At 68.2% G+C, this 56,298-nt stretch carries 56 protein-coding genes and 3 pseudogenes (2 of these 59 only partly in view); 32 read left to right on the plus strand and 27 right to left on the minus strand.

Features of this window, described 5'->3' with window-relative positions:
* The 3 genes from KHP12_RS06180 to KHP12_RS06190 all read right to left on the minus strand — a co-directional run.
* On the minus strand, positions 1-137 hold the start of the coding sequence (locus KHP12_RS06180; RefSeq protein ID WP_211831782.1) for a DUF7224 domain-containing protein. It extends 1,132 nt beyond the left edge of the window; only the first 137 of its 1,269 coding nucleotides appear in the window; it begins with the start codon at positions 135-137; its stop codon lies off the left edge, out of view.
* Between the two features lie 3 nt (positions 138-140).
* Complete coding sequence (locus KHP12_RS06185; RefSeq protein WP_211831784.1) at positions 141-893, minus strand: ATP-binding cassette domain-containing protein; 753 nt, start codon at positions 891-893, stop codon at positions 141-143.
* Between the two features lie 132 nt (positions 894-1,025).
* Positions 1,026-1,427 carry a hypothetical protein gene (locus KHP12_RS06190; protein ID WP_211831785.1) on the minus strand — a complete coding sequence of 134 codons (402 nt, stop codon included), beginning with the start codon at positions 1,425-1,427 and terminating at the stop codon, positions 1,026-1,028.
* A 1,413-nt stretch (positions 1,428-2,840) separates the two neighbouring features.
* Here KHP12_RS06190 and KHP12_RS06195 point away from each other — a divergent pair.
* Together KHP12_RS06195 and KHP12_RS06200 are read left to right on the plus strand one after the other, a co-directional pair.
* Positions 2,841-3,143, plus strand: a complete 303-nt coding sequence (locus KHP12_RS06195; protein ID WP_211831787.1) for a hypothetical protein — start codon at positions 2,841-2,843, stop codon at positions 3,141-3,143.
* Positions 3,136-3,408, plus strand: a complete 273-nt coding sequence (locus tag KHP12_RS06200; protein WP_211831789.1) for a hypothetical protein — start codon at positions 3,136-3,138, stop codon at positions 3,406-3,408. Before KHP12_RS06195 ends, KHP12_RS06200 begins: the two co-directional genes overlap by 8 nt.
* Positions 3,409-3,522: 114 nt before the next feature.
* Here the strand turns inward: KHP12_RS06200 and KHP12_RS06205 are convergent.
* A pseudogene (locus KHP12_RS06205) lies at positions 3,523-4,233 on the minus strand (PP2C family protein-serine/threonine phosphatase); the annotation flags it as partial.
* A gap of 1,278 nt (positions 4,234-5,511) precedes the next feature.
* Between KHP12_RS06205 and KHP12_RS06210 the strand changes: the two are divergent.
* Positions 5,512-5,709 carry a hypothetical protein gene (locus KHP12_RS06210; protein ID WP_211831791.1) on the plus strand — a complete coding sequence of 66 codons (198 nt, stop codon included), beginning with the start codon at positions 5,512-5,514 and terminating at the stop codon, positions 5,707-5,709.
* Between the two features lie 32 nt (positions 5,710-5,741).
* On the opposite strand, the gene KHP12_RS06215 is transcribed toward KHP12_RS06210, so the two are convergent.
* The 4 genes from KHP12_RS06215 to KHP12_RS06230 all read right to left on the minus strand — a co-directional run bounded on the left by KHP12_RS06215 (position 5,742) and on the right by KHP12_RS06230 (position 9,473).
* Positions 5,742-6,572 (minus strand): hypothetical protein, encoded by an 831-nt coding sequence (locus tag KHP12_RS06215; protein WP_211831792.1) that lies wholly within the window; start codon positions 6,570-6,572, stop codon positions 5,742-5,744.
* Positions 6,569-7,504, minus strand: a complete 936-nt coding sequence (locus KHP12_RS06220) for a sigma-70 family RNA polymerase sigma factor (RefSeq protein ID WP_211831793.1) — start codon at positions 7,502-7,504, stop codon at positions 6,569-6,571. Before KHP12_RS06220 ends, KHP12_RS06215 begins: the two co-directional genes overlap by 4 nt.
* The gene (locus KHP12_RS06225; RefSeq protein WP_211831794.1) at positions 7,501-7,719 is read right to left on the minus strand and encodes a hypothetical protein; all 219 of its coding nucleotides are present in this window, start codon (positions 7,717-7,719) and stop codon (positions 7,501-7,503) included. Before KHP12_RS06225 ends, KHP12_RS06220 begins: the two co-directional genes overlap by 4 nt.
* Before the next feature lie 665 nt (positions 7,720-8,384).
* The gene (locus KHP12_RS06230; RefSeq protein WP_211831796.1) at positions 8,385-9,473 is read right to left on the minus strand and encodes a hypothetical protein; all 1,089 of its coding nucleotides are present in this window, start codon (positions 9,471-9,473) and stop codon (positions 8,385-8,387) included.
* A gap of 264 nt (positions 9,474-9,737) precedes the next feature.
* Here KHP12_RS06230 and KHP12_RS53900 point away from each other — a divergent pair, with 264 nt between their 5' ends.
* The gene (locus KHP12_RS53900) at positions 9,738-9,938 is read left to right on the plus strand and encodes a DUF8825 domain-containing protein (protein WP_498073216.1); all 201 of its coding nucleotides are present in this window, start codon (positions 9,738-9,740) and stop codon (positions 9,936-9,938) included.
* A 318-nt stretch (positions 9,939-10,256) separates the two neighbouring features.
* Here KHP12_RS53900 and KHP12_RS06235 read toward each other — a convergent pair whose 3' ends face one another.
* The 5 genes from KHP12_RS06235 to KHP12_RS06255 all read right to left on the minus strand — a co-directional run bounded on the left by KHP12_RS06235 (position 10,257) and on the right by KHP12_RS06255 (position 14,446).
* The gene (locus KHP12_RS06235) at positions 10,257-10,982 is read right to left on the minus strand and encodes a DUF4232 domain-containing protein (protein ID WP_211831798.1); all 726 of its coding nucleotides are present in this window, start codon (positions 10,980-10,982) and stop codon (positions 10,257-10,259) included.
* A gap of 418 nt (positions 10,983-11,400) precedes the next feature.
* Positions 11,401-12,042: an HNH endonuclease family protein gene (locus tag KHP12_RS06240; RefSeq protein ID WP_211831800.1), complete on the minus strand. Its 642-nt coding sequence runs from the start codon at positions 12,040-12,042 to the stop codon at positions 11,401-11,403.
* Between the two features lie 239 nt (positions 12,043-12,281).
* Complete coding sequence (locus KHP12_RS06245; RefSeq protein WP_211831802.1) at positions 12,282-12,578, minus strand: hypothetical protein; 297 nt, start codon at positions 12,576-12,578, stop codon at positions 12,282-12,284.
* The gene (locus KHP12_RS06250; RefSeq protein ID WP_211831804.1) at positions 12,571-12,864 is read right to left on the minus strand and encodes a hypothetical protein; all 294 of its coding nucleotides are present in this window, start codon (positions 12,862-12,864) and stop codon (positions 12,571-12,573) included. The genes KHP12_RS06245 and KHP12_RS06250 overlap by 8 nt, the downstream gene beginning before the upstream one ends.
* A gap of 958 nt (positions 12,865-13,822) precedes the next feature.
* Entirely contained in the window at positions 13,823-14,446 is a 624-nt protein-coding gene (locus KHP12_RS06255; protein ID WP_211831806.1) for a hypothetical protein, read from the minus strand.
* A gap of 277 nt (positions 14,447-14,723) precedes the next feature.
* Here KHP12_RS06255 and KHP12_RS50680 point away from each other — a divergent pair.
* A pseudogene (locus KHP12_RS50680) lies at positions 14,724-14,861 on the plus strand (peptidoglycan bridge formation protein FemAB); the annotation flags it as partial.
* A gap of 417 nt (positions 14,862-15,278) precedes the next feature.
* On the plus strand, positions 15,279-18,884 hold the full coding sequence (locus KHP12_RS06260; protein ID WP_211831807.1) for a tetratricopeptide repeat protein: 3,606 nt from the start codon (positions 15,279-15,281) through the stop codon (positions 18,882-18,884).
* Between the two features lie 98 nt (positions 18,885-18,982).
* Here KHP12_RS06260 and KHP12_RS06265 read toward each other — a convergent pair whose 3' ends face one another.
* Positions 18,983-19,897, minus strand: coding sequence for a GIY-YIG nuclease family protein (locus tag KHP12_RS06265; protein WP_211831808.1), 915 nt, complete (start codon positions 19,895-19,897; stop codon positions 18,983-18,985).
* A gap of 283 nt (positions 19,898-20,180) precedes the next feature.
* Here KHP12_RS06265 and tcmP point away from each other — a divergent pair, with 283 nt between their 5' ends.
* Positions 20,181-21,326 carry a three-Cys-motif partner protein TcmP gene (gene tcmP, locus KHP12_RS06270; protein WP_211831809.1) on the plus strand — a complete coding sequence of 382 codons (1,146 nt, stop codon included), beginning with the start codon at positions 20,181-20,183 and terminating at the stop codon, positions 21,324-21,326.
* Positions 21,327-21,379: 53 nt separating this feature from the next.
* Here tcmP and KHP12_RS06275 read toward each other — a convergent pair whose 3' ends face one another.
* The 4 genes from KHP12_RS06275 to KHP12_RS06290 all read right to left on the minus strand — a co-directional run bounded on the left by KHP12_RS06275 (position 21,380) and on the right by KHP12_RS06290 (position 25,232).
* Complete coding sequence (locus KHP12_RS06275; RefSeq protein ID WP_211831810.1) at positions 21,380-22,126, minus strand: DUF5131 family protein; 747 nt, start codon at positions 22,124-22,126, stop codon at positions 21,380-21,382.
* A 144-nt stretch (positions 22,127-22,270) separates the two neighbouring features.
* The gene (locus tag KHP12_RS06280; protein ID WP_211831811.1) at positions 22,271-23,089 is read right to left on the minus strand and encodes a DciA family protein; all 819 of its coding nucleotides are present in this window, start codon (positions 23,087-23,089) and stop codon (positions 22,271-22,273) included.
* Positions 23,086-23,790 (minus strand): DciA family protein, encoded by a 705-nt coding sequence (locus KHP12_RS06285; protein ID WP_211831812.1) that lies wholly within the window; start codon positions 23,788-23,790, stop codon positions 23,086-23,088. The genes KHP12_RS06280 and KHP12_RS06285 overlap by 4 nt, the downstream gene beginning before the upstream one ends.
* Positions 23,775-25,232 (minus strand): helix-turn-helix domain-containing protein, encoded by a 1,458-nt coding sequence (locus KHP12_RS06290; RefSeq protein ID WP_211831813.1) that lies wholly within the window; start codon positions 25,230-25,232, stop codon positions 23,775-23,777. The genes KHP12_RS06285 and KHP12_RS06290 overlap by 16 nt, the downstream gene beginning before the upstream one ends.
* A 979-nt stretch (positions 25,233-26,211) precedes the next feature.
* Here KHP12_RS06290 and KHP12_RS06295 point away from each other — a divergent pair.
* Positions 26,212-26,856, plus strand: a complete 645-nt coding sequence (locus KHP12_RS06295) for a hypothetical protein (protein ID WP_246642989.1) — start codon at positions 26,212-26,214, stop codon at positions 26,854-26,856.
* Positions 26,857-27,078: 222 nt separating this feature from the next.
* Here KHP12_RS06295 and KHP12_RS53270 read toward each other — a convergent pair whose 3' ends face one another.
* The 3 genes from KHP12_RS53270 to KHP12_RS06310 all read right to left on the minus strand — a co-directional run bounded on the left by KHP12_RS53270 (position 27,079) and on the right by KHP12_RS06310 (position 29,585).
* The gene (locus tag KHP12_RS53270; protein ID WP_372455171.1) at positions 27,079-27,675 is read right to left on the minus strand and encodes a GIY-YIG nuclease family protein; all 597 of its coding nucleotides are present in this window, start codon (positions 27,673-27,675) and stop codon (positions 27,079-27,081) included.
* Positions 27,676-27,748: 73 nt separating this feature from the next.
* Positions 27,749-28,288, minus strand: coding sequence for a GNAT family N-acetyltransferase (locus KHP12_RS06305; RefSeq protein ID WP_211831818.1), 540 nt, complete (start codon positions 28,286-28,288; stop codon positions 27,749-27,751).
* A 10-nt stretch (positions 28,289-28,298) separates the two neighbouring features.
* Entirely contained in the window at positions 28,299-29,585 is a 1,287-nt protein-coding gene (locus KHP12_RS06310) for an NsdA family TPR-like regulatory protein (protein ID WP_211831820.1), read from the minus strand.
* Positions 29,586-29,841: 256 nt separating this feature from the next.
* Here KHP12_RS06310 and KHP12_RS06315 point away from each other — a divergent pair, with 256 nt between their 5' ends.
* Positions 29,842-30,114 (plus strand): hypothetical protein, encoded by a 273-nt coding sequence (locus tag KHP12_RS06315; RefSeq protein ID WP_211831822.1) that lies wholly within the window; start codon positions 29,842-29,844, stop codon positions 30,112-30,114.
* A 91-nt stretch (positions 30,115-30,205) separates the two neighbouring features.
* Here KHP12_RS06315 and KHP12_RS06320 read toward each other — a convergent pair whose 3' ends face one another.
* Together KHP12_RS06320 and KHP12_RS06325 are read right to left on the minus strand one after the other, a co-directional pair.
* Positions 30,206-30,889 carry an AAA family ATPase gene (locus KHP12_RS06320; RefSeq protein ID WP_211831824.1) on the minus strand — a complete coding sequence of 228 codons (684 nt, stop codon included), beginning with the start codon at positions 30,887-30,889 and terminating at the stop codon, positions 30,206-30,208.
* Positions 30,886-31,641, minus strand: a complete 756-nt coding sequence (locus KHP12_RS06325) for a GntR family transcriptional regulator (protein WP_211831955.1) — start codon at positions 31,639-31,641, stop codon at positions 30,886-30,888. The genes KHP12_RS06320 and KHP12_RS06325 overlap by 4 nt, the downstream gene beginning before the upstream one ends.
* 335 nt (positions 31,642-31,976) lie before the next feature.
* Between KHP12_RS06325 and KHP12_RS06330 the strand changes: the two genes are divergently transcribed.
* Complete coding sequence (locus KHP12_RS06330; protein ID WP_211831826.1) at positions 31,977-32,597, plus strand: hypothetical protein; 621 nt, start codon at positions 31,977-31,979, stop codon at positions 32,595-32,597.
* A gap of 370 nt (positions 32,598-32,967) precedes the next feature.
* Here KHP12_RS06330 and KHP12_RS06335 read toward each other — a convergent pair whose 3' ends face one another.
* Positions 32,968-33,435: a hypothetical protein gene (locus KHP12_RS06335; protein ID WP_211831827.1), complete on the minus strand. Its 468-nt coding sequence runs from the start codon at positions 33,433-33,435 to the stop codon at positions 32,968-32,970.
* Between the two features lie 918 nt (positions 33,436-34,353).
* On the opposite strand from KHP12_RS06335, the gene KHP12_RS06340 reads away from it, so the two are divergent.
* The 15 genes from KHP12_RS06340 to KHP12_RS06410 all read left to right on the plus strand — a co-directional run bounded on the left by KHP12_RS06340 (position 34,354) and on the right by KHP12_RS06410 (position 47,233).
* On the plus strand, positions 34,354-34,512 hold the full coding sequence (locus tag KHP12_RS06340; protein WP_211831829.1) for a hypothetical protein: 159 nt from the start codon (positions 34,354-34,356) through the stop codon (positions 34,510-34,512).
* A gap of 192 nt (positions 34,513-34,704) precedes the next feature.
* Positions 34,705-34,923, plus strand: coding sequence for a hypothetical protein (locus KHP12_RS06345; protein ID WP_211831831.1), 219 nt, complete (start codon positions 34,705-34,707; stop codon positions 34,921-34,923).
* A gap of 43 nt (positions 34,924-34,966) precedes the next feature.
* A complete protein-coding gene (locus KHP12_RS06350; protein WP_246642991.1) occupies positions 34,967-35,248 on the plus strand; it encodes a hypothetical protein in 282 nt (93 codons plus the stop codon).
* Between the two features lie 121 nt (positions 35,249-35,369).
* The gene (locus KHP12_RS06355) at positions 35,370-35,684 is read left to right on the plus strand and encodes a WhiB family transcriptional regulator (RefSeq protein WP_372455172.1); all 315 of its coding nucleotides are present in this window, start codon (positions 35,370-35,372) and stop codon (positions 35,682-35,684) included.
* A gap of 154 nt (positions 35,685-35,838) precedes the next feature.
* The gene (locus tag KHP12_RS06360) at positions 35,839-36,057 is read left to right on the plus strand and encodes a DUF5999 family protein (protein WP_211831835.1); all 219 of its coding nucleotides are present in this window, start codon (positions 35,839-35,841) and stop codon (positions 36,055-36,057) included.
* A 177-nt stretch (positions 36,058-36,234) separates the two neighbouring features.
* Positions 36,235-36,432, plus strand: coding sequence for a hypothetical protein (locus KHP12_RS06365; protein WP_211831838.1), 198 nt, complete (start codon positions 36,235-36,237; stop codon positions 36,430-36,432).
* 223 nt (positions 36,433-36,655) lie between these two features.
* Positions 36,656-36,916, plus strand: a complete 261-nt coding sequence (locus tag KHP12_RS06370) for a hypothetical protein (protein WP_308016690.1) — start codon at positions 36,656-36,658, stop codon at positions 36,914-36,916.
* Positions 36,913-38,679 carry a DUF2637 domain-containing protein gene (locus tag KHP12_RS06375; RefSeq protein ID WP_211831840.1) on the plus strand — a complete coding sequence of 589 codons (1,767 nt, stop codon included), beginning with the start codon at positions 36,913-36,915 and terminating at the stop codon, positions 38,677-38,679. Before KHP12_RS06370 ends, KHP12_RS06375 begins: the two co-directional genes overlap by 4 nt.
* A gap of 362 nt (positions 38,680-39,041) precedes the next feature.
* Entirely contained in the window at positions 39,042-41,075 is a 2,034-nt protein-coding gene (locus KHP12_RS06380; protein WP_211831849.1) for a hypothetical protein, read from the plus strand.
* Positions 41,076-41,221: 146 nt separating this feature from the next.
* Positions 41,222-43,657 (plus strand): DNA translocase FtsK, encoded by a 2,436-nt coding sequence (locus KHP12_RS06385; RefSeq protein WP_372455173.1) that lies wholly within the window; start codon positions 41,222-41,224, stop codon positions 43,655-43,657.
* 2 nt (positions 43,658-43,659) lie between these two features.
* Complete coding sequence (locus tag KHP12_RS06390) at positions 43,660-43,968, plus strand: hypothetical protein (protein ID WP_211831851.1); 309 nt, start codon at positions 43,660-43,662, stop codon at positions 43,966-43,968.
* A gap of 107 nt (positions 43,969-44,075) precedes the next feature.
* Positions 44,076-44,735, plus strand: coding sequence for a hypothetical protein (locus KHP12_RS06395; protein WP_211831852.1), 660 nt, complete (start codon positions 44,076-44,078; stop codon positions 44,733-44,735).
* Positions 44,736-45,052: 317 nt separating this feature from the next.
* The gene (locus KHP12_RS06400) at positions 45,053-46,105 is read left to right on the plus strand and encodes a hypothetical protein (RefSeq protein ID WP_211831853.1); all 1,053 of its coding nucleotides are present in this window, start codon (positions 45,053-45,055) and stop codon (positions 46,103-46,105) included.
* Positions 46,106-46,217: 112 nt separating this feature from the next.
* Positions 46,218-46,760, plus strand: coding sequence for a hypothetical protein (locus tag KHP12_RS06405; protein WP_211831855.1), 543 nt, complete (start codon positions 46,218-46,220; stop codon positions 46,758-46,760).
* Positions 46,757-47,233, plus strand: a complete 477-nt coding sequence (locus tag KHP12_RS06410) for a hypothetical protein (protein WP_211831857.1) — start codon at positions 46,757-46,759, stop codon at positions 47,231-47,233. The genes KHP12_RS06405 and KHP12_RS06410 overlap by 4 nt, the downstream gene beginning before the upstream one ends.
* 121 nt (positions 47,234-47,354) lie before the next feature.
* Here KHP12_RS06410 and KHP12_RS06415 read toward each other — a convergent pair whose 3' ends face one another.
* The 3 genes from KHP12_RS06415 to KHP12_RS06425 all read right to left on the minus strand — a co-directional run bounded on the left by KHP12_RS06415 (position 47,355) and on the right by KHP12_RS06425 (position 52,655).
* Complete coding sequence (locus KHP12_RS06415; RefSeq protein ID WP_211831859.1) at positions 47,355-48,887, minus strand: MFS transporter; 1,533 nt, start codon at positions 48,885-48,887, stop codon at positions 47,355-47,357.
* Between the two features lie 137 nt (positions 48,888-49,024).
* The gene (locus KHP12_RS06420; protein WP_246642992.1) at positions 49,025-51,427 is read right to left on the minus strand and encodes a tyrosine-type recombinase/integrase; all 2,403 of its coding nucleotides are present in this window, start codon (positions 51,425-51,427) and stop codon (positions 49,025-49,027) included.
* Between the two features lie 13 nt (positions 51,428-51,440).
* A complete protein-coding gene (locus tag KHP12_RS06425; protein ID WP_308016688.1) occupies positions 51,441-52,655 on the minus strand; it encodes a tyrosine-type recombinase/integrase in 1,215 nt (404 codons plus the stop codon).
* 143 nt (positions 52,656-52,798) lie between these two features.
* On the opposite strand from KHP12_RS06425, the pseudogene KHP12_RS50690 reads away from it, so the two are divergent.
* The 7 genes and pseudogenes from KHP12_RS50690 to KHP12_RS06460 all read left to right on the plus strand — a co-directional run.
* A pseudogene (locus tag KHP12_RS50690) lies at positions 52,799-53,139 on the plus strand (hypothetical protein).
* A complete protein-coding gene (locus KHP12_RS06435; protein WP_211831863.1) occupies positions 53,136-54,131 on the plus strand; it encodes an ATP-binding protein in 996 nt (331 codons plus the stop codon). Before KHP12_RS50690 ends, KHP12_RS06435 begins: the two are co-directional and overlap by 4 nt.
* A complete protein-coding gene (locus KHP12_RS06440; protein ID WP_246642994.1) occupies positions 54,128-54,484 on the plus strand; it encodes a hypothetical protein in 357 nt (118 codons plus the stop codon). Before KHP12_RS06435 ends, KHP12_RS06440 begins: the two co-directional genes overlap by 4 nt.
* A gap of 10 nt (positions 54,485-54,494) precedes the next feature.
* Positions 54,495-54,812, plus strand: a complete 318-nt coding sequence (locus KHP12_RS06445; protein ID WP_211831864.1) for a hypothetical protein — start codon at positions 54,495-54,497, stop codon at positions 54,810-54,812.
* A gap of 91 nt (positions 54,813-54,903) precedes the next feature.
* Positions 54,904-55,191, plus strand: a complete 288-nt coding sequence (locus KHP12_RS06450) for a hypothetical protein (RefSeq protein ID WP_211831866.1) — start codon at positions 54,904-54,906, stop codon at positions 55,189-55,191.
* Positions 55,192-55,301: 110 nt separating this feature from the next.
* Positions 55,302-55,595, plus strand: coding sequence for a hypothetical protein (locus KHP12_RS06455; RefSeq protein WP_211831868.1), 294 nt, complete (start codon positions 55,302-55,304; stop codon positions 55,593-55,595).
* Positions 55,596-55,688: 93 nt separating this feature from the next.
* A protein-coding gene (locus tag KHP12_RS06460; RefSeq protein ID WP_211831869.1) for a GGDEF domain-containing protein crosses the window boundary here: on the plus strand, positions 55,689-56,298 show its 5' portion. Its footprint extends 68 nt past the window's final position; the window shows 610 of its 678 coding nt (coding positions 1-610); the start codon lies at positions 55,689-55,691; its stop codon lies off the right edge, out of view.

Consider the following 56,298-nt stretch of genomic DNA (forward strand, 5'->3'; position numbering starts at 1 on the left):
GTGCCGGTGGCGGAGAGCCAGTAGTGGGGCGTGACCCACTCGGACAAGTTGTCCCCGAGGGCTATGACGATGAAGCCGGCCAGAAACGGCAGAAGGCGGGTGCCGGACGAGACGCGGACGAGGGTACGGAGCAGCACGGGTCAGATCTCCTCGCCCACGAGCTGGGTGTAGGCGGCTTCCGCGCGCTCGCGAGGGCCTTGGGCGTTGCCGGCGTTGTCGGCCATGGCATGGAACTCGGCGGTGGTGCCGTGGAAGCGCACCGTGCCCCGGTCCAGGACGACCACGTGCTGGTAAAGGTCGGCGAGGTCTTCGGTCTGGTGGGTGGAGACGACGATGTGCACGTCGTCGGCGAGCTGTTCGAGTAAGGACCGGAAGACCTTGCGCTGGGTGGGGTCCAGGCCGGCGGTCGGCTCGTCCATGAGGATGAGCTCGCTGTGATGGGTGAGGGCGCCTGCGATGCCCATCCGGCGCAGCTGGCCACCGGAGACCTGGTGGCTGCGGCGGTCGGCGAGCTTGTCCAGGCCGACACGGCCCAGCGTGGTGGCCGATGCCTTCCAGGCGTCGGTGCGGTTCATGCCTTTGAGCCAGCCGGCGTAGGCGACTTGCTCCCGTACGGTCAGGCCCGGTACGGGCGTGATGTGCTGCGGCAGCCAGGCCACCGCCTTCCGGTACGCCCGCACATCCTTGCGGGCCGCGGGGCCGCGGCCCTTCCAGGTGACCGTGCCGTCCAGGGGCTTGAGCTGGGAAGCGGCCAGCGCCATCAGCGTGGACTTCCCCGCCCCGTTCGGGCCGAGCAGCACCGTTGCCGCGCTGCTGACGCGAAGGTCGAAGCTGTCGAGAACGGTCGTCTTCCGGTTATACCGGAAGGAGACACCGCGGAATTCCAAGGCCATGAGCCGCACAATCCGCCGCCAGGGTGGTCCCGAGGCGGCTGTAGTGAGGAGCGGAGCGGGAGGTGCCCGGGCGCAGGCAGAGCCCGCCTGCGCCCGGGCACCTGTGAAGACGTGCCGTACTGTCTTCGGGTTCTAGTAGGCGATGACCACCTTGTTGGCGCTCATGGTGCCGCCCGTGGTGAAGCTGAAGAGCTCGAAGTAGTACTTACCAGACGACTGGTCACCCCAGGCGGACTTGCCGCAGCTGTTGCTGCGGGTGCCCTTGTCGTCGTCGGGCAGCAGGTCGCGGTTCTTCCACAGCTTCAGGTTGGCCTTCTGAAACCCGTTGGCCCCGTCGGTGTGGCAGCCGCTGAGGGTCACCGAGGTGCTGACACCGTCGGTGTTGTTGTCAGTCCAGCGGGAGGACTCGTTGCCGGGGTGCCAGCCGGTGAAGTACGTGGTGCGGCTGCCCTCGGCATGGGCCGGGACCGCGCCGGCGAATCCCAGCAACACGGCCCCAGCGACGAGACCAACGGCTTTCCGGTGCATGTGCATTCTTTGCTCCTGTGTCCTGCGCATGACATGAGTCATGCAGGCATGACGGAGGAAGCACCTTTCGCATTCCCCCCGGATGCAGCGCTGTCGTGCTCGCGATCGCTGCACGAACATATATCCACATCTCCGATTCACAGCGATGATCGCGCTGAATAACGACCAAAAGCGTGCGAGTGTCGCACTGCTTTTCGCATCGTTCGAATCCACTCGTAAGCGACCGCATCGCTCGACCGAAGAGGTGGATGCCGCATCCATCCAGGTCGCACGCGTGAGCGAGTCGCAATCCGGGACCGCCCCGAGGTTCAGCCGCTCTCCGCAATGCTCACGCGGACCCCTGCAGCCACAATGGCCGAAAACGCACAGTCATCACATAGTTACAGTCCAGAACCAGACGGTGCCGCACACATAGCCATCAGCCCACCGGCCGCCGACTAGATCTGGGCCGGACCCGGCAGGGCGCAGGCAGCATCTCCGAGCCGGGCCCCGCACCAGTTCACCTACCGCTCACCCCGCGAGCCTCACCTCTGCGGTACAGCCCGACGCGCCCCCGGCGTCCACCTCGAACATGACGCACCTAAAAGGTGGCCAATAATCGGCGAAAATGACCGGATCTCATGGTGTGAAATTTAATGATGAATTAAACAACTGCTTTCCCGGCAACTCGGCGTCAGCGCAATGCCTGGCGGGGGCCCGGAACACTATGTGGATGGATTCCCGGTCGACACCGTCCGCCATGCCCCATACGTCCAGGGCGGGCGACCGGGCGTCGGGTTCAGCGGGCGAGTGCGTAGGTAATGCGGGCATCACGGCAACCGTCAGCGGGGCCGGTGAGAGCCGCCACTTCGCCGGGGTCCTCCGACAGGCCCCAGCGGGACTTCACCACGGTCCATTCCTCGAGGCATCGGCAGCGCGCCCCCGGATCGGTGGGCAGCCACTCGCGGGGCCCTGGTCGCCCTTGCTGCGGTTCTCCCGGGCACTCACCACCGGCCAAGGACTGCGCATTGAAGAACTCGCCGACGCGCAATGGCCAAGTGGCCGGCCTGCGCACCGCAAGCACGCACGTCACCGAGCCGGCCTCGAGCCTAGCGACGTCATCATGCTCATGAGCTGCCTGTGGCGCTCCCGATAACCCCGTCGGTGCCGCCCAGGCCAACCGCCTGCTGGAACTGGCTATCGACGGCTTCCGTCCGTAGGGGCAACCCGGACCGGAGCACGGTCATTCTCAGCGCAGCGCTCACCTGCCTGGCTGGGCCGCCTCGTCGAGTACTGCCGCTGGACACCCCAATGCAGCGGTCCCGCCATTCCAGGCCACGGCCTCCTGGGATGATGAGGGCGTCGGCGGTGAGGTGACTCTGTTGTGGAATGCCCCAGGCCGGACCCGTCAGACTCATGAGGATGAAGGGAAGTGAGAGGGTGACCGCACAGCCAGTCCACCCGCACCAGCCGGAGCCGAGGGTCCCGCGCACCATCGGCGGTATTTCTGAGGCCCTGCGGGGCGCCCGGCGGGCGCAGTTCTTCGCCGAGGTGCTCGCGGCCGAGCAGGGCGCCGAGCTCGATGCGACGCTGACCGAGTGGTGGGGCCGGGCCATGCTGGACAGTGACCCGCAGCGCGACCGTATCCACGCGACCGCCGAGGCGGGCACGCTGCCGACCACGAGCTGGGACGAGATCGCGCGCCGTCGCCGTGCGAACGGCGGAGCGATGCCCGGTGAGTGACGAACCCCGCGACTTATGGCCGGTCGCCCCGTCCGAAGCGGTGGGGGAAGCTCTGGCCGACCCGAGGCTGTCCGCGGACCTGTTCTCCGCGGTGGTCGCCCTGACGGTGTCCATCGCCGAGGACCCGTGGCTGAAGGGCAGCACACCGCTGGAGGGCGATGACGACTGGCGAGAGATCCTGATCCCCGGCGGGCGCGGCATCGCCGAGTACCGCATCAACCAGGACACCCACGACGTCGTCCTCACCCGGATTGTACCGTTCTGACCGAAGCTCCAGTCCCCCCTCGAAGGTTCCGCACCCAGCCTGCTGACCAGCTGCGTGCGTTCGGCACGGGCCCGGCATAGTGCTGGAACGCGCGCTGTCTCTCGGCGACGTGGTTCACTCCCTGTCGCGGCTGATCAGGAGGTGGGCTCTGTCGTCGTTGACGTCCTCCGCCACCGCCTCGATGAGGTGCCAGGATGCGCCGTGAATCCCGCTGTCGGCTATGTAGCGGTCAGCCTCACCGGTGAGACGGTCGATGCCCTCGACGATGTCGCGCCCCGGAGTCTCGACCAGGCCGTTTGTGTAGAGCATCAGAACATCACCGGGGCGGAGAGAGCCCTGGGCCGGGTTGAACTGGGCACCGTCGTACACCCCGAGGAGAGGGCCGTCTGCGGCCTTCTCCTCCCAGCGGTCCCTGCCCGCGCTGTACTGGAGGCCAGGCAGATGGCCGGCGGAGAAGAGTTCGTAGTCGCCCGATACCAGGTCCAGGGCCAGATGGATCGAGGTCGCGAAGCCCTCGTCCCAGTCCTGTCTCAGGAGATAACTGTTCGCTGCCGGGAGGAACTCCGCGGGTGGAAGCGAGCCCAGCAGGCCGTCGAAGGCGCCAGACAGCAGGAGGGCGCGGGAGCCCGCTTCCGAGCCCTTGCCGGACACATCCGTCAGGACCACATCCAGCCTGCGGCCGCTGTTCGTGCGGGCCCCGACGACGAAGTCGCCGGAGAAGGAACTGCCGGGCGCCGGGCGGAGCGCCATCTCGCGGTGCCAGCCGCGCGGCAGGTTGGGCAACTTGCTCTGCACTCGGATGCGCTCACGCAGGTCGAAGCGCATCGGATCATCGCTCTGCACCGACGCGGTGACGCCGTCAGCAAACTGCCACCAGTTGTTCGGGGTTGTCCCGGACAACCCCGCGTCACTCTGGGACTGCTCCGCACCGGAGGGAACCTGAAGTTCGGACACACGCTCTATTCGCCCAGCGATGGTCCTCGTCCGGGAAGCGCCAGCGTCTGGGGGCATACGGTCTGACGACGACGCCCGGTAGCCAACGTCGTCGGCCGCTTGCTGAACGGCCGCATGTTCCTCATCGAGAACTGCGCGCACCTTCTCCAGCGCACGGTCTACGTCCTCGAGAGCCGCATCGTCAGGATCAGCGCCGCCGAGACGGTGCTGAAGCAACTGCGGGGCCGGACTCCCTGACGGCGCCAGGTCATCGTCTGCCATCCGGAAGCGCAGCTCGGCAAGCTCACCTTCCAGGACCTGGATCCGGCGGGCCGCATGGTCGGCAACCTGCTGGGCGATGTCCCGCTCCTGTTCGGCACGGAGGAGCTGTTCACTCAGCTCCTCCTGTTGCCGCTGCGCCCGAGAAAGACGTCGCTCCAGTGGCGTGTTCTCCTCCGGACGCCGGGCCGACAGCGACCGCAGGGCATCGGCTCGGCGCTTCAGCTCTGTAACCTTCGCCTGGGCCTGGCCGGCCATGGCGAAGAGCAGGGTGGCGATCTGCAGCGCCTGGTACCGGCCCCGTTCGCTCGCCTCGTAGGCCGTCTGGAGCCGCTGCATCTCCTGGTAGATCTCGATCGTGCGGTCCTTGGCCGCCAGCAGCTCCCTGGCGAGCGCCAGCTCCTGCGCTCCCGCGAGCGGTGTGGGGCTGGACTGTGCCCGGTCCCATAACGCTCTGGCCGTCTCCAGACGTGGCTTGCACCGGTCACTGGAGTCGTCCGGAAAGCACACGTCGGCCACGGCCTCGACGACGTCCCACTCCAGCCCGTCACCGGCCAGTAAGTCTCGTAGGCGGCGCAGCTCGGGCACAGCTCGGGCAACGAAATGGTCCGGTGTGAGCCGCTGGTGAAGCTGGCTCACCGGAACCGATGACTCGTCGATCCAGGACCGCACCAGCTCAACGAGCTGATTGATCTCGGTGCACGACCCCCGCGGCGGTGCCCACGGCCGTCCCGGTCGATTCCTCCCGCCACCCACTTGCCTTCCCCCTCGGTTGTTCGGCGGACAACCCCCTGTTGTCACCGGACATACATCCAACCGGCTCGCCCGCAAGTTCTGCCCAGGGATCGTTGTCTTCCTCCACCGATACAACACGATCCAGGCGGTGCACTCGTGGACCACACCACTCCTTCCTTCTTATTCCTCGCCGTGGCCATGGCCGTTCTGTTCTCCATCGTCGCCGCGGCAATCGCCTTCGCCCTCGCCCGGTGGGACGGTGCCACGGTCCCAGCGGCCTTCACACGCAGCGGCGTCACGTTCGCCGCGTGCCTCACCCTGTGTTTTGCGGCTCTCTCTGTGACCGGCCGATGAGCTGGCGCCCAGCTGCGGATTCTGCTGGACGATCACCGGTGCCCTCGCACTGGCTGTTTGCACAGAGACGGGTTCGCGCGCGCCGGCTGGTGCCGCCCGGGAAGCTTGGGCCCTGTGCTGGGCCTGCGCTGTGCCCGGGTGGTGCCAGCATGAGTCCGGGACGTTCGGGTCAGGATGTCACCGATGCGGGCTGCGAAGTCGGTGCCGGGGAGCGGAATGTCGAACTCTGGGTAGGCGATGTAGCCGATGGTGACCGCGCCGGGGACGTAGGCGAGTACCGCGTCGAAGATCTCAGGTCGGGGCCGGTCGGCCTTGGCGAGGAGTTGCCCGAGGACACGCAGCACGGTCGGGGTGCTGGAGTCGAAGTCGAACACGAACTCCTTGGCCTGCTCGGATTCGCAGGAGAGTGTGACGATCTCAGACGTGGGATGCGTGTCGACGCCGGTCTGCTCGAGCCACAAATCGGCCAGATGGGTCTCTCCGAGGGACAGGTGGTACAGGTAAAGGCAGTAGGACGCCGCGTCGTCTCCGGCGCCGGCGGCGTACTGCCACCAGAATCGGGCGCCGTCTTCGGCATCGGTCAGCTGCAGGATGCAGCCCAGGACCCGTGCGCCGGACGCTTCCGGCAGTTGTTCGGTGACGAAGTGCCGCAGTGAGGTGGCTGCCGTGTGGGTCACGACGGTTTCGCACAAGGTCTGCAGGTCGTATGCCGCCGTATGGCTAAGAGATGTGCGCTCGTCCCTGGAAGCCGTGGCGTCCAGGGGGGCCGGGGATTCGGTGGCCGAGGGCGGAACGACGTCACGCGGGATGCGGGGTTCGTCCACGAGAAGTGCTCGGCTCAGCAGTTCCTCGATCGTCGTCACTGGGGTGTCCCTTCCGGTGGGTCGTTGGAATCGAAGATTCCTCTCAGGGTTTTCTTGGCGTAGCGGTCCGCGGTCTGCACCGAGACGAGCGGCACGCCCAGGACATCGGCGACGACGGTGTCGTCCATGCGGCGTAGGTACTTGAGGACCATGACGTCGAGCTGGTGATCGGGCAGACGGCTCATGGCCTTGAACAGGCTCAGGGATTCCTCGATCTGGTCGAACAGCGCCGGGGCTTCGGTCCTGCCGAGGACGACGGTGTTGAAAGCCGCGGGGGCCAGGTCAGGACAGCCGTCGATGTGGGGCGTGCGTGCCATGACGCCACTGCGCAGGACTGACCAGGCGAACTTCTGCACGTTAGCGCTTCTCAGCGTCTCGTCCCACCGCAGCCACAGGATGTCGAACGTTTCACTCACCACCGCGCTGGCCTGCTTGCTGTCAGAGAGGAAGGTCTGGGCGTAGCGGGTGTAGCGCACGCGGTTCAGCTGAACGAACCCCTGGTGGTCCACGGGCGGTTTGGCCGGGCCGGTGTCCACGGGCGGTTTGGCCGGGCCGGTGGAGAGCACGACCGTCTCTGTCTCTATGCAGCCGTTGATCCAGTTCGGCTTTTTGTGCGCCTCGGCCGCTGCGGCCATCCACAGGCGCAGCATGGGCCAGGTGGGCACGTTCAGAGCCTGGAGGACGCTGCTCGTGATCTCCCACCGCGGGTAGAGGCCGGCGCCGCGCAGCAGTTCCGAGATCTTCGACTTCGAGTACCTGGTCTGGTTACTCAGTTCGCCGATTGTCAGGCCGCTGTCGAAGAATCTGGCGCGCAGGGGTTCCAGCCAGGCGCGGTGCGCGGCTCCGACGCGGTCGGCGATCGGTCCCAGCTTGCGGCCCCGCCTACCTGGAGGCTCCCCGTCAGGCTGCGGTGGGCGCTTGGAGGGGCTCATCGGGTGCGCCCTTCGTCCTGTGTCGCTGCGTGCGGGGGCACGTCGGCCTGTGGCGGTCTGGCGCTGGTGAGGGCGTTGACGATCTGCTGGACGAGCAGCCCGAGGGAGGGGACCAGGGCCGCGATCGCGGCGACGTACCCGAGCGCGGCCATCACCACGCTCCACGAGAGGACCGCCATCAAGGTGATGGCGGTCAACACCTGCCTGCTGTGCATCGGGACCTTCCCAGTCGAGGGGGTACGTGAGTGTCCGGAAGGACTCCCTCGGGGGCGGTGCCGACGCGCCATCGGGGAGCTGAGACGTCAGCATGACGGTTAGTTATTCGAACACGCCACGTGATCATGAGATCACGGAACATTAGGCTCGGGGTGCGGAACATTAGAGCTGGGGCGCGAGGGACACGAGTACGGTCCGGCCCATGAGCAGCGGTGGCAGATCATGGCGGATTCGTCTTCTTTAGGGGGCAAGGTTCCCCGTATTCCTTGCGCCAGAGGGCGCGCCACCCCCTCAATGGGATGGCAGGCGCCACTGGCGTCGGACCTTCCCGTCCGGAAGGCCGTGCTCCCTCGTGCCGAAACAGAGAGGGTGCACAATGCTCGTCCGGCCGTTGAATCGGCCGGACGAGCGCAACCTCCTCATCCCGGGACGCAGCTTGCGTCCTGGCGCGCGGGCTCGTCCACGCACCACGCGCGACGGCCGCGGTGCCCTGCCACAGCCCGGCACCTGGACGTGCTCGTCCAGGTGCCAGCGACCGTGGCCGCGATCTCGGGCCACCGGTCCAGCACCGAGCCGCCGGCGGTCTCGGTCGGCCATCAGTTGCCGCCAAGCGCACGAGTGCCTCCGCCGAGATGGTGGGCGGAGGCACGCAGGCGGGTCTCGGTCAACCCTCCTCGTCGTCTCGGTCGTCACTCACCAGGTCGCTGTCGAGTTTCCGCAGCAGGCCATGAGCCAGTAGCAGCACGGGAAGAACGAATCCTGGCTGGTAGGACCGGTACGAGGCGTAGTGGGCCCCCAGGTGTCGATTGAAGAAAACCTGATCATCGGCATCGGTCTCGTCGAACGCGGGGCTCATGCCGATAACAGTCAGGTAGGAAACGAAGTCGAATAGCGTCAACTCGCCGAAGTCCAGCGAGGCATCGACCAAAGCCTTCAGTGTCTTGTAGCTGCCAGCCTGGGGATTGAACCCGACATCGGGGAATGACGCCATCACCCACCGTCGACCCTCGCTCTTCATCGCCGAATCGAGCACGTTCGCGGCCAGGGCCTGCGCCGCTTCCCAATGCCCAGCACGGTGGGCCTCGACCCCATGGAGCAAAAGTTCAGTCCAGTCCTCGGCCAGCGGATGATCGATCGCGTGAAGGCTTTCCTCCACGTCGTCGAGAACTTCCTCTTGCCGCTCAGCGAGGTGCGCCTGACGTTCCTCCGGCGAGTTCTGGTCGAGCAGACCAGCGACGATGTCACCCCTCGGCGCCCACACAACCGAGATCCCGTCTGCCTGACACACATCGATCAGCAGCCGCCACCGCTCCGCCCGGATACCGCGAAGGTTGGGCGGCAGCACGCCAGCCCCGGCCGCGGCCACCTTCTCCAACAGGTCGGCTGGCACAGGGAGCGTGCGGAGAGCGTGAAGACGCTGATACCAGGCGTTCTGGTAGGCGATCGGAAGCCGGTGGTTCATCAGCAGCGAAGCCGTGCTGTCCGACCGGAACTTCAGGAGGCTGCTGGTGAAGACCTCCAGCGCAGTGCCCGTGACGGGCACGGTCGGTGGCACGCCGAACCCATCGCGCATCAGCCGTTGCGTCAGCCCTGTGCCCTGGACGGCCGCACGCCGGACAGCCTCGCTCAGACCACCCAACCCCGGTGGAAGGACGACGGGCTGCAGGGGACACCCTTCCTGCTTCCGCGAACTGCCCGGAGTGGCTGGCTCTTCTTCTGAACCCTCAGTGTGATCTCCCGGCTCGTCGCTCATGCCGCCCCCCTTGCGGTCGCGTCCGACACCAATGTCTGGTGATATCGGCACAGGATAGGACCGGTTGCCAACAGGCACGTGTGCCCTCGCCCCCGCCGAGGCAGTAGCGGGACATGGTGAGGTAGGTGGAGGAGGTTCTCCGCCCCGGGGGCTACCCGGCCCCCTCGATGGGACGAACCATCATGACCGTCACCGTGGCCTGCCCTGTTGGGCCGAACGCTCAGTTCTTCGAGCACAGCAGAGGCTCCCGCCGCCCTCGACCTCGTGGAGGCGCAGACCGCTTGGTACCGCACGTACAGGCAGCTCGCGGACTCCGGTCCGACGGCGAGCACCACGAGGAAGCACCGACGCCTGCAGGAACTGTCGGCGCAGATCGTCGGACACCCGTACTGGTGTGGGCCGTCGGGCACACCGGCCGCGCGCATGGACCTCAAGGAGCTCGCCCGGCGTGAGGTCGGGCGATGAGACTCGCCGCCCGAGCGGAGGCATTGGTCCGTGCGTTCCGGGCCCGGATAGTCCGCGAGCGGCGAAGACGCGGGTGACCCACCCTCTCCGAACGGCCAGGGCCGGGCTCATAGCAACCTGCGTGATCAACCGCTCTGGCGGAGGTGGTGATGGGAACGCAGCCGCGATCACGTGGAGCTGGGGCGGGGCGCGGGAGAAGAACGTCGGCAGCGATCACCGAAGGGGGCGCGGGCCGTGGGACAGAAAGTCCGCTGCCCTGGTGCCGTCACACACCAGGGCAGCGGGGCAGTGGACCCTCATGGCACAGCTGTGAGCTGGTCAGCCGATGGGGTTGACGAAGGTGCCGGGGTGGGTGGCGCTGCGCTGGTCGACGAGGGTGTCGGACTCCCAGGGCCACTCGATCTTGAGGGCCCTGGTCTCGTCGGGCGGGGTGATCTCGACCCAGGCCGGCTGGTAGAAGCCCTCTTCCTCCTCGGTGAAGGCGAGGTTGACGGTGAACTCGGTGCTCTGGCCGGCCTCCACCTCCAGAGAGCTCCACTTCTGGGAGGAGCGGGCCAGGGACCAGCGCTCACCGCCGTTCACCGAGGTCAGGTCCACACCGGGGAAACCGCCGAGCTTGCAGGAGTAGGAGCCCTTGTTCATCAGGACGATGGTGGCGGTCGTCCCGCCGTCCTCCGGCACCGGGAGCGCGTCCTGGCCCGTGGCGAAGGCGGCCTCCAGGTTTTCCGTGCGGCAGCGCTCGACACCCGCGTGCGCCCTGCCACCGCCCTCGGTGGCTGCCTGCCCGCCACCCGACTGATCCTGCGCGCCGCCCGCCTCCGAGCCCCCCTCGGCCTTGGCATCGGAACCCTGCGCACCGCCGGAGGAACCCGAGGAGCCGTTGGACCCGGCCGGGGCCGTGTCGACCTGACCCGCAGACTTCTTATCGCCACCCTCCGAGCCGTTACAGGCCGTCAGGGTCAGCGCGGCGGCCGCGGTCAGGACCGCCGCGGCGACGCGGACGGTGCGACGGCGGGCGATGCGGGCAGTGGCGTCGGAGCGCATTTCGGGTCCCCCAGAGCGGTCGGTGTCGTGGTCTGCTCGGTACGACAACAACTCTGGCCGGGGCCACTACCGCACCACCGCCGTCCCACTAACATCCGGCTCACACGACTGTGACCATGGAAAAGACGCCAAGGGCAGGCCCGTCCCCGCCATGGCGGCGAGCAGTGGCAGGTCGATCAGGGAGTCGGCGCCGGTGTGCCCGAAGGACACCGCCCACCGTGCCATCGGCATGGACCGGAACCGGTCGGTCCATCACGCCGCCCCCGCGACCGCTCTCCTGCTGGGCCGTGCCTGGGTAAGCCGCTGGGCGGGCAGCTTACCCAGGCATCGCGGATCGAGGTCGCCGTCGGCACAGGCCGCGGGTTGCCCGGTTGCTGGGCGGGGGCTGGCGGTCAGCGTACCGCTGGGGTCAGCGGGGTCAGCAGCCGTTGAGGACGGAGGACAGGGAGTTCTTCTCGGCGGAGTCGACGGAAAGGCCGTAGTAGTGCTTCACCTGGACCCAGGCGCGGGCGTAGGTGCACTTGTAGGCGGTGCGGGAGGGCCACCAGGTGCCGGGGTCCTGGTCGCCCTTGGACTGGTTGACGTTGTCGGTGACCGCGAGCAGCTGGGGGCGGGTGAGGTCGTTGGCGAGGGCCTGCCGCTTGGAGGTGGTCCAGTTCCAGGCGCCGGAGTCCCATGCCTCGGCGAGCGGGACGAGGTGGTCGATGTCCACGTCCGAGGCGGCGGACCAGGTGGCACCGTCGTAGGGGGAGTACCAGCTGCCCTTGGTGGCGGCGCAGGAGGAGTCGGTCACGACGCCGGAGCCGTCGCGCTTGAGGACGGTCTCGCGGGTGTTGCAGGCCCCGCTGATGGTGATCCAGTGCGGGAAGAGGTCTCTGCTGTAGCCGGTGCGGGAATGCTCGGCGGTCACGCTGAGGGAGGCCAGGTAGGAGCGGGCCGTGGAGGCGCTGACCGGAGTGGGCAGTGCGGCCTGCGCCGGGGCAGTGCCGAGGACGGCGAAACCGGCGGTCGCGGCGGCCACAGAGCAGGCGAGGATGGTACGTCGAGCGTTCTTACGCATGGCGTATCGACTCCTGAGCCGAAGAGGAGGTGAAAGAAGCGCCCCCATCCTGGCCCAACGGAATCTATGCGAGTAGATCATCGAAGGTGAATAGATGCCGACTTTCGGTCAACGCGATGCCGTGGAACCACGAGACGGTGAAAGACGCTACCGTCGACCACGCTCATCCGGCCGTGAACCACCGCTCGGTGCCGGCTGACCACCGAACGGCGGCTGGGCCTTTTGGCCGTCAGGGACGGTCAGTACAGCTGGATGCGGGTGAGGACGATGTACGGCGGGTCGGCGTCAGCAACGATGACGTACTCGGCGACACCCAGTACCCCGTCCCGGCCGAGCGGCATGCGTCGCTGCTGGGGCCACTTCACCGAGGCGGTGCTGCCCGGCACCATGCCCCGGGTCTCGTTGATCTGAACGGTGGCCGCAATGATCGCTCCGAAGACCTCGCCGGGCAGCGATAAGTCGGCCAGCAGCGCGTCGACCTCTTCGGACAGTTCACAAGGCCAGCCCTCTGGCTCCTGGCCGTGCGACTCACTCAACGGGCAGCCCGGCCGCCTGACGGCGCGCGATGGCCGCCGCGACGCTCTTCGTGGGCAGGGTGCCATTCAGCGCGGCCTCGGTGAACCGGCCACCGGACGGGTCGGTGTCCAGCATCGCCTCGCACCACCAGCGGCGCAGGACCCCCTCGGCGTCCTCCGGCGCGGCCGCCAGGAGCTCGCGGTAGAACTCCATCCGCCGCTCGCCCTCGAGCGCGGCCGCGATGCCCTCGGCGTTCCGCGGCACCCGGTCCGGCTCCGCGTGCGGGTGAATCGGCTGTGCACTCATGCTGCCCCTTCCATCCGCCCCTGAGTCTGCCGCGTCCCGGAGCATCTCGTCGACCGGATCGGCATTGCGACCGAGTGGAGCCAGGGGACGATCACGAAGGGGGGCGTCGTGCGGCTGACGATCGACCCTGAGACGGACACCTACGAGCAGGCGATTGCCGCTGTGCAGGCCGCCTACGGGTTGCGTCCTGTTCGCCCCTGACGACTGCCCGGAAGCACCAGCCGTTGACCCGCGCCCCGACCCGCAGGATCTCAGCGGCGACGACATCGGGGACGTTTGGAGCGAGCAGGCGCTCTTCCGGGTGATCGCCTCCCTGATACCCGGGGCCCGCGCGGTGCTGAGCCGGATAACCGACCTGGGCGGCACCACCTCGTTCGACGAGCGGAGGGCATCGAGCATGTCCTGCAGCTGTCTGTCCTCACCGACGTGGGCCTGGCCGATGACGCGGCGCTGGCGGCCGCAGGGTGCGAGCCGGTACTGCTGGACGCGGTCGACCGGGCGATGGGATGGGGCAGGGCCCGCCGCAAGACCGAAGCCGACTGACCTGGCACACGCACGGCCGACTGGGCAGCCGGTGCTCGCACCGGCCCATACGGAGGTACCCGACGCCGTTCAACTATCGGTGCCCGCAGGGCGCGCGCGTGCCGTCCCGACGCAGAAAGCCCTACCGCGTACATCACCGCCGGTGCCCAGGCGGATCCCGTCATCGCACCGCACGTCCGAACAGACCGCCCGCTGCACCAAGCCCTGCCGGGTGATCCAGCTGTACAGGCTCCGGATCAGGACCTCGCCGTCGGCCTCCGGAAGCCGATCCGTCAGCCGGCTGGCCAGCAACTGCGGCGTCGCCGAGTTGTCGCCTGATGCTCGGCTACGTTCCCCGCCGCTCGGGATCTTCCTGGGACCTCTTCAGCGGCAACGGCAACACCGCGAAGGCCGTCAAGGCCCTCGCCCCCTGTACTTACCTCCACCGCCCTGGCTGTTCGGCTGCTGTTTGGTCAGCCAGACGCCGCAGCATAGGGAGTCGACGTTTACTGAATTTCATCACGCTGGCAACACAAAAGTTCACTACAATCATCAATAAGTACACACTGAAATAGAACCAAACCCATCCAGGGCATGCTCGAATTCGATGCGATAGATTAAAAACTACATAAAACGAAAAAAATCCTAGGATCAGAGGCCAGGCAATGTAGTCAATATAGCCCAAGGTGACAAATGTCAGATTCTTTACGCCACCACCTACGGATAGGCCGCGATGCAGTGTTACGTATCCCGGAAATCGCGGCCCATGAGAGACGGTGTAAGGATTCAGCTTCCTCTCGAGATACATTAGATAACTCTGTCGAACCATCGATGCAGTTTGCTGGTATCGGACATAACAAGACAGGATCAAAGGCGGAGCTGCGGCCCCCAGAAGGATCCAGTCTGGAATGCTCTTCAGGTTGCTTGTCGCCCCGAGGAATGCCGTGGCGACACCGATATATGCGATAATTGCAGAGTTCACGGCGACAATCAATGTAGCCGAGTTCTGCTCATCGCTACGTTCAACTTGATAGATGGCCAGCAATTCTGAAGTATTCATGGTCCCAGTCTGTGATTCTACCCGAAGGGCACGTCAGGGTTTACCCATCAGGGACGGGCGTGCCTTCATACTGAGACGGTCAGGGCATGTCTGCACATCTAGTTGCGCTCTCTGAGCGGCTCACCTCCGCTGGCGCGGAGAGCACCGTCACCTCCGCTGGCGCGGAGAGCACTTTCGCGACCTGCGCGGTTAGAACAGGTTTGCCATTCCTTGACTGCCAGTGTTAGGTGATCCTTCGGACGCGCCATACGCACGAATAAGCTTGTATGCCGAGTAATGGAGTGCCGAGGCGGTCAAGGCGGCGATCACAGACCGGCAGACCCGTCGACTGCGCGGCGTGGAGGCAACTGCGCACGAACCGTATGCCTTCGACATCGCCGACCAGCTGCGCCGGATGGGCTGGCGGCAGACCGAGGTCGCTTCCGGGCGGTGTCGGCAGCCTTCGTCGCGGCGGCCACCGCGTCCGCGCCGTTCGGGTTCGCGCGGAACCCGCCTCAGCTTCCTCGGTCCGGCCCAGCATCGCCAGGGCGCACCGCCGGTACTCCGGTGCCGCCTGCTGCACCGTCTGGAGCGCGGCGAAGGCGAGCGCGGCCGCGAGCTGGAGGACCCTGCGGGGTCGTCGGTCAGTAGCTGGAGTTCGGTCAGGGGCTCACCTACGGTGTTGCGCGCTGCGAGCGCGGCCTGCTCGGCGACCACCTGTTCCGCCGCATCGAATACAGCGCCTCCCGGGCTGCTGAACAAATGCGGCCCGTTGTTGTTCTCGTGAACAGGAGCCGCATGGGGGTTCGTCGGTGTCCGTAGGGTGTGAGCAGGGGCAGTCTTAGGGAGATCCGTGGGCGCTGAGGTGTGGGCCGATGTGGTGGTTCTGACCGCGCTGGAGGTCGAGTACCGGGCGGTGCGCGCCCATCTGGAGGATCTGCGGCCGGTCCCGGCGGAGCGAGGCGCGTTGTTCGAGCTGGGTGTGTTCCGTGAGGGATCCGGGGAGCGGACGGTGGCCATCCATATGACGGGTCCGGGGAATCCGGGTGCCGGGGTCTCGGTCGAGCGGGCGGCGGCGCTCTTCGCGCCCCGGGCGGTGCTGTTCGTCGGGGTGGCGGGCGGCGTCAAGGATGTCGCGCTGGGTGATGTGGTGGCCGCCGACGCGGTGTACGACTACGAGACCGGCAAGGACACCGAGACCGGGTTCCTTCCCCGGCAGAAGACCTATCAGTCCGCGTACGGACTGGTGCAGCTGGCCCGGCTGGTGGCAGCGGGCGACGAGTGGCAGGAGCGGGTCCGCCCGGGGGACGACGCGCCACGCGCCCGGGCGGACGATGCGCCATGCCCTCGGACGGACGCCGCGCCGCGCCCCCGCGCCCATGTCAAGCCCCTCGCGGCGGGCGGCCGGGTGGTGGCGCACCACCGCTCGGACACCGGGCTCAGGCTCGCGGCCAGTGCGGGTGACGCGCTCGCGGTGGACATGGAAGGCTTCGGCTTCCTCGCCGGCGCGTATGCCAACCAGCAGGTGGACGCACTGGTGATCCGCGGCATCTCGGACCTGCTCGGAGACAAGGCCGAGGCACACGACGAGCACTGGCAGCCGGTGGCCTCCCGACACGCCGCCGCCTTCGCCTTCGAACTGATCAGCCGCATCCCGGTCGCGGACCCTGCGGCGGCCCGCCCACTCGACGCTCCCACCCGGCCTGACGCTCTGGTGGGAGGATCATTGTCCTCGGCGCCCGGCCGGGACTGCGACGGCGGGGGACGGCGGGGTGGCCGTAGGCGGGAACCAGTCCATCCGCGCCGAGAGCAGCTCGACTACCACCTGGACCATGGGGGATGTGAACCTGGGAGACCCTTCGCGTTCGGGTCCACCCCCGCCCGGCCCGGAGCGGTCCCCGAATGCGTGCCTGGCGCTTCGGGCGGCAGAGTCATCGCCCAACACAGCAGCCTGGCTGTCGGCTATGCCGAACAAGTTCGGTTCCAGGGCCCGGTGCCGCAACCAGCGGGATGGCCGCACCAGGTGGGCTTGATCCCGCCGCGGGCGCTGGCCTTCCAAAGCCGTGCCGTGGCCGAGCAGTTGCACCAGGCGCTCAGGGGAGAGGACACCGCGGTGCTCGGTCAGGTCCTGTCCGGACTTGGTGGTGTGGGCAAGACGCAACTGGCTGCCGACTACGCCCGCATCGCGTGGGAGCACGGTGAGCTGGATGTGCTGGTGTGGGTGACCGCAAGCAGCAGGGAAACCGTCGTGGCTGGCTACACGCAGGCCGCCGTCGAACTGCTGGCCGTGGAACCGGACGAGCACGCCGCCGGCGCCTTCCTGGCCTGGCTGCAGCCCACGCGCGGCCGGGAATGCCGGTGGCTGATGGTGCTGGACGACGTGACCGACCCGGCCGACATGCGCGGGCTGTGGCCACCGTCCAACCCGCACGGCCGCACCCTGGCCACCACACGGCGCCGCGATGCCGCCCTGATCGCGGCAGACCGGCGCCTGCTCAGCGTGGGCCTGTTCACCCCCGAGGAGGCTACGGCTCACCTGGGCCAGGCGCTCGCCGACCACCACCGTCACGCGCCCGCTGATCAGATCCATGCCCTGGCCGCTGATCTCGGATACCTGCCGCTGGCCCTGTCCCAAGCCACCGCGTACCTGATGGACACCGGCATCAGCTGTGCTCGCTACCGAGAACTGCTGGCCGACCGGACCAGAGCTCTGTCCGACTTGCTCCCCGAGCCCGGCATTCTTCCCGACGACCAAACAACTACCGTCGCCGCCACCTGGTCCTTGTCGATTGAGAGGGCAGAGCGCCTCCGCCCGCAGGGTCTGGCTCGGCCTATGCTCCAGCTGCTCGCGATGCTCGACCCTAGTGGAATCCCCGAAAGCGTCGTGACCAGCGCTCCAGCCCTCGGCCACCTTGCCCGCCACCACACCAGCACCACCGCCTCAGTAACCACCGGGCCGGAACCCGGTCCGGTAACTCAGGAGGAGGCCGTTGGTGCCCTGCGAGCCCTGCACCGGCTCAGCCTGATCGACCACACCCCCGATACTCCCCACCTGGCCATCCGCGTTCACCACCTCATCCAACGCGCAACCTGGGACAGCCTCCTCCTCGACCATGGTGACCAGGTCGCCCGTACCGCCGCCGACGCCCTCGTCGCTGCCTGGCCCGGCATTGAACGCGACACCGCCCTCGTCCAAGCCCTGCGTGCCAACACCACCGCCCTCACCAGGACCGCCGAAGACGCCCTCTACCGGCCCGACGCCCACGCGGTGCTGTACCGGGCCGGTGAAAGTCTCGGCGGATCCGGTCAGGTAAGCGCCGCACGCGACTACTTCCAACACCTCGCCACCGAGGCAAGCCGTCACTTGGACTCTGACCATCTGAATACTTTCGAGGCCCGAAGTCACCTCGCCCACTGGCAGGGAGAGGCGGGGGATGTGGCTGGGGCTGCCACCGCCTTCGCGGAACTGCTGCCCGACATGGTGCGGGTACTGGAACCCGACCGCTTCATAACCGTTGCCTCCCTCGCCAACAGCGCTTACTGGCGGGGGAAGGCGGGGGATGTGGCTGGGGCTGCCACCGCCTTCGCGGAACTGCTGCCCGACATGGTGCGGGTACTGGGACCGGACGACCTTGAGATACTCAAAACGCGGTACAACCTCGTCTACTGGCGGAAGGAGGCGGGGGATGCGGCTGGGGCTGCCGCGGCCTATGCCGAACTGTTGTCCGACGTGGTTCGGGTACTGGGACCCGACCACCCGTTCGCCCTCACCACACGGTGTGCCCTCGCCTGCTCGAGGGGGGACACAGGGGATGCTGCCGGAGCTGTGACCGGCTTGGCGGAACTGCTGGCCGACCAGGAGGCGGTGCTAGGCCCCGACCACCTCGACACCCTCACCACCCAAGACTGCCTTGCCCGGTATCAGGGGGAGGCGGGAGATGCGGCCGGGGCTGCCACCGCCTATGCCGGGCTGTTGCCCGACATGCTGAGAGTGCTGGGACCCGACCACCCTCAAACACTCAGCACTGCGAGTGACTCCGCGTACTGGCGGGGGAAGGCGGGGGATGTGGCTGGGGCTGCCACCGCCTTCGCGGAACTGCTGCCCGACATGGTTCAGGTACTGGGACCCGACCACCCGGACACCCTCACCACGCGGTACAACCTTGCCTACTGGCGGGGGGAGGCGGGAGATGCGGCCGGGGCCGCGACCGCCTTCGCGGAACTGCTGCCCGACATGGTTCAGGTACTGGGACCCGACCACCCCGAAACACTCTCCGTGCGGTGTGCCCTCGCCTGGTCGAGAGGAGGGGCGGGGGATGCTGCTGGAGCTGTGACCGCCTTGGCGGAACTGCTGGCCGACCAGGAGACCGTGCTAGGCCCCGACCACCCCACAACCGTCACTACCCGGCAAGACCTCACGTACTGGCAGGGGAACGCGGGGAATGGTCACAAGGAATGAGTGTCGAATAATGACCGTCAGGTGACCAGGGGCCGTAATTCCCCCTGCGCGCGTTCGACGGCTTAGGCGCCACGCCCCCTTCATGGACGCCTACTTGATCAAACTGCCGTCAGGCAGGCCATGATCCTGTCGGTCAGGCGCTCAGCGAAGAGCCCCGGCACCATGGTGGACCCGTCGGGCCATTTCAGCCGCACAACTTCACCGAGAACGACGGCAGGGTGCCGGGCAGGATCCTCGATCTTGCTCAGACGCCACAGGATGCCGATCGCGAGACTCTCCGGCCAGTATCCCGGAACCATCTGACCGCCTCCAGGCCACACCATTCCGGCGATCTCGGTCATCAAAGCGTCGTACCGTGCGTCTTTCCCTGCTGCCACACGTTCAGAGGGGATGGGCCCTTGCCAGCCGGTCGTGGTCGGACGTGACTCGTACACTCGGGTCAGCGCGCCGACGCTTTCCAGCACCGATGTTGACGTGTACTCGGCGCACTGGCAGTCACGCCATTCCTCCGAGCCCGCCACCGTGCAGTTGTTGCAGCGGTGAAGGCTCCTGCTGTGCCCGCAGACACAGTCGAGTGCAACCTCGATCAGCTTCTGTGCGCCTTTCGCCCGAGCCGGCGGGGCCTGCTTCGGAACAGTTGAGTCCTTGTCCGGGAATCGGATGGCATCTTCCACAACCTGCACCGGGTCACCTAGCGGGGTGAGGTCGAACCACTCACCGCGGACTCGGTGCGGCGCAAACCGATGGTGTAACGCACTCTCGTGATCACCTTCTGATGACCACAGCAGCGACAGTTTCATGGGCTGCCCGGTCTGGAGTGACGCCAGGCGCTTCTTCGGATCCCCCGAGGTGAAACCGATCTTCACAAGTGGGGAGCCCTCCATCCCCACCAGATAGGTAGTAGGTACCTTCACCGGCTCCCGACGCTTCGCCACGCGCGGCAGCAACTTGCTCTCCTGCTCAGGCGAGACGGACGTGTCGTAGCCGGGTTCTTCTGTGCTGTAGGCGTTCACCCTTGAGGTCCTTTCGAGTGCGGGGTGAGGGGGCAGCCCGAGGCGAGCCGCCCATCTGAGTGTGTAACTGGGGTCTGACATGGCTGGCCCGGCGGCTTCGACCTAGGCCAGCCGCACTGTCCTGTCTCACCGTCGGCGCGTTCGGCAGACATGGCGGCGGCCGTGATCACCGAGAAAGTCTTTTATCACCTGTCATATGACGTGATGGGGGTCTTGCCGGTCCTTGGTGTGTGGTTCACCATCTGCAACAGAAAGTAATGGAGGGGACACGGAGTGGGGGGCCATGTCGACCGGGACGAGCGGGACTTACTGGCAGGGGAAAGCTCTGCCGAGCGTGTTCAAGCATGAGCTGCTGCGGCGCTACATCCCTCCGTTCGGAGGGATGACGAGCAGGCAGTCGCGGGACAAGCGAGTGGTGTATCTGGACGGGTACGCAGGTGAGGGCCGGTACGAGAGCGGTGAGCCGGGCTCGGCGGAGATCGCTATGCGGGTCGCCTCCTACTACCGATCGCGCGGACTGAACCTGTCGTGCTTCTTCGTGGAGGAACAGGCCAAGTCCTTCGAACGCCTGCTGGAAGTCCTCCAGACCTATCGGGCCCGCGGTGTCGACGCGCGAGCGCACCGCGGGGAGGTCGACGGCGTCCTCGACGATGTGGTGCTGCGGGCCAGGGGTGTTCCGCTGTTTTTGTTCCTGGATCCGTGCGGGCTGTGCCTGCCGATGGAACGTCTGGTGGATGTCCTGGCGCGGCGACGGCCGGGGACCCGCCCGGCGACGGAGCTGCTGATGAACTTCAGCATGATGGCGGTCCGGCGACTGGGCGGCCATGTCACCTCGCCCAAGGGCAACGAGAAGAGCCTGGAGCGGTTCGACGCGGTGTGCGGGGGCCGGTGGTGGCGTGAGTACTTCAGCGGCGCCGCCTCCGAGCAGGACGCGGCCGAGGCTGTGGCGGCAGAGTACGCCCGGCGCCTGGAGCAGCAGACCGACATGTCGGTGCAGTCGGTGCCGGTCGCCGCCGACCCTGACGTGAAGCCGGTCTACCACCTGGTCTTCGGCACCCGCAGCCCGTATGGCCTGTGGGTCTTCGGAGACGCGGTGGCACGGGCCCGGGACGAGTGGTGGAAGACGCTCGAGCTTCGAGAAGACGACGCACTGTTCTCCGTCATCTCGCTCAAGCGGCCCGATCCGGCAACGGTGGAGAAGGAAGCAGTGCCAGCCATGGCCCGCAACCTGGAGAAACTGCTGCTGCGCACCAGGCGGCCGGTGAAACTGGTCGACCACACGCTGGAGGTGTTCGGTACCTACTACGGACAGGTCACCGAGCCGGTTGCCCGGAAGGCGGTGAAGCTTCTCCACAGCCAGGGCAAGACGCCCACCACCGGTGTGGGCGAGAAGCGGACCCGCGAGCTGATCGTGCGCCCCGCAGCCTGATCATCCCGTGAAGCGGCCGCCGCGGTGGTCTGCGGCGGCCGCCCAGGGCGTGATCAGGCAGCGGCTGGGCTGGGCATTTCGTCCCAGGTGCGGCCGGCGAGCTCGCGGCCCCCGGCCTTGGGGGTGCGGCCTCCCCATTGTTTGAAGAAGAACGCCACTCCTGCTTCCTGGCAGGTGTCACGGATGCCGGTCACCCAGGCCGCGTCCAGCGGGCGGTGGCGCGGTCCGGACTCACCGCCGGCGATGACCCAGTGGATGCTCTCCAGGTCCAGCCCGGGCAGCGGGCCCAGCAGCGGCTCGCAGGAAAGGAACCGCACGGCGGCCGGGACCTGGCGCAGGTCATCCACGCGTGGCAGTTCGGTCTCCGACTCGACCGACACACCCATCCACACGTTCGGGGGCCAGTCCAGCTTCGGGGCGAGCTGGCGCAGGCGCCGGGCCCGCTTGGTCAGGATCTGGTAGGTGTGCTGCGGGGTGTCGGCCATGACCTCGAAGACCTGCCGCACGTAGTCCAGTGGCACGCGTGCGTGGAACAAGTCGCTCATGGAATTGACGAACACGGTGCGAGGGCTCTTCCACCCGTAGGGCACATCCAGCGAGTCCGGGTGCAGCGTGACGCCGAATCCGGGGCCGGAGGTCCGCAGGTCGCCGTCGTTCTGGTACTTCGGCGCCCCCATCGCCTTGAGCCTCTTGGCCAGGGCAAGGGCGTAACAGTTGGTGCAGCCCTCCGAGACTCGGTCGCACCCTGTGGTGGGATTCCACGTCGCCTCGGTCCACTCAATGGCGCTTCGATCGCTCACCGGCTACCTCCCCCTCGCCTCGCTACTCCGCCAGTCACGTACAGCGTGCTCAACGACCACGCTCCGATGCCGACACCCAGCCATCCAATCACCTCAACACCTCCGATATCACCGGCCCGTACACATCTCCCGCACGCACAGTCATCACGCGGTACGGGCCTCTCGAGACGCGGCCGCAGCCGCGGAACCAGCTCGCTCAGCACGAGCCCGCCGCAGTGCGCGAACGCGGCCACTGTCGGCGGCTGCCTCCCGTGCCGCCTTGGCCTGTAGTTCCTCGATCGCGGCTTGCCCGTCGCCGAAGTCCTCCTCCGGCTCGCGCATCCCACGGCTCGCGTTCTGCCGCTCGATGGCCGCCGCGATCGACGGGTCGACGCGGCTCGGAGGCGCGACGGCCTGGTGCGCGGCGAGTGCCTGGTGGAAGCCGGCCGATCCCATCTCGCGCGTCTTCACCGGCGCCCGCGGAGCGTCCGGCGCGGCGGCCGGGGCCTTGGGCGCGGTCCGAGGCACGGGCGCGGCACCCGGGGGCAGGACCCGCACGGTACGCACCGCCTCGGTGCCGACCGACTCGTTGGCCGCGGCGACGATCCGCGCGGTGATCAGGCGGAGCTGGGTGGCGTAGGCCGAAGAGGCCGGGCGGAGGTCAAGCTGCCCGGTCTCCGGGTGGAACCCGACGGCCGCGACCTGGTGGGGCAGCTGCGGAGCGACGGCCGCGGCGATGTCCGGCCAGCGGTCCAGGACGCTGCCGCCGGCGGCCGGGAGCTCCCAGGCCCGGTCGGCTATCAGGCCCTGGAGCAGGGCAGCGAACCCCGTCGGCTCCCGGCCATCCCGGCGCGTGCTCGAGGACCGGGTCCGCCGCTTCGTCTTCCGCGTTCCGGCCTCACCGCGTGCCTTGGCGGCTTCTCGGGCTTGGTGCAGTGCGACCCGGGCCAGGTCCACTCCACTGGTGTTGCGTGCTTCGGTCATGACCACACCTGCCTGGCGGGAAGGCCAACACGGATGGCGAGCTGGGCGAGCGAGGGAATTGGGTGGTTCTTCGCGCAGATGGCGAGGCACATGTCCGGGCGGTCGATGGTCACGAGCCGAAGGTCGCGGATCTCTGTGGCTTTGGCGCCGTGGCGCCCGTGATCGGCGAGCTCAGCTACGGCGTGGACCGGAGCACTGGTGCCAGCGGTCGTCGCGGTGTGCTGGGCAGCCCAGTCCGCGACGAACTGGTCAGCAGGAGTCTGTGCCGTGTGCCGCAGGATGGCGGGGTGTTCCGGTCCCCAGACCTGGACGGCGTCGTGGCAGGTTTCCAGCAGTACGCCGTCGAGGACCTGGTGGTCGGTGTTGGCGTCGACTGTTGCCACAAGAATCGCGACGGGGCGCATGTGGGTTCTGATCCCCGTCACCCGGACGGTGGGGACGAGCTCGTTGAGCCGCGCGACGACGTACTGCGCGAGCAACCGCAGATGTGTCCGGTACGCCGCCTGAGAGCAGGTCACATGCAGATATCCGTGGGCGTCGACCCCGGCCACGCGCAGACGCCGGGCAAGGTTCTCGCTGCCCAGTGCCTCCTCCCACAGGTGGGCCATGTTGCCGGTGAGCCATTCCGCAGGCCGCAGATCCGGTGTGTCATGGTCTGCAGCCGACGGCATGTCGGACCTGTTGCTCACGCTGACCTCCACGTGGTGTGTCCAAGCACGAGGTGGTGGGTGCCGGACAGGCGCTGCACTTCGTTGACGAGCTGGTTGCTGAACAGACGTCGCGCCGACGTCTCGCCAAAGGCGTCGATGTGGTCGAAGACCACCTGGTGGTCCTTCATGGCCCGCACTCGCCAGTCCCGCACCTGTTCCCGGGTCAGCTGCTCCAGGTCGGGCGCCTCGTCCTCAGCGTGATGGCCGTGGGCGGGCAGGTCCGCCACCAGGCTGTTGTCCAGCGGCTGCTGGGATCGAGGAGCGAAGGCTTCGGCGACCAGGCGGCGCACCGACTCGCTGCGGGGAGCCTGCCAGACGCCCTCCCACTCCTGGTGGCGGGCCTGCTCGGCACGGCGGGAGTCCCGGTACGCATCCACGGCACGCGCCCGGCCCTCAGCTGTCGGCCACAGGGTGGTTGCTCCCTTGAGCCGTCCGGCGAGGAACCCCGAGGGCCGGTGCACGGTGCTCGGGGCGTCGCCACAGTCGAGGAACGCGATCACCTCGTCTGCGGTCCAGCCGGCGTCCGAGACCTCCTTGAGGATCCAGGCGATCCGGGGCACCGAGGCCCGTCCCATCCACGGCACCTGGCGGATCAGCTCCGAGGCCAGCTGGAAACGGCGCCCAACGCTGTTGAGCTTCCGGCGGCCCCGCTTGACCTTCTTTGGGGTGGGGGACTTGCTCTGCCCGCTTGCGAGCCTGCTCTCAGGGGGGAAGGAAGTAGTACCCGCAGTAGAAGACGCTGAGGTACCAACCTGCATTGGGGTGCAACGCGCCTCATCCGAAACAGCCGTCACAACCCCCTGCTCAGCACCCCTCACCGGGGCCTTCGACGACGTCTTCGACCGCGGCTTGCGCACCTTCCGCGACGCCTTCTTCGCCAGCTTCGCCACCAGCTCCCGGCCGCTCTCCGCGATCCCGGTCACCCGACGCGCGGTGCCCTCACCGGACGTACGGATCCCCAGCGCCCGATCGAACTCCGGCGGAATCATCCACACGTACTCGCTCGCCTGCGCCCGCTCCCCGCGGACCCGCGTCCCGCGCACCTTCCAGGCCAGCAGCCCGGTCTCCCGCAGCATCGCCAGGTGATACTCCACCGCCCGCTCCGACAAGCCGGTACGGCGCATCAGATACTCGACCCCGGGGCGGCACGGCGACAGCTCCGTCAGCAGCTGCGCGATCCACACCGTCGTCGGGCCGAACGCACGCGGCCCGTGCGACCGGTACCGCCGCGGCTCATACAACCCCGACCCCGCCACCCAGTGCACCGCCTGCATCCAGCTGTAACCATCCAGCGCCACCCGCCCCGACGACGTCGACAACCACTGCCGCGCCTCCGGCACCCACAGATCAGGCAGCACAGACACCGCGCCGTCGTCGACCGGCGAACGCGCGGCGGGGACCATCACGGCGGTATCCACCGCCACGGCACTCATCGGTCCGCCTGCACGGCGCGGGCAGGCGGCAACGACAACGCGTTAGAGATCATGTCGCGACCCTCGAACGGATCGCCTGTGGACAGAGATCGCGCCGAACCGGCGTGACGGTTGGCCCGGGGCGCAGTGGAGTGGACGGGCAGGACGGTGAAAGCGGGAGAGGTCCTCACGCCTGCTACAGGTGTGGGAATCCGCTGCGGTGTGACACCGAACGAGCATTGATCTTCGCGCTGAGCGGGACATGCTGGGCGAATCAGACTGTGATATCCCGCCAGACGGGACTTCACAGACGCGCAAACGCGAATGAAACGGACGTATCTGGGCTGGCGAAAGCCAGAACAGTCATGCAAAATGAGAGCTGCTCCTCTCCATGTGTGAGGGCATGACGAAGCCCCTCGGGGTCTTCGTGGTTCCTGGGAAAGAACCAAGGTTCGAACCGTTCGACCGGCCGCTAACCGATCGGACGACCCCTTCGGGAGGGCCCGCTAAACCCACCCGGTGGAATGTGGGGGCGCTCAGCCGAGGTGACCGCTAATCACCTGGGTGGCAGAGCGTCCCGGCGGCTCAAGGCCCGCAGTGCGGGCGCCGCCTCAAGCGACTACGCCGTCTCGACCTCCAGGGGAGAGATGTGCCCGCGCCCGGACCGGCGCGGAAAAACAGAAACGGCACCCGACCACCGGAGCGACGCGCGAGTCATCGCTGCTACGGAAGCGGGTGCCGTGTGTGTCTGGCAGAGGATACGGGTACCCTGGGGCATGTCGAGACCATCCTGATCTTGGTCTGCGGCCGTGCCCCGGAGTGCAGCCTCGCGGGGCTTAACCATGTCTGTATTGATCTTATCCGCAGACACACTACCCCCACTACTGCGCGTAACGACACCCCGTACTCCCCCGTGTCGCCTTGCTCCCAGAGCCTCCTGACGTGGCGCCATTTCTGGCTGACCTCGGCCCTCGGTAAACAGAAGGACACTCAGACCGGCATGATGACCATCATGCACGCGACGCCAACCAACCCCCTCGACGTGGAGACATTCGCCGAGCCGGCGCAGCAGCGCCGCTTCGCCGCAGCGATGCATCGGATCGCCGCCGACCGTCCCCCAGGCGCCCCGGTACGCGTGTACATCAGCGCAGCCCCCCGCACGAGGAACAACCCGAAGTGGGAGAACTGGCTCGCCCAGATCACGGACGAACTCCCCGACGGAGTTCAGACCCTCCACTACGGCACCGTCTTCAACGAAGACCGGCCCTACGACTGGGAGACCGTAGCCGACGGCCTCGACGGCCTCGTCGTCGTAGGCAAACAGAAGAGACCCGGAAGCCGCGTCAACCTGCTCGGCCCCATCGCACGCCTCGAACTGCGCTCCTTGGTCGCCCGAAAACCCGTCCTCCTCTACGGGCACAACCTCGGTCTCATCCCAGTCATCGACTGCCAGAGCCAGGTCCTCACTCCCGAAGACGCACCACGGCTCAAACTCATCGCGCCCAAGCGATGGAGGAAGGGTGACTCCCCGACTCTCCAGGCCGCCCTCCGAGCTCTGCGACCGCGTGGCACGGACGTCGGGGCCGACCAGAACATGAACGTGCCGAGTCACATGGATCATCCGTTCGCCGTACCTCCCCGATGACCTCTTCGAGCCGGCAGCGCCCATGATCCGAGCAGATATTTCCGGATTCGCCAAGATGGTTATGCCGGATTCGCCGGACTTCCCGTCCGGCGGGCAACTTTCCGCGCACATATCCCGTCAGGCGGGACGCGTGGATGATGTGCTGCCCGTGGGACGGTGTTGACGACTCGCGCGTGCCGTGCGGGCACCGTCATAGGCGGGTAGCTGGTCGTTGGTTCCACATCAGCCCTTCTTCGCCGTTTGGCACCGACGGCAGTCTGCTGCCGCTGTCAGCCATGCGCTCGGCGACCATGGCACATCGCTTCGGAACTCGAGGCACTCGCATCCGTAATCACAGCCCCACCCAGGGATGAGGCCGCCACAGGTGTAGGGAGGAGGCCCTCCGTGGTCGGTTGTGGTGTGTCCGCACTCGCAACGGATGCCCTTACCGGCGTCTTCGGTAGCCCACTCAGGGACCCCGTTGGGCGGTCGGTGTGTGTGCCCGACCACGAAGGTCCGCTTTCCGCCCTGCTTCTTGTGGAGCTTCTCGCCTTGCTCCGGGTACTGCTGCTCCAGGAGTTCGGCCACCTGGGCGATTTCTTCGGGCCAGTCATCCTGTCGGAAGCGGAACCACTCGCCAGACACACGCTGCGCGGCGAAATGACGGTGCAGCTTGGTTTCCAACGCAGGGTCGGACGTTTCTCGCTGCCACCACACCTGGAGTGGGACCGGTGAGGCGGTTTGTAACTGACGCAGCCTCTTGGCGACGTTACCTGACTTGCCGATCTTCACGGGTGCTGGCTGTTCTGAGCTACTGATGGCGTACAGGAATGTAGTCATCGGTCATCTCCCGGTATGTGATGATTGGTGGCTTTGGCGGGGCACCCTCGGGTAGATCGACGAGGTCAGGCCATCAGCCCCACTCATGGGAGAGGACGGAGTACAGCACACTGTCGCGCCAGGCACCGTTCGTGTAGACGTGATCGCGCAGGACTCCCTCCCGGGTGAATCCGAGCTGCTCCACCATGGCGATCGAAGCCGCATTCTCGGGTCCGATCGCCGCACTGATTCGGTGCAGGCCCAGCTCCGTAAATGCGTATGTCGTGAGGGTGCGGGCCGCGTCCGTGGCGTAGCCGCGGCCCCATTCCTCTGCTGCGATCGCGTAGCCGAGCTTGCCGGCCTTGACGCCGGCGTATCCGATCCGTGCGAAGCCGATGACATGGTCGTCGCCGTGCTTGGCCACTGCCAGGTAGTACTCCGTCCGCGGCTCCTGCTGGGCGCGTTCGAGTGTCCCCTCGATCATGGCGATGGCCTGGTCCCGATCACGGCTGTCGAAAGACAACCACCTGGTGACTTTGTCGTCGCCAATGATCGCCAGGACATCCTCGACATCCCGTATAGAGAACTCACGCAGGACCACCTTGCTGCCGGTGATACGGATTGGATACGTCAAGGGAGAGCTCCTAGCGGGGCAAAGCCTTCAGCGGGGTGCGGGTGAAGATCTCGATCTGCTCCTGCAAGCCGGCACCCGCCTCCGCAAGGGGAGAGTCGCGCAGCGCGAGATGGACCCGCTGTGTGCAGGTGATGATGCCGTTGATCCGCTGCTCGGGGGCGAGGTCGAGTACCGGTGCGACGGCCTCAGCGGCTCCTTCCAGCTCTCCCGCCTGGATCCGTGCGATAGCCAGGGCGCTGCGGGAGCCGGCCTGGTCGCCGAATGCCCACTCGGGAGACGAGCTGTCCTCGTAGGCGTCTACCGCTCGCCTCGCGTAGTCGTCTGCTGCCGTCACCTCGGATGGCAACCATGACAGAGCCTCTGCCGCGTAGTAGATCTGACGGGCCCGCCCGAAAGTGCACAGGCCGCCGAGCTCGTCGACCTCGTCTTCCTGCACGCTGTCCCAGGCGGCTTCGGCGCGTTCAATCGCTGCCCGTGCCGCGTTCGCGTTTCCGAGCGAGGCCCAGGCGCGGGCCTCGTTCATGGGCAGCCACACGCTGGCGGTGTTGCTGGCGGCGAACTCGGCGCCGGACTGGGCGTAGCGGACGGATTCACGTGTCCGGCCAGCCCAGTACGAGACCAGGGACTGAAGACCGCGGATCCATGCTCGCAGACCGTTGTGATCCGCGTTGTCCGCGCACACATAGGCTGTCCGCGCCTGAGTCAGGGCCGCATGGGGATCGGCCATGTCGTGCGAGGCTTTCGCGAGCAGGCCGCCCGTGACACCAGCGAGAAAATACAGCTGCCGGGCTTGCGCGGGGCGACGCTGTTGCTCCAACAGAGTGAAGACCGTGTCCTGTGTACCGATCAGATCCGGCAGCAGCTCGGACAGCGGTCGCTGCGGGTAGTCCAGCGCCAGGCGCTGAACATCCGCGTGTACCTGCTCCATGACATCGGACGTGAGATCGGTCTGGCCTGCCGCAAGGGCGAAGCTTTTGGCTCGTCGTGCTGCCATTTCAATTAACTCCCGGTCCGCAGCGGGCTGTCCTGTGGCAAGGAGCAGCCCAGTGGGCTCGGCTGCCGCGAGGAGAACTTCACCGCTCCATGGGGCGAGAAGCTCGTTGAGCGGTTTGCCGAACATCGACTGAAGAACACGGCGCATGACTGGCGTGGTGTTTGTCCGCTCGCCACTGGCCAGGCGGCGCAGGTGCCGAGTGCTGAGCGTGACATTTTCACCCAGCTCCTTGGCGAGACGATCGAACTCCCGAACGATCTCCTCGTAGGTGCGTGGCTGCTGGCGCAGCAGGCACTCCAACATGGTGCGCGGCTCTCCCTGGCGAGCGTTGCCAGCCACTGGTCCTCCCCGAGTCACAATCCGTGCTCTGCGCGACCAGTGTCATGCGGCGACGACGGCAAATCAGCAGAGCGAACGCCTTGGTCCGATAGTGGTCCGCTTCATGTCCTGGACTGGTCCAGGACGGGGCAGCTGCGGGACCTCGTCTGGTCATGCTCCCGCAATCCACGGTTGTGAACAGCGAATTCACGAGAGTCCGTTGAGCTGAGGAGGGGGCGCCATGTCCGAGAAGCGGCATCTGGTGACCGACGCGCACGGCCGATCTCTCGACTTGATGTCTGTTGGCCAGGTACCCGCGGTGCCTGCTGAAGGTGGAACGCGTCGGCACAGAAGGCTTTCTGCCGTCGGTATCACTGGGGCGCTGGTAGGTGGCGCTGTCGGGATTGTGTTGATCATCGCGATCCGCGACATCGCTATGACGCTGGCGGGTACGGGTATCGGCGGTGTGATCCTTAAGGCCTTGCTGGCGCCGTCGAGTCGGCAGGAGCGGTGAGTTCCATGTCCGTTCATGGACACCCAGCCGCGCCGAACTCTGCTGCTGCCTCCTTGTCGTATGGGGGCAGCAGCCGGTGATCAGTAAAGCGTCAGCCATCGAACTCGTAGTTCAGCACGCTGCTCGGCTGCCCGTCGTAGACGATGTGCGGCTCATCAGCCGTCGGCGGGTGGAACCGACCCGCGAACCTGAGCAGGTCTTCCTCGCTGAACTCGATCGAATTGGCATCGACCAGCGACTTCGCGTTGCGCTCCCGGATCCGCTCCCAGCGCACTTCATGAGGGACCGGCAGGTAGATCAGTATGGGGACGCCTCCGGCCTCCGTCACGGTCGCCGCCCACTGGGCACGTTCCTCTGGAGTCCAGAAGCCGTGGTCGACAACGACATCTCGCCCTGCTGCCAGGTGCTCCTGGAGCTCGAGGGCGATGTCCTTGAGCACGGGTGCCTCCCGGATGCGGAACTGACCGCGCGGGAAGTCCTGGCCGTAGTGGCCGTAGCGGCGGAACATCTCCTCATCAGGACAGAGGCGCACCAGCCCGGCCTGCTCAAGGGCGCGCGCCAGCGTCGTCTTGCCAGCGCCCGGCATCCCTGTCATGAGGATGGCCCGCGGCGCTGCCCCCGGTCGGTCGGGCAGGGCTTCGGAGATGCGGCTGATCTCGAATCGTCCTTCCAGGGTCAGAGTGTCGGTGTGCTCGGCATGCAGGAGCACACCGAGGTTGCGCTCAAGACGGTTGACGACAGTGTCGTCCAAGACGATGTCATCGCGCCGGGTCACCGGACCTCCGAAGTGGTCCGCCGCGTGCGGCCGGGGGCTCCCAGGTCGACGCCGTACTCCAGTAGCTCGCCGTCGGCGTCCAAGAATCGCGCGGTCAGCACGAGGATCGCTGCGACTGTGCCGGCCTCCAGCTCCAGGAGCTCAAGGTCCTGGACAGTGGCAATGCGGGCGGTCTCCTCATCCTCGCGCTGCGCAACCCTGCGTCCGGTGGCTCGGGCAATCAGGTCGAGCGATAGCCCGCCCTTGAGGCGCTCGCTCTCAGCCAACTCGGGCAGTACCTGCGCGAACTCGGCTGGGATCCAGGACGTCGAGTGGGAGACGATGCCGTGAGAGTCCCGGTAGACACGGCTTCGACGGATCACATCGTCACCGCGAGTGATGCCGAGCACGTTCGCGATTTCTTCGGGGGCGGCAACGATGCCAGCGGTGTGGCCAGACGACTGCTCACCGACGCCCCACGACGACTTTGTCTTGCTGCTGCGGTCGTGGCGTTCGGAGCCGGAGGAGAGCGACACCGGGCGTCCCACGACCTCGGTACCCACACCTGGGATGCCCCGGACCAGCTTCTCCTCGCGCAGCAGCCGCATGGCCCTGTCGGCCGTGGCGGTACTGACCTTCCATTCATCGGCCAGGGCCTTGATGCTCGGCAGCAGGTTGCCCGGCGACAGCTTCCCGGAGCTGATGAGGTCGCGGTAGTGGCCCGCGATGCGCGCATACGGCGGCCGGTTGTCGGCTCGGGGTGGGCCGGGCATGTTCGCCTCCATTCGCTTCCTAGATACCTCACTATACCGCTTGACACCTGAGGGTACCTGAGGCAACCTGAGGTATGTGATCGACGGTGATCCTCTTGGAACACCGCGTAAGCGCACCGCAGCAGTCGCCACCTCGGTGGCCCCGGAGTCTTTGCACCATGAGGCACCACTAACTCCTCCGGGCCAGGGCCTTCGGCTCAAGGGCTGCTGCGCGAAGTCGCAGCGCTGATGCGTTGTCCGTCCTGCGGGACGCCGGCCTAGCCGTGCGTCCCGCAGCGGCGGAGAGAGCACCCGCGATTGATACACCCCGCCCGCTCCGTACGTGAGGAGTCCATATGTCTGCTGCTGCCGTTACCGAGCGCACCGCCAAGGAGCGTGTCCGCCGTACCCGTTCCCGCGGCCGCAACGAGCTTGCCCCGCTGCGTGTTTCCCAGATTGCCGTGCACGAGTACGACCTGGACCCGGCCTGCATCTCCCTGGTGTGCCCGTCCTGTCGTACCTGGGTTCCGATCAGTCGTCCGAACGGGCGGCCTGGACGGACTCGGTTGGTGCCACACGACACGGAGAGGGCAGGCACGGCCGATCCGACCTACTGCACGGACGGCAGCCACCGGCGCGTGATCATCGACGTAGAGGTCGAGCGGTGGCGGCGACGTATGGAGGAAGGCGTCTCGGAGACCGACGGGCGCCGCTCGAACCGCGTCACGCGGAAACCGAAGGTCACGCCCGCGCCAGCCCTCACTCAGATCGCGGCTCAGAAGCAGACCGCGACGACGGAGGATGAGCCGGGCGATGGCCGGCCGCTGTGGCTGCTGCGCGAGATGAAGTGGGCCTCGACAGAACCGGCGGTCCGCGAGACCGACGCCCGGCGTGCCCAGCGTCCCGCTGGTGACGTCCCGCAGGCCGGTCCTCCGGTCCCGCTCGCCACCCTTCGCCCCAAGCGCCCGATGCGCTGAATCGCCCTGCACGAACGACCCGGCCCCGGCCATCCCGAGTGATCGGGGGTGGCCGGGGCCGCGGCTGTTCGTATGGCAGTCAGCAGTGCCCGAGGGTGTGGGATGGTCGTCTCCGGGGCTGATTCAGCAACTGGATTTGGTTGGGTCGGCGGGTGCAGGGATTTTGCGTCTGTGGTCAGTGATTGCTGTGAGGCGGGCGTGTTTCTTGTCTGTTTTGCCCAGTGGGGAGGGTTGTTTGGTGGGGCTGGAATCCTGACCAGGGCTTTACTGGAATTTGCATGCTTGTTTGCCGTGAAAGGCGGCGTTGAGTGTTTGAGCGTTAAGTTGCCGCCGTCGGTTAGAGCTCGACGGCGGCAACTTCCCGTATCGCTTACGGATAGCAGTCGGAACTGGTGCTGATCCGCACCCCGTTGGGGTACACGTTGGCGCCGTACAAACTCCTGAGGTCCCAGATCGTGTTGGGCTGCCCTTCACCCAGGCAGCTGGTCTGGCCGTTGCTGTAGCGGATGTATGCGACGTCGTCGTTGCGGGTGTTTACTGCGTAGTAGATGTCGGTTCGGGAGAACGACTGCCACCCGGAGGTGACGTCCTGGAACTGTCCGACTTTCGTCTTGGACGCGGTGTAGAAACAGACCTTCGGGTAGTCGCAGCCGAGAGCGGCAGCTTGTGCTGGTCCGCCGGTTGTCAGCACAGCAGCGGCGCTCAGGAGCCCAGCACACCCGAACACTCCTAATGATCTCTTGATGCCCTTGAACATAAATCCCCCCATCTCTTCGGTGTTGGGCGAATTCAATTTAGCGAATGCCGCTTCAATGCTGAGAGGGGGAATTCTGGCCAAGCTTGGGATCCAAGCGCCGTGACCGACCTGCGGGCAGCGGTCACGGCGGCCTGACAACTGTTCCTACCAGCGACCACGGCCCCGGCCACTCCGTACGCGGGGTGGCCGGGGCCGTGGCTGCTCGTACGACGGCTACTCGTACGGACAGCCCGCAAAACGATGACGGCCCCGGGATTGCGCCCCGGGGCCGTCGTCGGTCGCCAACTCGGTGGAGAGAGGAATCGACCTTGCGAACCATCATGACAGCTCCCCCGCCTCCTCGCGTACACGCGGGAGATAGCGACCCGAGCATCCCGGAGACGCTGCACCGTGTCCGGCGGGATTGCCAGGAGTCCCCGCTCATCCCCACGGTCCCCGGACTGTGCGTTCGGCGCCACGTCCGCGGAGTCGTCGCCCGGATGGCCGCCTCGGCCATCACGCTCGGCGCCGAGCGTGAGCTGGTTGGCAGGCAGATCCGGTGCCACATCGAGAAGGGCTGCTCCTGTGGGCCGAACGACAAATGCAGGCACCCCCACCCCGTGCCTCCCCAGACCGCCGCTTCCGCGAACGACGGCGACAGCGACCTGGACATGGCCAGGGAACTGCTCCAGGTCCGGGCGGGAGGTGGCCGGTGAAGGTGAATGCCGTGATCAGCTTCGTCACCAGCCTTACCGATGAGGAGTGGGAGGAGCTGAGGAGGAAGAACGCCGAGCAGAACAGGCGCTCGGAGAACAACCGGCACTGAGGAAAGCGGCTGCGGGCCCGCGGAAGGTCACCCCACGGGGCGAGATCACCGTGGGCCCGCCCGCTCCCCTGGCCGCATGACCTGCTCGTGCGGCCAGGGGAGCGGGATCCTGCTCCAACTCCGAAGCGGCGCCCAGGGCTTAGGCCCCCTGAGCGCCGCGGTACAGGCCATACCACTGGTGAGAGGCAACCTGTATGTACACCATCGCACACCTGGCCGTCCTTGCCATGGCCGACCAGGACCTGGAGGACTACCGCAAGGCTCAGGAGGAGCGGGAGGCCCGCGAGGCGGCGGCCCGGAACCAGCGGGCGCATGGCCAGGTCCACGGAAACACAGCAGGGGGCAGTCGATAGGCGCGGGTATGCCGACGCTGTCCGATCGGACGGTGAAGGCCGCCGCCACGTTCGTGACTCCACCGATGGCCAGTTGCCCACCGGCGCGTGCTCCGCACCGCGCCGAGCTCCCGGACATCACCTGAGCACAATCGCGCTGCCCTCGCTCCTTCTCCCAGGAGCGAGGGCAGCGCCCTACCCACCGCATCCCTTGTGACCATCGCCGACATAGCTTGGGCCACGCAATCGGCTGCCGCGAACGTCGTCGCCGCGCGAGGTCTGAAAAGCCCGGCCGCCATAGCCCTGCTGATCACCGCTGCCACGGCGGCGAGCGCGGCAATGGACGCCGACCACCCCGTTCACGCCATCTACCCGCCTCGAGGGACTCCGCGTGGGCGCACACAGCCCCGCGACGACGCCGAAACCGCGTGATCCCCGCTCACCGAGAGGACCTTTGACGTTGAAGAGCATCCCCTTGCCGTCTGCTGACGACGAGATCGGCCCGCGCCGCCTCGGCGCCATCTACCAGAACGTCGACGGCCGCTTCGAAGTCCTGGCCCTGATCAGGGACCCGCTCAGGGCGGCGGCGCTCCTGGGCCGTGCCGGTGCGCGGTGGGCGGTGATCGTGCGCGACACGCTGCGCCCTGACGGGCAGCCGTTCCCGGTCGGGTCGGCCTGGACCGACTCCGACTATCTGATCCGGCCTGGCAAAGCCGACTCCAGCTCGATCGCGGGCGCTTTCACCCGTGCCGCTTGACGAGGCACCGGGACGTCCGTCCCGCTGCGGCCAGTCGGCCACCGCGTCACCGACATCCACCCGCCCACCGGCAACCAGCGCGACAGCGGGACCCGTTGACACACGCATCCAGGGAGGATCCGTGAAGCACATTGTGCGCACCACCTTCGCCTCGAGCCTCGCCTCGGACGACAGCGACCGTGATTTCCGGACCAGCGGGGCCTGCCGGAAGGAGGAGCCGGACCTGTTCTTCCCGATCGGCAACACCGGCCCTGCCCTGCTGCAGATCGAGGAAGCCAAGGCCGTGTGCCGCCGCTGCCCGGTCATGGAGACCTGCCTCCAGTGGGCGCTGGACACCAACCAGCACTACGGCGTCTGGGGCGGCATGAGCGAGGACGAGCGGCGCGCACTGAAGCGTCGCGCCGCCCGCAAACGCGCCCACAACGCCAGCGCCTGACCGCAGCCCTGCGCTGCCCGGGCGTCACCGGTCCGGCCTCTGTTCCGGTCCGGTGACGGCGGAGAACGCAGGGACAGCACTCAGCAGCCGATCACTCGATCCCGCTGCTGTCCGGTCCACACCTCAACCTGCACCGCATTCAAGGGAGATCACCATGGCAACGCCCGCTTGCCCGCACACGCCGCCGTGCCCGTCAGCCGACAGCCCCGACCGTGAGGCCGCCCACCTGGTGGCTCACCACCCGGAGCAAGGTTGGAGCCTGCTGTGCAACGGCGTCCTGGTCTTCGAGGACACCGGCGAGCTGCTGCCTGACAACAGCGTTGTCGCCCCGCACCGGTCGCCCAGTTGCGAGCACATCGCCGCAACTGCCTGAAGCGGCGACTTCGAGCAGGCATGACGGCTGGCGATCCCGTCCGGCGGGAGCGCCAGCCAACTTTCTGCCCGCGCCGCAACACCATCTCGCGTCGGCCGCCCGTGCCTCGGGTGGCCGTGTTGTTCCGTCTGCTGCTCCTGGCGACAGTCCAGGAGCGATACCTCGAAGGAGTCCTCGATGGCCGGGATATTTGCCCGTCTGACCAGCCCGTTGCGCCACATCGACGCTGACCCGGACCAGCTGGTCCTGGAGGCGTACCGGCTGCTCCAGGACGCCACAAAGAACCAGGGCGTCTGGGCGGCGATGACCGCGTACACCGGCATGGCGAGCGTGAAGATCCAGATCGCCCAGTACCTCAAGGAGCACCGCGACTGACCTTGCCTGGGACCACTCGCCGCGGCCCCGGCCGGAGTTGCTCTCCGTTGCGGGGCCGGCGGTTCTCCCGCTTCGCCACGACTGCCTGGGCCGTGGCGGGGTCGGAGAGCCGGAACGGCTCGGCAAAGAGAAAGAGGCCCCACGCCCGGGGCCTCTCCTTTGTTCTCGCGATCCGCTGACAAGGAGCGATTCGCATGGTTAACGCTACCAGTGGGGGTGTCTGGTGAGTACCACCGCCACCACCCCGGATCTCGACAAGACCCCGGCCGACAGGTACGTGGCGCGCAGCCCGCTATCGGCCCTGCTGGCCACGCTCACTGCGCTGGTCGCCACCGTCCTGGCCTTGTTCGACCTGTTCGCCAACGGCCTGTGGCCCACCTGCATGCACCTGGCCGTCGGCCTGGCCGTGTTCGGCGCGGTCCGGCTGTGCGTCGGCCTGGCCCTGGACCCGTTCTTCCCGACCGACGACCCGGAGAGCACATGACCGCCGTCGACTTCCGCAAGCCCGACATCCGCCCGGACGGCGACGACGACCAGTACTCCTGGAACGCCCCCGAACCGGCCGGCCACAACCACCCCGACCACAACCACCCCGGCGACAACGACCCGGAGCCGGAGCAGCACGACGCTCCGGAGCCTGAGACGGCGCCGAAGCCGGACGACCCGCGTACGATGCGGATGCTTGCCGTCATCGCCGGCGTCGGGGGCCTGGTGCTCGCCGGGATCGGCTTCACCGGCTCCTACAACACGCTGCGGCATCTCGCGGAGGGCAAGGGCTTCGGCAGCTTCTCCTACGCGTTCCCCGTCGGGATCGACGCGGGCATCCTCGTGCTCCTGGCGCTCGATCTCTACATGATGCGCAAGCGGATGCCGCTGCCGGTGCTGCGCTGGGCGGCACACGGCCTGACTGCTGCGACGGTGGCGTTCAACGCGGCTGCCCCGCCGGGGCCGGTGTCGGACGACCCGCTCGCGGCGTCCATGCACGGCGTGATCCCGGTGCTGTTCATCATCGCGGTGGAGGCTGCCCGCCACTACATCGGCCGGATGGCTGATCTGCTGGCCGGCGCCACCCCGCTGGGGTCGGTCCCGCTGACCCGGTGGATCCTCTCCCCGCTGACCACGCCCCGCCTGGCCCGCCGGATGCGGCTGTACAACCTCCCCTACAAGGAGGTCGCCGCCCAGCACCAGCAGCTGCGGATCTACCGTGAGGGCCTGCGCCAGAAGTACGACAAAGACGAGCGGCGCTGGAGGAAGGCGGCGACGGCCAACGAGATGCTGCCGTTCAAGCTCGCGCCCTTCGGGTTCAGCGTGGAACGCGCGCTGGGCGTGCCGTTGGAGGAGGAGACCAAGCGGATCGAGAGGGAGGCGCAGGCGGCTGTTCAGCGTGCCGAGGCCCAGATTCAGCGAGTGAAGACCGATGTTCAACTCGGGGCCGCTCGCATTCAGGCGGAGGTCGACAAGATCCGCGCCGAGGGTCAGCTGAAGATCGCCCGCGCCGAAGCGGAACGCGAGGCTCAGGCGGAGATTCAACAAGCCGAGGCGGACTTTCAACTCCGCGAGGCCAAGCGTCAGCACGCGCTCAAGCTCGCGGAGGACCAGGCCGCGGCCGAAGCGCAGGAGCTCGCCGACGAGACCGAGAAGCGCCGTACCCTCGCCCGCATCGAGCGGGAGAAGGTACAGGCCAGCTGGGGTCTGGAGCAGCAGCGGATGGCCACGGAGGCCACCGAGCACGAGCGCCGCATCCAGGCCGATGCCGCCGCCCGCGCACAGCGCGATGAGGCCGCCCGGCAGGCCGGCATCGCAGAGCAGGACCAGCGCCGCGCGCGGGCCCTGGCCGAACAGAAGCGGGCCCTCAAAGAGGCTGCTGAACACGAGCGGAAGGAGGCTGAACACCGCGCCGCGACGGTGAACGCGGCCCGTCAGGAGCAGATCGCAGCCGAGGAGATCGCCGCCTCGAAGGTGCGCGAGCAGGCCGCGATCGAGGAGGCCGCTGAGCATCAGGCGCGTGCGGCTGAACACGAGGCCCGCGCGGTCGAAGCGGCCGCGATGGCCCGCATGTCCCAGGTCGACTGGGACACCCACCGGGTCGCCGCGATGATCCAGGCCCGGGGCGAGAGCGCGGTCACCGTCCGCGTCATCGCCGAGGAGCTGGGCATCTCCACCGGCTCCGCGCAGGACCGTAAGACCCGCGCCGTCGCCCTGCTCAAGGGCGACGGCAACGAGGTCCCGGAGCAGGCCGCAGCCTGAAAACGGAATCTGATCTGAGAGCCCTCCTGGCCCCCACGGTCGTCCCTCGCACCTCCCCTCCGGCGCACCGCCGGACAGGGCGGCTGCGGGGGCCGGCCGCGGCCGCCAGGCCGATCGCGTCACCCGCTCCACCCTGCGCGAACCGGCCCCGCCAACGGCCCGGAAAGCACCTTTTGCACCACCAGCCTTGTCGTTCACGGAAAGTAGCGGCGAGGCGAAGCGAGGCGAGGCGAGGCGAGGGAAAACACCCCTCCCAGCTCCCTGCTGAGCCCTCCAACCGGGGGTGAAGGGGGGCTCTGCGCTCGCGTCGCCTCGCCTCGCCTCGCCTCGCCTCTCCGCTACGCATTGTGAGGAGATTCGTCGTGGCAGACACCGCGACCACACCCCCCGACACCGCCACGGACAGCACTGGCGGCGAGGGCGCCGACACCGCCGAATACCCCGTCGTCACCACGCCCTCCAGTGGCGCAGACCCGGCCGCGGAGCCGAAGAAGACCAGCCGTGGACACCCAAGGGCGCTGCCACTTCTGATCCACGGCGGAAACACAACCGGAATCGCAGCAGGTGTCGCGTACGGCGCCGCCGGAGTACCTGGACTCATCGCCGCCGGCGCGGCCGGAGCAGCGGTCGGCGCCGCCGCGCTGGCCGGACGCAAGAAGCGCTCGAAGGTCTCCACCGTTCGCAAGGTCACCACTGGCAACCGTTCCGGCGGGGGCTTCGGCCGGTCCGGGGGAGGCGCGGGCAAGGGCGGCCTGCTCGGACGCGGCGGTGGTCGCGGCTGGGGCGGCGGGGCTGCCGGTGGCGGCGGCCGCGGCCGGACGAACGGCACCGGCTCCGTCGGGACCGGCGCCGGACGCCGACTCGGCGGCGGCTCCGGCCGGGGCCTCGGCGGCCGCGGAAGCGGGAACGGGAGGAACGGGCGCGGCCCGGGCGGTCTCCTCGGCGAGGGCGGCCGCCGGAAGAACAAGGGTGGCGGCCTGGGCGGTGCCAACAGCCCCGGCGCCAACGCGCTCAAGGGCACCGGCGGCAAGAACCACCCCGGGAAGGCGGGCGCCCACCAGCAGTCCCGCTCCGGCAAGGCGTGGCAGACCCTCAAGGGCTGGGGCAACAGGATGCGCCGCACGAACGGCGGCGCCGGCTCCGGGAACTCCGGTTCTTCCGGCGGCTCCGGCACCAGCGGCAAGAGCACCGGTACCGGATCGTCCACGCCCGCCACGACCCGTCTCGGGCGCGCGCTGCGCAAGATGCGCGGCTGGGCGGGCAAGCTGCGCCGCTCGAAGAAGGGCAAGAACGGCAGCCCTAACGGCTCCGGTAGCAGCGGCCCGGCATTGGGCCGCCTCTACCGGTTGCGCCGCGTCGCCGCCCGCAAGCTCGGGCACTGGGCGCGCTGCGCCGGCGCCGGATTCCTCGCCGGACTCGGAGGGCTGCTCACGCTGCCCCTCGGACTCCTGTGGGGCGTCTGGCGCCTGCTCACCCGGCACCGCGACCCGTTGGGCGGGTTCGCGTTCCCCGTCCGCACCGCCGGACGGATCTGGCGGTTCTTCTTCCGCCGCTCCAAGGCCCGCCACGACAAGGAAGCCCAGGCGGACCAGCTCACCCTCAAGGTCAACAACCCGAGGAAGGACACCGACCCCGTGACCGGACCCTCTCTGACCGCAGGCACCACGGTGCTGGACGGCAACAACAGCAAGTTCGCCATGGCCATGCGCGCCGCGCACTCCGCCTACACCGGCTACAGCCCGCGCAGCATGATGGAGGTTGCTGCCGAGTACGCCGGCCTGCCCAACGGCATCCGCGCCGCGGCAATGGCCGTACAGCAGATGGCCGTCAACTCCGACCAGAAGTACCCGTGCAGCAAGCGGGCCATCGCCAAGCTGATCGAGGCGTACCAGCGGATGGTCAACGCCGCGTCCCGCGCGGACAACATGGTCGCCCTCTTCCGCGGTGCCCACGCGTTCGACATCGAGCGGATCGTCGCCCCGCGGACGAACGAGTGGATGTGGAACGTCACCCCGACCGGGGCCGACGCCCCCGAGGGCGCGATGTTCATGCCCGGCCGGATCGAGTCCGGATGCGTCCTGATGGCCGTGCTCTACCGCACCTTCGAACCGGTCCACATGATGCAGGTCGGCAGCGAGTTCCAGGGCACCGCCTACGGGATCACCGCTCTGGCCGACTGCATCCACACCCTGCACCAGCGCACCCGCGACCTGTACCCGGTCGACGACCGCGTCACCGACGAGCTCGGCATGCTCGAGTCGATGATCCGCGCGGCCGGCGACGACGCCGACATGGCCGCGAAGCTGTTCCTCGAGGACCATAGCCGGGAAATCAGCCACAACATCAGCCCCCGCAAGGGCCCGGCTGCCGAGTCCATGTGGAACACCCCCCGCTGACCCACATCCCCCAGCACGACCCGCACCACCAGGAGCCGGTGGCCGGACCCCGAACCCCGGGGGCCGGCCACCGGCTCCTTTGCTGCCTGCCTATTGCCTTGCTGCCCTCGCCCCCGCCTTCCTGACCAGGATGGAGAACTCTTCCCATGTCGATGCGTCACTGGGACTGGTCGCTGCCCAGCGGCCACACCACCTTCCTCGGATACGCCAGCGAGACCGCTGCCTCGATGGTGATGCTCGCCCCGATCACTGGACTGCCCTGGCAGGCCGCCGCTGTCACCCTCACCGGCGCGGCCGCCGCCGGGTCGGTCCACGACCTGCGCGAGGGCACCACCGTCGGCACCCTCACCACCCGCGCCCTGTCCTGGCTCACCGCCGCCGGATGGGCATCCTGGGCGCTGGCGACCGCGCCCCTGACCTCCACCGGCTGGGCAACCGGCCTGGGCCTGGCCGCCGTCGGCCTCGCCGCGAACGCCTCGGCGACCCGCACGGAGCCCACCCGCTCCCAGCGCAAGCGGCTGCTGAAGCTGCGTCGCGAGTCGGTCGGCATCCTGCGCGACTGGGAAGACCGCATGGCACGCGTCGCCCGGATCGAGAAGTGCCAGGGCAAGGACGTGCAGCACTGGCCCGGGAAGGTCGGCTACACGGTGGAGATGGACTTGCCCGACGGCGGGACCACCATCGACGACCTCAACGGCTACGGCCCGAAGTTCGCCAGCGACCTGCGCCTGGCCGACGGCTGCGGTGTGGAGATCTTCCCCGGCGCCAACCGCGGCACGATCCTGATCGAGGTCACCCTCAAGGACGTCATCAGCGAGGACATCCCCTACCCGGAGGACTACTCCGAGATCAGCCTCACCGAGCGGTTCCCCTTCGGCGTGCACCGCAACGGCGAGCCGGCGCTCGGCAGCCTCTGCAACGACTGCGGCATTCTGATCGGCGAGACGGACGCGGGCAAGACGAACTCGCTGCGCGTGGTCACCGCTCAGCTCGCCCGGATGCCCGACGCGCTGATCTGGGCCATCGACATCACCGGCGGCGGCGTCGCCCTCCCGTGGATCACTCCGTGGGCCACCGAGGGCCTTGCCTCCGCGCCGATTGTCGACTGGATCGCCCACACCGAGGACGAAGCCCGCCTCATGCTCAAGATGGCCGGGGAGATCATCGCCGCCCGCAAGGCCGGATACCAGCAGCTGATGCGCGAGCAGAAGACCGACAACAAACTCCCGATCAGCCACGAGATCCCCGGCATCGTCATCATCTGCGACGAGACCGCCTCCCTGCCCTTCGACATCAAGGAAATGGTCGACAAGATCGAAGAGGAAGGCCGCGCGATGCGCGTGCGGGCCCTGGTCGCGGCCCTGCGCGCCACGCAGGACGCCATCACCGCCATGATGAAGCTCATGTCGAAGTGGCGCGTCGGCATGACCGTGAGCGACCCGGAAGAGCTGGCCTACCTCTTCCCCGGCTACATCAAGATCGACCCCAAGGACGCGCCCGTCGCGGGTTCCGGCTGGACGATGCACACCCGGCTGGGGCCGAAGAAGCCCACCGCGATGAAGGTGTGGCGCCTGGTCGACGAGCTGATGGACAAGATCTGCGCGGCGACCGCCGGGCGGCGCCCCAAGCTCGATGAGCTGTCCGCGTCCGTCGACAGCGGCGCGCACTACCCGCAGCGGTGGGCGCGCACCCTGCCGGACCTCTACAAGGGCCAGAAGCTCACCGAGTCCGCGCAGTACGCCATCGACAACGCCGGGGAAATCATCCCCGCCTCCACCCTGCTCGCCTCCGACCCGGCGCCCGCCGCGTCGGTCGGCACCACCGCGACGGCCCCGGCCGCCTCGGTGCCGCAGGGCTTCGAGGGCTTCGGCGGCGCGGCGGAGCTGTTCGCCGCCGTCACCGCCAGCCTGGACCCGGCCGCCGCACCGGTCGCCGTCCCCGCAGGCCCGGCCCCGGCGCCAGCCGCGGCCCCTCACGGGGCACCGCTCCCCCGTCCTGCCCGCCCGGTCGACCCGCGCGAGAAGGGCTGGGAGCTCCTGGTCGCCGCCGGTGAAGACGGCTACTCGCCCAAGGCGCTGCACGAGATGCTCAAACAGCTCCTGGGCGACGATGTCGCACCGGCACAGCGCACGGTCGGCGGCTGGCTGCAGACCTGGGCCAAGGACGGCAAGGCCATCAAGGACGATACGCGGCAGTACACCCGCTACGTCGCCCGCGAAGCCGCCGCCCAGCAGCCCAGCACCGCCCCGGCCGGACAGGAAGCGGCGGCCCTACCCGAGGGCATCGACGGCGCCCTGGTCCTCCAGGCCGTCGAACTGCTCGTGTCCACCCAGTTCGGGTCCACGTCGATGCTCCAGCGCAAGCTGCGCATCGGCTTCGCCCTCACCGAGAAGCTGATGGACTTCCTCCACCAGCTGGGCATCGTCGGCCCGTCCGACGGCTCCAAGGCACGCGAAATCCTGGTCTCGACGCAGGACCTGGAGGCGACCATGATGAGGCTGGCCGACGAACTCGGCTACACCGCCCGCGACTTGGGCGCGATGGGCCTTGCGGCCGCCGCCGCTTCGCACACCAAGGAGTGACCATGTCCTTCGAGACAGCGGATGAGGAGATCGAGCGCCTGGAGGCCGAACGACACTCCTACAGCGAGACCTTCAAAAACACTGCCGAGTCCGACACCGTCACCCGCGCGCACCTCCAGACGGAAATGGACCGGCGCACCGCCCGGATCCAGGAGCTCCAGCAGCACCAGCCACTGGGATTCTTCGCACGCTGGAGCCTGCGCGCCGCCTCCCTCGCCCTGCTCTGGGGCACCTGGGAGATCGGCCCGTGGTGGGCGAAGCTCGGCTGCGTTCTCCTCGCTGCGTTCCTCGCCTTCTACAGCCTCGGCTGACCCACCGCCCCGTCTCACCCACCCCGGGCCCCAGGACCCGCCCAGCCACCCCGGCCGGGCGGGTCCTTCGCATTCCCCACCACCTTCTCCCCCGCCAAGGAGGCACCGTGAAACCCTGCGACCTCACCCTCACCGAACAAGTTCAGCAAACCGAGCACGCCCCGCCGACGCCCGGCACGCCGACCATCGGCCTGCCGTACGACGGCCTGGAGGAGATCTGGGCGCTGTTCCCCGAGGCCCGCCCCGGCACGCAGACCACCGGCCTGCCGGTTCCAGCCGCCCCCGCCCACGCCGCTGCTGGCCTCTACACCGACGAGGCGTACATGGCCCGGGTCTACGACCTGGTCCGCAGGGAGGAAACCCTCACCCACATCCGCGCCCAGTACCAGCAAGCGGCCATACAGGCAGCCCTCGCCCCGGTCGCGGTCCACCCGCAGATCGTGACCCCGGCGTCGGCGCCCCCATCCCCGCCCACCCCGACGCAGCCGCAGCGCGCGGTGCCGGCCTTCGTCTGGAAGTACAGCGCGCTGGCGTTGTCCACCGGCGGCGGCATCGCGCTCGCTGGGATCGGCGTCGGCGCCGCAGCTCCCACCCTCGCGCAGATCCCCGCCATCCTCACCGCGACCGGCCAGGCCGTGATGAGCGTGGCGGGCCTGTTCGTGCTCGTCTTCCTCGCGCTCGCCGCACGCGGCACACGGAGCGGCAGGGGAGGCACCACGGTCAACATCCGCAAGGCGGTCTTCCGGCGCAACAAGTTCCACGGATGAGCCGGGCTGCCTGCCTCGCCCCCGTCCCCGCCCGTCTTCGGGCACCGGGGACGGGACAGGCCGTCCGGCCTGTGCACCACCCGCTGAGCCCTGCCGACACCAGCACGACGTCGGCGGGGCACAGCGCTGTTGGCCGACGACTGGAGGAGATCGCACGTGCTCAGTCCCCGCCCGCGCCGCCGGATCGGCCGGCCCCGGCCCCTGCGCCCCGGCCCTCGCTACCCGTACCGCCCCTTCCGGCAGCCCGGACACGAGCACCGCTGACTAACCGCTATCCGCACCGCTCAACTCAACCCGGCTACAAAGGAGATCCAGCTGTGGCGCCTTCGGCCACGCTCAACGCCCACAACCTCGCCCGCCTGATCCGTACGGCCGCGCCACACGCGGCGGCGGACGGCATCGGCCTCGATCAGATCGACGGCATCCGCTTCGACAGCGACGGCACCCACTTGCATGCCGTCGCCAGCGACCGCTACACGGTGGCCGTTGCCCGGGCCCGCCTCACCACCCCCGGCGAGCCGTTCGCCCGTACCGTGCACGGCCAGGACGTCGCCTCGCTGCGGGCCTGGGTCGACGCCCACGACGGCGAGGCCGCCCTCACCCTCACCACCGAGATCGGCCGCCTTGCCTTCGACGGCCCGCGCGGCACCCTGCGCATCTCCGTCATGGACGGCGAGAAGTTCCCCGACTGGCGGCAGCTGCTGCACACCGCGCTCGCCGACGTCCCCGCCGATGCCCCCTGCACGCGCTGGACATCGAGGTTCTGGGAGCGCTGGCAGCACGCCAACCGCGAGGTCAACACCTGGCACGCAGGCGGAGAAAAGCCCCTGATCGTGCTCGGCACGGACGTCATCGGACTGCAGGCACCCCACCGCATGCGCACCCCGGAACAGGACCAGACGCAAACGACCTCCGACGCCCTGGACGTCTGGAAGACCAGCCTCGGCACGGACACCGGACAACGCACCGACCTGGCGGACGCCATCCCCGAGCCCCCGCGCCGCTCGTACACCGCCGCCAGCACGGTGCCGGAGATGACCGAGGAACTGCTGCGGCAGACCCTGAACGCCACCAACGGCCTGTTCAGCGCACCCAGCGACGACCCCGGAGCCGTCGCCGCCTACGCGCTGTCCGGGGTGCACGCATGGGCCGCTTACCGGTTCCTCAAGGCACTGATCAAGTCCGACCCGGACCTGGCCGCCGACACCGTCGCCGACCTCGCCGAACAGCTCGACTCCGGCGAGATCGGCGAATGGGCCTGGGACGCCGCCGTCGAAGCCGGACACGACCCGCAGAAGTGGGCCGACGACCGTGCTCAGGCCCGAGCTGAGAAGTCCGCCACCACGGACTCGGCGGCAACAAGCGGCTGACAGCTCCGCCCCGGCGACGTAGGCCGGGGCGGAACCGCAGGGCGGCCGCGCATCGGCAAAGGGCCAGCCGCCCACTCCCCTTCACCCACTTCGAGATCAGGAGAACTCCAGCATGCCCCGTCTGTCTCTGACCACCCAGCGCCTGGCCCTGTTCGGCACCCTGCTGGCCACCTTCGGTGAGCTGCACCCCTTGTGCGACCAATGGGTGCAGGGCCCGAAGACGGCCATGCGGAAGCGGCTCTACGGCGAGGACCTGGTCCACGCCGACGGCTCCGCCGCCGACCCGGACTCCACCCGCCCGACCATGACCAGCAGCGCGCTTGGCCGACGTGCAGTCGCCTGCCACGTCGCGTCCTACACCGCCGTGCAGCTCGGGGCGACCGTCGCGATCACTCGCGCGTTTGGCTACCGCGTGAAGCCCGCAGCGCTGCTCGCCGGAGCGGCTGTCAACGCGGGCACGCACGCCGCGATCGACCGCGGGGCCTTACTGCTGTGGCTGGCGAAGAAAATCGGCAAGACCGGCTACATCGAGCACTGCCAGGCAGTCCGGTTCGACGATGAGGGCGAGCTCAGCAAGGAGCTGACCGGCCCGGGCAGCGCGTGGATGGAGCTGGACGTTCTCTGCACCAACGTGGTTGCTGGGTGTGCCCGGTGACGAGCATCGAGCAGATCGCAACGCTGGCGACGTTTGGGACGGTATGGGCTGTGCTCTCCGTCGGCCACAACCTCGCGGATCACGTGTTCGGGCAGAGCGATCACCAGGCCGCGAACAAGGGAGCGCCGACGGCGGCTGACGTCGCCGACGGAGTGAGCCCGCGGCAGGGCTGGGGCGCGTGTCTGGGACACGTCGCCCAGTATCACCTGGTGATGGCCGTGATGCTGTCCCTGGTCTGGGCTGTCCTCCCGCTTCAGCTGTCCTGGACCGGCCTGGCCGCCGGGCTCGTTGTCTCGGCGATGACACACGCGTTCTTCGATCGCCGCTGGCCGGTGCGCTGGCTGTTGCAGCACACCGGCTCGCCGGACTTCGCGGAGCTGAGGACGGCCGGGATGAACGGCATGTATTTGACGGATCAGGCCCTGCATCACACCGCTCTGCTGGCATCCGCGGTGCTGATCACTGTTGTGTGAGCGGGGGCCGAGGATGAGGAAGCCTGGCTGTGATCACGAGAACGAATGGGAGTCGATTGTCGACGACTTCGGGAGTCAGTTCTCCAGCCTCATTCATGATCAATGTCGATGAGTTCGGGAGTCACTGCGGCCTTCGAGTGCCCGGCCGGTGCTGATTCTCCTGTGTCCTGTTTTGTCGTGCAGTGCGGGGCATGGTCAGCGGTGCGGTGATGCACGCGGCGGCGAGGAGGATGCCGAAGGCGACTGTCAGGGCGGTGGTGTAGCCGTGGACGGATGCCGCGCTCGGCGTGGCGTAACGTGCCGATGCCAGGTATGACGCTGTGGCGCTGGCTGCGATGGTGTTGAGCAGTGCGGTGCCGAGTGCGGCTCCGAGTTGTTGGGAGGCGTTGTAGGCGGCCGATGCGGCTCCGATTTCGTGTTGGTGCATGTCCGCGGTGGCCAGGCTGGCGGTCGGGGGCATGATGCAGCCGAGGCCGAGTCCGGTGAGTACCAGGGCGGGCGTCAGGTGCACTGGCAGGACGTGCGTGCTCTGCGGTGTCAAGCGGGTCAAGATGAGCATCCCGGCGGCCGCGGAGATCAGGCCCGGCAGGATCAGCATCGCGGGCGCGACGCGTCCGTGCAGTTTCCCGGCGACGAGTGTGGAGCCAACGAGGGCGGCCAGGGCGTTGATGATCAGCGCCAGGCCCGCCTGGACCGGTGAGTAGCCGAGGATGGTCTGCGTGTAGTAGCTCATGAACAGGTAGAAGCCGAACATGGCGACGAACATCAGGGTGATCGCGATGAGTGCACCGGCGCGGAGACGGTGCATGAGTAAGCGCATCGGCAGCAGCGGGCGGGGCGCGTGCACCTCGACGGCGGCGAACGCGGTCAGCAGCAGGACACCGCCGGCCAGCATTGTCAGCACCTTCAGCGAACCCCACCCGAGCGGTTCGGCCTGGTTGAAGGCGTAAACGACAGCGGAGAAGCCCGTGGCGCTGAGCAGTGCGCCCGCGACGTCGAGCCTTCCGTCGCCTCGGGTTGGGCGGTCTGATGGCACGAGTGTCGTGCCGAGCACGGCGATCAGGGCGAGGGGGACGTTGATGAACAGGCACCACCGCCAGCTGGCGTACTCGGTCAGGAGTCCCCCTGCGACCAGGCCGAGGGCCGATCCGGCGGCACCGACTGAGGCGAACACACCAAAGGCCCGACCGCGTTCGCGCGGCTCGGTGAATGTCGTACTCAGCAATGACAACCCGGCGGGAGCAAGAGCGGCGGCGAAGACACCTTGCAGGGCTCGGGCCCCGAAGAGCATCTCGGGGTTCACGGCAGCCCCGCCCAGCGCAGACGAGGCGGCGAAGCCGACCAGGCCGATGAGGAACGTGCGCCGATGGCCGAGTGCGTCGCTGACTCTGCCGCCGATCAGCAGCAGTCCGCCGAAGGCCAGGGCATACGCGGTGATCGCCCATTGCCGGCTCGCGTCGGACATCCCGAGCGCGCTCTGCGCGGAGGGCAACGAGATGTTCACGATCGTCCCGTCCAGGACCACGAGGAGCTGGGCCGCGCTCACCGCCAGCAGCGTCCACCACCGCCGCCGCGCAGAGGCGGATCCTCCAGGCTTGTCGCAGGTCTCGAAGGCAGGCTCCGCCCTGGGCGGCTCGATGTCTCGGGCATTCATGACTTCAAGTGTTTCGTTGAACGAACCCCGGAGACTTCTACTCGCCTCTGGTCGCCAGACCAGGGCCGATGAGCGGATAACCCTCAAGCCCCGGTTGAACCTCAGATGGCGCCTCCCAAACCCGTGAACAATCGCTGTCACGAGTCGTGGACGAAGCCAGGAATCCCAAGGTCGACGGTTCCGACTCGCTGGAAGCGTCTGGTCTGCTCGCGCTTGCTGCGGAGGAAGTTGAGCGTCAGGTCAACCCCTTCGATCTCACCTTGCCAGCCCTCGGTGACGGCCCGCTTGCGGCGGGCCAGGAGGTCCTCCTCGATCTCGTCGAGTCGGGGCAGCATCTTGGGGTTGACGCTGAGCATCGGGCAGCGGATGCAGGCGTGCTCGTGCGCGCAGGGGGTTCCGTATGGCCGGCCGCAGGATCCGAGTTCGATGCGGCGCTTGTCGAAGTGCTCCTGGAAGTCGGTCCACTCCTCCGGGGTGGGGTCTCGGTATTCCTCCTTCGGCCGTTCGGCCCGGCGCCGGGCGAGGAACTGGTGGTAGTTGCTGATCACGTCCTCGTCGAAGACCGCGACGTAGCCGCGGGTGGTTCGGATGTCGAGGTGGCCGAGCAGGGCCGCGCCGATGTGGATCGGCAGGCCGTTGTTGACCAGTTCGGTGGCGAAGAGCCTGCGGAAGTCGTGGGGCGCGAATCTGATGTCCTTGAACTGCGGGTGGGTCAGGGCGAGGTCGTCGCAGGCCCTGCCGATCAGGCGCCAGACGGTCGTGCTGGACATGCCGCGCTGGGTGCCGCCGTGGAAGTTCTGGAACAGGTAGGGCAGCGATTCGCTCCAGGTCCTCTCATGGGAGTCGTAGCGGACGCAGACCGGGACGGTGCCGTGCTCGTTGCGGTGACGGCGGATGACCTGGGCGACGACGTGGAAGAGCTCGGCGGACAGGGGGATGATCCGTTCACGGTCGCTCTTGGACGGGGTGACGACGAGCAGGGCCACGACTTCGCCGTTGGGCCGCTGGTACTGCCGGACGCTGAGATGCGTCAGCTCGGTCAGTTCCTCGGCCCGCAGGCCCGCCAGCCGCAGGGTCTCGACGATGGCCCACTGCCAGAAGGCGATGCCCTCGTCCTTGGAGACGTGGATCAGTTCGCCGGTGGCGCGGTTGACCGCGCGGACCGGTGGGCGGTTGTGCCGCTGGTCCTTGGTGGAGACCCGCAGCCAGGTGACGCCCTCGGCGGTGAACTCCTCGCCATTCTCGACCGTGAGGGCGGCGTCCAGCAGGGTCCGCAGGCGGTGCCATCGGTCGTTGACGTGCTGGGAGAGGATCGGCAGGAGGGGCTGGCGGTCGCGGGTGCGGTTGGCCATGCGTTCTTGCAGCCGTCGCCGGCGGACCTGGAACCATCGCAGGTCGGCGTCACGGATCGGGCAGGGGGCGACCCATTTCGCCCAGCGTTCCGGCTCGGCGGCGGCCCAGCTTTGCAGGTCGAGGTAGAGCGCGCGGACGGCCATCATCGGCCCGTCGACGTCAAGCCGTGGCTTGCCGTCGGGCAGGACCATCAGCCATTCCTTCCACTGCGTGAACGTCTCCTCCGACAGCTTCAGGTCCTTCTGGCCGGGGTTGATCTTCTCGATCTGCTTCCAGAAGGTCCTGACCAGGAGGTTCGTCAGCTGCCGCAGGGTGGAGTAGTCCAGGCCCGCCGAGCGGCGGCGGATGTACTCGACCAGCAGGTCGCGCATCTCACGATTGTGGAGCTGGTGGCGGTCGACGGCTTCCTCGACGGGGACCTGCCCGCGGGTGACGGCGCCGCGCAGACTACGGGGCGCGGACGCGGGGAAGTGGCCCATCTCGTGCAGGATCGGCCAGGCCAGAGTGCCGGCGAAGCTGCTCTTCTCCCCGGCCAGCTCGTGCTTGCGGGACTCGACGGCGTAGTGGAGCAGGGCCTCGGGGGTCAGGTCTTTCAGGTCGATACCGAAGACGGTCAACGCGCAGCAGACGTCGAACTTGGCCCGGGTCCGGCGGGCCTGGCTCATGGGCAGTTGGTCGGCCCGTCGGCAGAACTCCTCCAGCAAGGGGTCCTGGGCGACGCTGCGGAACCAGGGCGAGTAGTGGAAGAAGCGGTTGCAGCGGAAGCCCAGGAGGGTGGGACGCACCAGCCGCAGGGCGAACGCCTGGCCGGTCGCGCAGTTCAGCTTCATGCGCAGGGGCCGGTTGTCCCCGGCGGCGTCGCCGACGGGCCGTCCTTCGTCGTGGCCGGAGGCTTCCCACCGCTCTTGCCACGTGTCTCCGGGGAAGGCGGCGAGGTGACCGAGGAAGGCCCGCATGTGGCTGCGTTGCTTCCACTTGATGGTCTCGGACTGGGAGAAGTGATCCGCCGTGAAGTTGACGATGTCCTCCGCCAGCGCCGTGCTGAAGTCGCCCAGCGAGCGCGGCGGCCGGGACGGTGGCGGAGGTGGAGCCGGAAGGATCGCGGTCGGCGCGTAGATGCCGTCCAGGACAGGGCCCTCGGCATCGTGGCGGCGGACCCGGTTCGTCGTCGGGCCCTTCAGCCGCATGCTGTTACCGACCTTACTGCCCGGCACCGAACACCGCCTCAATGTCGTCCGCGGCGTACTGGGTCGGCCACGACATCGGCTGAACCGGCCGGGCGTAGTAGGCCCCGAGCTTGTCCAGCAGGTCGTCCAGGCCGACGGCCGTGTAGAGCTCGGTGGTGCTGATATGCGCGTGACGCAAGATCGTCTGTACTTCGTGCAGCTTCAGCTCCGGGTCGCGGGCCATCCGCTTCGCGGCGGTGTGGCGCAGGTCGTGCAGGGTCCAGTTCGCCCCGAGGACCTCGCAAGCCCGCTGGAAGATGCGGCGTGCTGCCCAGTAGGTCAGCGGGCGGGACTCGCCGCGGCGGGTTCGCCAGACGGGCATCCCCTCGGGCGGCAGCCCGTCCTCCTCCAGGTAGGCGGCCAGGTAGGCCAGTCCTTCCGGGGAGGTCGGGACCGGCTGTCGGGCCCGGGTGCCCTTGGAGATCACCCAGAGCTGGCCCTTCGTCCACTCGATGTCTCCGAGACCGACCCCCAGCAGCTCGGACGCCCGGGAGGCGGAGGCCAGGTAGTTCGACAACAGGGCCTTGTCCCGGACGCACTTCATCTGCGCGAACAGCTCGTCCCATTGGTCATCGGGGATGGACCTCGGATGCCGGACGGCCACCTTCGGCCGCAGTCGGGCCCGCCGGTGCTGCTGGCGGACCTCCAGCGGCGACCGGTGCGCCAGCGCGGCCCGGCGGGCCGCGCTCTCCGGGACCGGGTTAAGCACCGGCCCGCGGCCAAAGGGCTGGTGGAAGGCGTAGAAGCCGTGGACCACGGTCAGGTTGTGGGCGATCGTCGACGGCGCGTATCCGGCCCGCAGGGTGGGCTTGCCCGTCTTCGGGTTCACGGACCCGGCCGGGTGGCTGCCGGGGCGCCGCCGTTGACGCTGGGGGTTGCGGGCATGCCGCAGCCAGCCGACCAGTGCGGCGGTCTCCGCCTCGGTGACCTGTTCCCATCCCACGTCCAGTGCCCAGAGCACCCGGTGCCAGCGCAGCAGGTCATAGCCATAGCTCCGGCAGGTCGCCGTACTGGCGTCGCCGAGCATCCGGTCCCGCAGGTAGACGCTGACCGGCTCGATCTCACGGCCAGCGGCATCCACCACCAGCCACGGCAGCGACAGCGTCGTACCCGCGACCACAGCCCCGACCCGGGGCAGCCGTACCCGCCCGTCAATCAGATCTCGATGAAGCGAAGGAGTCTCATGCACGCTCACATGATCAGAACTCAAGGCCCCCGAGCCGAACGAGAGCCCCAGTTGGTGCAGTTAACAGACCCCGCCCTGCACCGCGCGATCGGGGTGGGCGCCGCCGCCGTCACCACCTGGCTCACCACCCGCAACCGAGCCCGCCGGTGACCCGCAGCCGCCTGGACCGCATCCGCGCCTCGTCGGCATCGTCCAGCTCGCCCTCCAGCAGATCGAGGACGACCTGAGCGCTGCCGACGTCGACCAGGGGGAGCTCGCCGCGTTCCTGCGCGAGCTCATCGAGGACACCGACCTGCCCGGCGGACTCATCCCGGTCCTCGCGCAGCTGGTCACCACCGCCGCGCGCCGGGCTGAGCAGATCGAGCCCGACCGCTACGGCGACGCCTCCTGCCCGCTGCACGAGGCCGCCGCCCTGCTTACCGACAACGCCGGGCAGCGCCTGATCTGGGCTGCCCGCGCCTTGGACCCGCAAGGAGATCCCGTATGACCACCGAGCTGACGCCGCTGTACCCGCAGCTGCCGGAGAAGGCGCTGATCGTGCTGATCGGCGCCTCCGGGGCCGGGAAGACGACGCTGGCCCGCACCTGGCCCGCCTTCCAGGTCCTCTCGCTCGACTCCCTGCGCGGCTGGGTGAGCGACGACGAAGGGTGCCAGGACGCCACCGCCGATGCCGTCGACGTCCTGCACCTGCTCGTGGACCGCCGGATGGCCCGTCGTCGCAACACGGTCGTCGACGCGACGAACGTGTCCAGCGACGCTCGAGCCCCGCTGGTTGCCGCCGCCAAGCGCCACGGCATGCCTGCCATCGCGGTGGTCCTGGGAACGCCGGAAGTCGTGTGCCTGGCACGTCAAGTCCCGCGCCCGGCCAACCGGACCGTCCCCGACGACACGGTCCGCGCGCAGCACAAGGCGAGGATCCACTCCCACCAGTCCCTGCACGGAGAGGGCTTCAATGAGGTCCACTTCGCGGAGAACCTCTACCGACTGGAGCCGTTCCTGCGCCGCCTGAGCGAGGCCCGCGACGCCGACCTCGGGCTGGACGGCGGCGACGGCCTGGGCGACCTGCTCCTGGTCCGCCGCGTCTTCGGCCCCGAGATCCTGCCCCTGTGGCAGTGGAAGCATCGCTCCGCTGTCGCGGGCGGCGACCGGGTCGCGGAGATCCGCCTCGGGCAGCTGTACCTCACCCTCGCCCTGCGCCGGAACGTCGACGGAGAGGGCGACTACGGGTTCGACGTCCTGGTGCCCTGCCCGTTCGACCCCGAGTGCAGCGGCGACGCGTGGGTGCCGGCCTACACCGTCAGCTGTCTCCACCGCGCGCTCACCGGCCAGCTGGACAACCACGAGGACATCGTCTGTACCGTCCACGGCGGCTTCGATGACGTCGATCAGGAGGCCGACGACCACGCCAGCAACCTGGACGATGACCCCGAAGGCCGCGCCGACATCGACGCACAGGCGATGACGGCGCTCCACGGATGACCACCAAGCCCACCTCTGATGCGGCGTCCGGCTGGGACCAGGCCACCTACCGCTGTGGCCGGTGCGGCGTCAAACACACCGTCACCACCGAGGACGCCTACCTGAAGACCGTCGGCGTACACAGCGACGCCCACACGGTGTGGGACCGGCTGAACCCGATCGAGCGCGACGGGCTGGTCTCGATCCTGCGCACCATCCTGTCCGCGCCGGACCTCGCCGTAGAGCTCCTGGCCCTCGCCGACCGGCAGCACCTCACGGGAGGCGGCACACAGCCGCCCCCGGCTGTGCCCGGCAAGAACACCCCACAGCCCGACTCTTCACCGTCGAACACGACGGCCCGAGCCACCGAGTAGGAGAACCCAGATGGCCACCGCCACGATCACCGTCGCCGACATCATCAGCCGCTACGCCGCCGACATCGCCTATGTCGCAGAGAAGGACAAGGACCAGGCCACCGACATCAGCACCTTCGCCGATCAGCTCGGCACCGCGGCCCGCAACTTCTCGATGGCTCGTATCGACGGTCACGAGGACGTGCAGACCGCTGCGGCCTTCCTCCACGAGGCCCACCTCTCGACCGACGCCAACGAGCGCACCGTGTTCCTGCGCAAGGCCGACAAACTCCTTGCGCCCATCGTCTGGGAGATGACGGAGGAGTTCCGCCAGATGGTCGGCGACTGACCCCGTACGTCGACGACCGAGCAGCACCGTCCATACGGCCGCCGGGCCCCGGTGGCCCATCACCCTCCAGCTCGACTACCAAGGAGGCCTCGTGGCCGCTCCCGCCCAACCTGCCAAGCACACGTTCGCCGCGCTCAGCGCCTGCTTCAGCCGGGATCTCGCCGCCCTTATCTCCGAGGACGCACCGCATGACCCGACCCCGAATGAGTTCATCGACCTGGTCGCACGCGTCCGCGACGTCGTCAACCCCGTCAGCGGGGACCTGGTCGACGCCGTCATCGAACTCGCCGACGCGCTGAACGGCCCCAGGACCGACCAGCGGGAGGGACTGGCGCGGGCGCGCACTCATCTGCGGAACGCCATCGAAACGACCCGCTGAACCCGCGCGTTGAGCGCACTCTGTGCCGCCCCGGCCCCCGCCACCTGACGGGACCCGGGGCGGTCGCAGTGGCTCCTCAACCACGAGAGATGCGAAGGGAGATGGACGTCATGGACCTGCCCGTGCACGAGGTCGACGTCCCGATCAGGAATACCGCGCAGCCCGGCCTGAGCGGCGTGCACGTCTTCACCGGCCCCGCCGACAGCCGCAGCACCGCCGACGGAGCTCCCCGCCGCGCAGCAGGCCGGACTCGAACTCCCCCCTCCGGCAAGCGGCCGGACAGATGGAACGCCCGCAGCTACCGGCCCGACTGGGAGCTGGACTGGCCTGCCACGACGGTCGGCCGCTGGAACGACCCGTACAGCCGGGTCCGCGCCGCCGACAACGGCGACCTCGAGCTGTAGTTCCGCCCCGGGACAGGCGCACATCGGCGTCTAAACCAGTTCGCCTGCCCCGGGCCATCCCAACCCGTACGAGACGAGAGGGAGATTCCCAGTATGGACTCCGTCCTGCGTGCACAGACCCGAATCGGGCAGCGCGCACTCCTACTGACCATCGCCGCCGTCCCGATGACCGGCTGGACTGTCCACGCCATCGCCCTGCACCGGCGCCTGGCCGCCGCGCAGAAGGACCCGCTCACCGGGCTGCTGCGCCGTGACGCCTACACCGCCCGGGCCCGGCAGGTCCTGCGCCGCCACGGTGACGATGTGTGCCTGGTCCTGGTCGACCAGGACCACTTCAAGGACGTCAATGACTCGCTTGGCCACCCGGCCGGGGACGCGGTGCTGCGTGCGACCGCCGACCGGCTCACGGCCTGGGCCGGACCCCGAGCGGCTGTCGGCAGGCTGGGCGGTGACGAGTTCGCCGTCGTGCTGCCTCTCCCCCGCGGCCGCCGCGACGCACGCCTCGGGCAGCTGGTGCGGATGCTGCACACCCCGGTCACCCTCGAGGACGGTCAGGTCATCGACGTCGCCGCCTCGGTCGGCGTCGCGGCCCCGGACGCGATCGGCACACGCGACCTGTCCCTGTTGCAGCGGGCCGCCGACGCGGCCCTCTACGAGGGCAAGCACTCCGGCCGCGTGCACCTCGCCACCAAGAAGCATGCGA

This window comes from Streptomyces asiaticus, from assembly GCF_018138715.1.
Classification (GTDB): domain Bacteria; phylum Actinomycetota; class Actinomycetes; order Streptomycetales; family Streptomycetaceae; genus Streptomyces; species Streptomyces asiaticus.

What these genes read in the sequence shown, in the direction of transcription:
- KHP12_RS06185 (WP_211831784.1), bottom strand. Translation starts at nt 893, where the DNA reads ATGGCCTTGGAATTCCGCGGTGTCTCCTTCCGGTATAACCGGAAGACG.
- KHP12_RS06190 (WP_211831785.1), bottom strand. Translation starts at nt 1,427, where the DNA reads ATGCACATGCACCGGAAAGCCGTTGGTCTCGTCGCTGGGGCCGTGTTG.
- KHP12_RS06220 (WP_211831793.1), bottom strand. Translation starts at nt 7,504, where the DNA reads ATGAGCCCCTCCAAGCGCCCACCGCAGCCTGACGGGGAGCCTCCAGGT.
- KHP12_RS06225 (WP_211831794.1), bottom strand. Translation starts at nt 7,719, where the DNA reads ATGCACAGCAGGCAGGTGTTGACCGCCATCACCTTGATGGCGGTCCTC.
- KHP12_RS06230 (WP_211831796.1), bottom strand. Translation starts at nt 9,473, where the DNA reads ATGAGCGACGAGCCGGGAGATCACACTGAGGGTTCAGAAGAAGAGCCA.
- KHP12_RS06235 (WP_211831798.1), bottom strand. Translation starts at nt 10,982, where the DNA reads ATGCGCTCCGACGCCACTGCCCGCATCGCCCGCCGTCGCACCGTCCGC.
- KHP12_RS06240 (WP_211831800.1), bottom strand. Translation starts at nt 12,042, where the DNA reads ATGCGTAAGAACGCTCGACGTACCATCCTCGCCTGCTCTGTGGCCGCC.
- KHP12_RS06250 (WP_211831804.1), bottom strand. Translation starts at nt 12,864, where the DNA reads ATGAGTGCACAGCCGATTCACCCGCACGCGGAGCCGGACCGGGTGCCG.
- KHP12_RS06255 (WP_211831806.1), bottom strand. Translation starts at nt 14,446, where the DNA reads ATGAATACTTCAGAATTGCTGGCCATCTATCAAGTTGAACGTAGCGAT.
- tcmP (WP_211831809.1), top strand. Translation starts at nt 20,181, where the DNA reads ATGTCGACCGGGACGAGCGGGACTTACTGGCAGGGGAAAGCTCTGCCG.
- KHP12_RS06280 (WP_211831811.1), bottom strand. Translation starts at nt 23,089, where the DNA reads ATGACCGAAGCACGCAACACCAGTGGAGTGGACCTGGCCCGGGTCGCA.
- KHP12_RS06290 (WP_211831813.1), bottom strand. Translation starts at nt 25,232, where the DNA reads ATGAGTGCCGTGGCGGTGGATACCGCCGTGATGGTCCCCGCCGCGCGT.
- KHP12_RS06295 (WP_246642989.1), top strand. Translation starts at nt 26,212, where the DNA reads ATGATGACCATCATGCACGCGACGCCAACCAACCCCCTCGACGTGGAG.
- KHP12_RS53270 (WP_372455171.1), bottom strand. Translation starts at nt 27,675, where the DNA reads ATGACTACATTCCTGTACGCCATCAGTAGCTCAGAACAGCCAGCACCC.
- KHP12_RS06310 (WP_211831820.1), bottom strand. Translation starts at nt 29,585, where the DNA reads ATGTTGGAGTGCCTGCTGCGCCAGCAGCCACGCACCTACGAGGAGATC.
- KHP12_RS06315 (WP_211831822.1), top strand. Translation starts at nt 29,842, where the DNA reads ATGTCCGAGAAGCGGCATCTGGTGACCGACGCGCACGGCCGATCTCTC.
- KHP12_RS06325 (WP_211831955.1), bottom strand. Translation starts at nt 31,641, where the DNA reads ATGCCCGGCCCACCCCGAGCCGACAACCGGCCGCCGTATGCGCGCATC.
- KHP12_RS06330 (WP_211831826.1), top strand. Translation starts at nt 31,977, where the DNA reads ATGTCTGCTGCTGCCGTTACCGAGCGCACCGCCAAGGAGCGTGTCCGC.
- KHP12_RS06340 (WP_211831829.1), top strand. Translation starts at nt 34,354, where the DNA reads ATGTACACCATCGCACACCTGGCCGTCCTTGCCATGGCCGACCAGGAC.
- KHP12_RS06360 (WP_211831835.1), top strand. Translation starts at nt 35,839, where the DNA reads ATGGCAACGCCCGCTTGCCCGCACACGCCGCCGTGCCCGTCAGCCGAC.
- KHP12_RS06365 (WP_211831838.1), top strand. Translation starts at nt 36,235, where the DNA reads ATGGCCGGGATATTTGCCCGTCTGACCAGCCCGTTGCGCCACATCGAC.
- KHP12_RS06375 (WP_211831840.1), top strand. Translation starts at nt 36,913, where the DNA reads ATGACCGCCGTCGACTTCCGCAAGCCCGACATCCGCCCGGACGGCGAC.
- KHP12_RS06385 (WP_372455173.1), top strand. Translation starts at nt 41,222, where the DNA reads ATGTCGATGCGTCACTGGGACTGGTCGCTGCCCAGCGGCCACACCACC.
- KHP12_RS06390 (WP_211831851.1), top strand. Translation starts at nt 43,660, where the DNA reads ATGTCCTTCGAGACAGCGGATGAGGAGATCGAGCGCCTGGAGGCCGAA.
- KHP12_RS06405 (WP_211831855.1), top strand. Translation starts at nt 46,218, where the DNA reads ATGCCCCGTCTGTCTCTGACCACCCAGCGCCTGGCCCTGTTCGGCACC.
- KHP12_RS06415 (WP_211831859.1), bottom strand. Translation starts at nt 48,887, where the DNA reads ATGAATGCCCGAGACATCGAGCCGCCCAGGGCGGAGCCTGCCTTCGAG.
- KHP12_RS06420 (WP_246642992.1), bottom strand. Translation starts at nt 51,427, where the DNA reads ATGCGGCTGAAGGGCCCGACGACGAACCGGGTCCGCCGCCACGATGCC.
- KHP12_RS06435 (WP_211831863.1), top strand. Translation starts at nt 53,136, where the DNA reads ATGACCACCGAGCTGACGCCGCTGTACCCGCAGCTGCCGGAGAAGGCG.
- KHP12_RS06440 (WP_246642994.1), top strand. Translation starts at nt 54,128, where the DNA reads ATGACCACCAAGCCCACCTCTGATGCGGCGTCCGGCTGGGACCAGGCC.
- KHP12_RS06445 (WP_211831864.1), top strand. Translation starts at nt 54,495, where the DNA reads ATGGCCACCGCCACGATCACCGTCGCCGACATCATCAGCCGCTACGCC.
- KHP12_RS06455 (WP_211831868.1), top strand. Translation starts at nt 55,302, where the DNA reads ATGGACCTGCCCGTGCACGAGGTCGACGTCCCGATCAGGAATACCGCG.